Origin of the sequence: Duganella fentianensis, assembly GCF_964031615.1 — a bacterium.
Classification (GTDB): domain Bacteria; phylum Pseudomonadota; class Gammaproteobacteria; order Burkholderiales; family Burkholderiaceae_D; genus Rugamonas; species Rugamonas fentianensis_A.
The window spans coordinates 343048-400718 of the sequence record NZ_CAXIQN010000019.1 but is presented as its reverse complement, the minus strand read 5'-3'; the positions used below and the strand labels follow the sequence as shown (position 1 = coordinate 400718).

Here is a 57671-nt window from a genome sequence, read left to right as displayed (position 1 = left end):
TCTGGCCGTATTCGGCGCACTGGCTAGCCAGGTCCACGCCGACGACAGTCTGCCGATCACCATCAGCGGCTTCGGCACTGGCGCACTGACCATGACCGATACCAATGACGGTCTGTTCAACCGCACCAATCAGGTCGGCGGTGCCGGCAAGAGCGCCCGCACTGGCGTCGATTCGAATCTGGGCCTGCAGGTGTCCGCCAAGCTGAGCGAGAGCCTGTCGCTGACGGCGCAGGGACTGGTGCGCAAGAACGGTCCTAACGACCAGTACGCCGGCGAACTGGCCTGGGCATTCGCCAAATACAAGGCCAGCGACGAGATCGCCTTCCGCGTGGGCCGTATCGGCTTGCCGGTCTACATGATTTCCGACGTGCGCAACGTAGGTTACGCCAACATCATGATGCGCGCCCCGAACGAAGTCTACCGTCAGGTCACGGTGGACAATATCGACGGTGCCGACCTGCTCTACCAGCACAGCTTTGGCGAGACCAATGTGACGGGCCAGCTGGCCGTGGGCCGCACCCGTTTCCACGCTAACAGCAACTATGATGTGGAATTCAAACCGGCCGTATCGGCCCAGCTGGTACTGGAAAACGGTCCTTTCACCTACCGCCTCGGCCATGCCAAAGCCAAAGTCAATGTGTATGACAACGTCAGCCTGAATGCACTGCTGGGCGCACTCAACAAATACGGCCTGACTTCCGTGGCAGCCCAGTTGCCGCTGTCGGATATCGACGGCAGCTTTACCTCGGCCGGTATTTCCATGGACTACAACAACATCGTGCTGCAAGGCGAATATGCCAAGCGCAAGACCGAGTCGCGTGCAATTCAGGACACCAGCTCCTACTATCTGATGGCCGGCTACCGTATGGGCAAGTTGCTGCCTTACGTTTCGTATGGCGACGTCAAGCAGGATAGTATCCGCAGCTTCGCCAGCATGCCGACCAGCGGCCCGCTGGCCGGACTGACGGCAGCCGCCAATGGCGCGATTCAGGCCGGTCTGCAATCGACCACGGCAGTGGGCGTGCGCTGGGACTTCTACAAATCGGCCGCGTTCAAATTCCAGATCGATCACATCAGCACGCGTGATGGCGTCGGCTACTTCGCCAACGCAAAACCGTCGCTGGCAGGCAAGAGCGTGAACGTCTACGCTGCCGGCATCGATTTCGTCTTCTAAGGAGAGCCTATATGAAAACGGCCATTGCAAAACTGTTAGTCGCGGCAGGTCTGGGGATGGCGGCGGCTCCCCTATTCGCTGCCGAGATCGTCGTTATCGTTAATCCTAAGAACCCGGCAACCCGCATGTTCAGCGAACAGGCCGGCCAGTTCTTCCTCGGTAAATCGACGCTGTTCACCCCTATCGAACACACCGACGGTCCGCTGCGTAACGAGTTCTACAAGAAAGTGCTGGACAAGGACGCAACCCAGGTGAAAGCCATCTGGTCCAAGCTGGTGTTTACCGGTAAGGCCACGGCACCGAAGGAACTGGGTTCCAGCGCCGAGGTGAAGAAAGCGGTGGCAGCCGATGTCAGCGCCATCGGCTATATCGAGAAGTCGCAAGTGGACGACACGGTGAAAGTGATTCTGACGGTACAGTAAGCCCGTCTGGCAGCTTAGACAGCGCCCGGTTCTGCCGGGCGTTGTTATTTGCGCGGCGCACTAACTAGCCTTCGACCACTACCAGCGGCTGTAGTTGCTTGCGGGCGTGGCGCGCATGCGGCACCCAGGCCAGCGCCTGCCAGCGGCGCCACATGATCAGTCCCCTGATCCATTCGTCCGCCGCATAGGCCAGCCATACGCCGGGCAAGCCCCAGCCCAGAACCACGCCCAGCAGCCAGCTGCCGCCGGCCAGTACCAGCAGCATGGACAGCGCCCCTGCCATCACGGGGAAACGGGCGTCGCCCGCTGCGCGCAGTGCGTTGATCACCACCAGATTGAAGGTACGGCCCGGTTCCAGCAACACCGTCAGCCACAGCAGCACGCTGCCACTGGCAATAATCTGTGCATCGCTGCTAAACCAGCGCAGCAAAGGCTGGGCCAGCAGCGCCGCCAGTGCGGCAATCAGCAGCGCTACCAGCACGCTGCGCAGCAAAGTACGGCGCACCACCTGATGGGCCGCACGCAACTGGCCGGCACCGATCAGATAGCCGACAATGATCTCCACCGTCAGGCCGCTGGCTATGCTGTACATCATCACGCCTGCCATCACCTGCAGTACATAGGCCTGCGTCGCGAGCGCTGTGGCGCCCAGCTGGGCTGCAGCCGCCACACTGACCATGAATGCGAGTCGCCAGGCAATATTCTCGGCCGCACCGGGCAGACCGATATGCAGCACTGCCGCCAGTTCCGCCTTCGGCAGTTGCCACCAGTCGCCGGCCCGCAAGCTGATGCCCAGCTGATAGCGCCACAGTAGCAGGTGCAGTGCCAGTCCCAGCATGCGGCTGATGGTCAGTGCCAGCGCGTAGCCGGGCAGACCGAGTGCGGGGAAGACTCCCCAGCCAAACATCAGCGGTAGCGCCAGCAGCAGATGGCTCATATGCATGGCGACCAGTACCAGCAGAGTATCGCGCGTACGCAGATGGGCCCGCATCACACTGGCCATGGCGGCGTTCCACGCATCGAACAACATGGCCAGCGCCAGAGTCTGTAGCAGCGGCAACGCTAGCGGCATCACTTCGGCCGGTGTGTTCAGCAGGCGCAACAGAGGTTCAGCGGCCAGCCAGCCGGACAACGCCGTCAGCGCGCCCAGCCAGCTACTGGCGCCGACCACAGCGCGTGCCACTCGTTGCGCTGCATCAATTTGTTGTGCGCCCAGTTTTTGCGTCACCACGACGCTGACGCCGGCACCAATAATCCGGAACAGCAGGAACAGCATGGCGGTAACCTGGCTGGCGATCGCAAACGCGGCGCCGGCGGCGTCAGAGGCGCGCGCGGCCAGCGCCGTACCGGCCACCCCGATCGCCATGGCCAGTCCCAGCTCCGCCAGTAGGGGCCAGACCAGGCCACGCATGCGCAGCGGCAAATGGGAGGTAGACATAGGTTGAGCTCGATTGTGTTGCAGGCACGCTAGTGTAACGCAACTGGAAGCGCTTGCATAACCATCATAGAATATATCTATTGAAGCTTTAGGATTGACAAAGTGTACACTCTCGCTGCGCCCATTTTACCTTTCGCCATCTGCCTTGAGTCCTGCCGCTGTTTTCCGTCTGCTCACCTTTGTGCTGCTGTTAATGCCGCCCGGGCAGCCGCATGCGCAGGCACTGGCCGTGCTGCATCCGGAACTTAATGGGGCCTACCGCAACGTGGTGAACGATGTGCTACAGGGCGTGGAAGAACAGAGCCATGTGCGTCCGCGTGCCTATGCGATTGCGACCAGTACCGACACTGCCGAGCTGCGCAACAACCTCAGGACCAGCAAGGCTTTGATTGTACTGGGACGGCAAAGCCTGAAACTGGCCAGCACGCTCGATAGCGGCCTGCCACTGGTAGTCGGTGGCGTATATCCGGGCAACGACAGCGAACAGCTGGCAGGCATCAGCATGATGCCTGATCCGGCCTTGTTGTTCGGGATGCTGAAAAACCTGCTGCCAGCCGTAAAGCGGGTGATGGTGGTCTATCATCCACAGGCCAGCGAAAGCCAGATCCGGCTGGCGCGCGAGGCGGCGCGCGCGCAAGGACTGGATTTCTCGGCGCTCGAGGCGAGCGATCTGGTAGGCGCGGCGCACGCTTACGAAGCACTGCTATCTACCGCCGACGGCCGGCGTGACGCTCTCTGGTTGCCGCAGGATGCCACCACGGTCGAAGAGAGCACGATTCTGCCGATGCTGTTGAAAGAGTCGTGGAGCCGCAATCTGCCCGTGTTTTCCAGCAGCGTATTGCACGTCAAGAAAGGCGTGCTGTTCGGCATGTATCCCAACCATGTGCAACTCGGCCATGATCTGGCCCAGCTAGCTAGCTCGCTGCAGAACGGCGAACCCGTCAAACGGGGGCTGCTGCCCCTGCGCGCCCTCAATAGCGCACTCAATTCGCGTACTGCCAGCCATCTCGGCCTGCAGCTAGGCCCCGTACAACTAAGGCAATTCGATGCGTTTTTCCCTGAACTCTGAGGCCGGCTATCAGGCCCCGCCTCCTGCCGCGGCATTGCCGCGGGCATTGCCATCATTCCGTTTCAGACCATGATCAAGCTGCTCCGTCTATTCCTGCGCCGCACCGGCTTCCAGCGTCAGCTGATGCTGATCGCGTCGGTTTCCATCCTCGGTCTGGCAGTGTTTTCGGCGTTGATGAATGCGCGCGAAGCCAATGTACGCATGAGCGATTATTTTGCCGGTCAGGGCCAGCGCATAGCAGAAAATCTGGCGCGTCAAAGTACGCTGGCCCTGCTGTTCCATTCGCCGGAAAACGCGCGTGAAGTCGTCAGCACCACGCTCGCCTTCCCCGATGTGAACGCGGTGCAGATTATCGATGCCCAGCAACGCGTCTTGCTCAGTGAAGCGGCAGCGGGCCGGCAGCCATTGCCGGCCACTACACGTAGTCTGCCCACCCGCGCCGCGCTGGTAGCGGAAGATAACCGTAGCTGGCTGTTCGTCGCACCCGTGTTTGGTGGTCAGGCCGAAGTCTCGCCGCTGGACCCGCAGGAGATGACCCCGCAGGTGCAAGGCTATGTGCAAGTGCAGATCGCCAAGAACACCCTCAACAACCTGACTTCCTCTCTGTTGCTAGGCAATCTGGCTCTGACGCTATCGTTTGCAGTGGTGGTGCTGGTGGCAGGCCGGCTGCTGACACGCCACATGATACGCCCGCTGAATGCCCTATCGGGACTGATGCGCCGCGCCGAAGCGGGCGAATCAGGCATGCGCGCGCAGCCCTCGGGCCCGCGTGACCTGATCGACATGGCGCACGCCTTCAACCAGATGATGACGGTGCTGGAGCAGCGCGAGAGCGAGCTGAAAGATTCGCGTGACGCGGCCATCAATCTGGCCCAGCTGAAAGCCCAGTTTGCCGCCACCGTCAGCCATGAGGTGCGTACGCCTTTGAACGGCGTAGTGGGCATGCTCGACATGCTGCGCGAAACCCGGCTCTCCATGCGCCAGCAGGAGTTGCTGGACGTGGCATGGAATTCCTCCACCACACTGATAGAACTGATCAACAATATTCTGGACTTCTCCAAACTGGAAGCGGGCAAACTGACGCTGGAGCCGAACACCTTCGACCTGCCGGCGCTGCTCGATCAGGTGGTCGAACTGCTGCTGCCGCAGGCCAGCCAGAAGGGACTGCAACTGGGCTGGCAGGGTTCGGCCGACCTGCCGCGCTATCTGACGGGCGATGCGCTGCGGCTGCGCCAGATTTTGCTGAATCTGGCCGGCAATGCCATCAAATTCACCGAAAAGGGCGAGGTCAGCATCAGTCTGGGCATCAGCGGCGAGCAAGCGCCCATACGCCTGCACTGCAGTGTGCGCGACACCGGCATCGGTATGAGCAGCGAAGTCTGCCAGCGTCTGTTCCACGCCTATGTCCAGCCGGAGACGGGTACCACGCGGCGCTACGGCGGCACGGGACTGGGGCTGGCGATTTGCAAACAGCTGGTGGAACTGCTGGGCGGACAGATCAGCGTGCAGAGTACGCCGGGACAGGGCAGCAGCTTCAGCTTCGACATCCAGTGCCAGCCGGCCAGCGCGCCTCTGGCTGCCGATCCGGCGATCGAGCCGCCTGCCACCACCACCAGCAGCAGCGCGACCAATCTAGCACGCCCGCCCCAGCAAGGCACGGCGCCGCGTTTCCGCGTACTGGTGGCGGAAGATAACCGCACCAACCAGATGGTGGCAGCCGGCATGCTGGCACTCAACGACTGCAGCTGTGTCTTCGCTGGCGATGGCGCGGAAGCCGTGCGCGCCGCCCAGCGCGAGTCCTTCGATCTGATCCTGATGGATTGCAGCATGCCGGAAATGGATGGCTATGAGGCCACCGCCCATATCCGGCTGGCCGAACTGGCCAGCGGCCGCCGCACACCGCTGCTGGCGATGACGGCGAACACCCAGTCCGGCGATGCGGAAAAATGTCTAGCCGCCGGCATGGATGACTATCTGGCCAAACCCATCACGCTGGTGGAACTGCGGCGCAAGCTGGAAAAGTGGCTGCCGCTACAGGCGCCTGCTTCCGTCCCTGCGCCAACGGCCCTGCCGCCTGCCGCCCCCTGCCCCGTCAATCGCAGCGTGTTTGAGCCGCTGTGCCAGGTATTGGGCGAAAGCCTGGCGCAGGCGATCGAGCCGTTTCTGGAAGATGCGCCGCGCTGTATCGCCGACATCGAACAGGCCATGACTGCTGGCGATCACCTGCTGGCGCGCGAACGGGCCCATACGCTCAAAGGTGCTTCGGCCAATCTGGGTGCCGAGCTACTAGCGCAAATGGCCGCGCAGATCGAACAGCAGGCCGCACAGGGCGAGGCGCAGCAACTGCTGCCCTTACTGGCGCCGCTGCGGGGCGAATATGCGGCTCTGGCCGAATTCCTGCGCGCCCAGCTCAGCGTAATGGTGCCGGCACTGCCAGCGGATGACAGTCTGGCGCAGGTGCTGATCGTCGACGACGACCGCAGTACCCGCCGTACCTTGCGCCACACCCTGCAGCGCGACGGCTTCCACGTACAGGAGGCCGCCGACGGTGCGCAGGCACTGGCCATGCTGGCCAGCTTCCAGCCCGATGTGATCCTGATGGACGCCATGATGCCGGTGATGGATGGTTTCACAGCATGCGCCCGCATGCAGCAACTGCCGCAGGGTGGCGACATTCCCGTACTGATGATTACCGCGCTGCAGGATAACGCTTCAGTCGAAAAAGCTTTTGCCGCCGGCGCCAGCGACTACATACCCAAGCCTATCCACTACGCCGTGCTATCGCAGCGGGTACGCCGCATCATCGAAGGCAACCGTGCGGAGAAGCGCATCCGTCATCTTGCCTACAACGATGTGCTGACCAATCTGCCTAACCGCACCCTGTTCTTCGATCTGCTGGCCGAGCGTATCAGCCATGCCGAAAGCAGCCAGCAACAGCTGGGCGTGCTGTTCATGGATCTGGACCGTTTTAAATACGTTAATGACAATCTGGGCCACCACATCGGCGACCGGCTGCTGCAGGCCGTCGCGCAGCGGGTGCGCCAGACCGTACGGGATGACGACACGGTGGCGCGCCTCGGCGGCGACGAATTCACCGTGGTGCTGGACCAGCTCGATAGTCCGGCCGCGGCAGCGTCGGCAGCGCAGAACATTGTGCGTGCCCTGAGCGCCCCCTTCCCTATCGATGGCAATGACATCTACGTCACGGCTAGCGTCGGCATCGCCATGTATCCCCATGACGGGCGCGATGTGGCAACGCTGGTCAAACACGCCGACAGTGCCATGTACCGCGCCAAGCGCACCAACAGCGGCTTCCAGTTCTACGAAGCTTCGATGGAACTCTCGATTTCCGAACACGTGCGGCTGGAGAGCGATCTGCGCCACGCACTGCTGCAAGGCCACCAGCTGGAAGTGTATTACCAGCCGCAGGCGCGGCTGGACGACGGCCGCATCATTGGCATGGAAGCCCTGCTGCGCTGGCATCACCCCCTGCGCGGCCTGATCGCACCGGACCAGTTTATCCCGCTGGCCGAAGAGACGGGACTGATCATCCCCATCGGCGAATGGGTGCTGCGCAGTGCCTGCCAGCAGCTACAGAACTGGCGCGTTGAAGGTCTGGCCGATCTGCGTGTGGCCGTGAACCTGTCGGTGCGCCAGCTACTGCAGAAGAACTTCAGCAGCACCGTGGCAGCGATACTGGCCGAGACCGGTCTGCCGCCTGCCATGCTGGAGCTGGAAATTACCGAAAGCACGCTGATGGAAAATGCTCAGGATACGCTGGCCACCCTGCACAGCCTGCATGCGCTGGGGGTACGCCTGTCGATCGATGATTTCGGCACCGGCTATTCGTCGCTGTCCTATCTGAAGCGCTTCCCTGTCGACATACTCAAGATCGACCGTTCCTTTGTGCTCGACGTGCCGCAGGACAGCGATGACATGGCCATCGTCAGCGCCATCATCGCGCTAGCCCACAGTCTGCGGCTGGAAGTGGTGGCCGAAGGGGTGGAGACGGAAGCCCAGCTGGCCTTCTTGCGCACGCGTGACTGCGATCTGCTGCAGGGTTACTTCCTCAGCCCGGCACTGCCCGCCCAGCAATGCGCCGAACTGTTACGTGCCCAGCGCAGCCATAGCGGCGCCATCCTCGTCGCACCGAATTGAATATCTGGATTCTTAGACACATGATGCTGCAAAAACCACGTCCCGCCCCGCATTCCGCTACAGTGCCGCACCTGCGGCCACGCTGCCTGCCGGCAGCAGTGCTCGCCATCCTGCCCATGTTGCTGAACACGGCAGCGGCACATGCCAGCCCTGTCGCGGAAGACGAACTGGCCCTGTCGCCGGGTGAAACGCTGAACGTCAGTATTGCCACCGGCAGCCCGCAATCGCTACGGCGGGCACCGGCGGTCGCCAGTGTGATCAGTGCAGCAGATATACAGGCCATGGGCGCGACCGATCTGGACCAGATACTCGAAACCGTACCGGGCATCCATGTTAACCGTACGCCCAATAGCAATTCCCCCGTCTACGTGATCCGCGGCATCGTCAGCAATTTCAACCCGCAGGTCTTGATGCTGCAAAACGGCATTCCCATTACCACCGCCTACATCGGCAACAAGGGCAATATCTGGGGTGGTTATCCGGTCGAGCACATCGCCCGCATCGAAATCTTGCGCGGCCCCGGCTCGGCGCTGTATGGCTCCGACGCCTACGCCGGCGTCATCAACATCATCACCAAGAGTGCCGCCGAAGTGGGCGGCACCGAAGCCGGTCTCCGCGCCGCCAGCTTTAGCAGCGGCGATGTATGGCTGCAACATGGCGGCAAGTTCGGTGTGCTGGCGGTAGCCGGCTACCTGCGCTATGGCCAGACTGACGGCAATCACGATCTGGTCGAAGCCGATGCCCAGAGCCGCAATGACAAGCTGTTCAACACCCATGCCACGCTGGCACCCGGCGCGATCAATAACCAGCTGAAAGCGGTCGATGCCAATCTGGATGCCCAGTACGGTGCATGGCGGGCCCGCTTCGGCTACAAGCGCCGCTACGACATGGGTACGGGACTGGGCATCGCCCATGCGCTAGACCCCGCAGGCCGTCAGCAAAGCGAACGCATCACCAGCAGTCTGAGCTGGAGCGATAGCCAGCTGAGCCGCGACTGGGGCGCCGGCGCCACCATCAGTAGCCAGCAGTATTCGCAGGAAGTCCCGCGCTGGTATCACTTGATGCCGGCCGGTCTCGTGTATCCCACTGGCGCTTTCCCTAACGGCATGATCGCCGCGCCGGAAACCTGGGAGCGCAGCTATCGCGCCAGCGCCTATGCCGATTACAGCGGCTGGCAGTGGCACCGCCTGCGACTGGGGCTGGGGCACGATGATATCGATCTGTACCGCACGCGCGAATACCGCAATTTCAACTACGCCGCCAACGGCATGCCTATTCCGCTCGCGCAGGTGCTAGAGATCAGTGCCACGCCCTTCATCCGGCCGCAGCGGCGCCACATCCATTATCTGTTTGTGCAGGATGAATGGAATCTGGCGGCCGACTGGAACCTGACGGCGGGTCTGCGCCATGACCGCTATTCCGACTTCGGCAGCACCACCAATCCGCGCCTCGCGCTGGTATGGGATGCCAGCTACGATGTCACCGCCAAGCTGCTGTATGGCCGGGCCTTCCGTGCACCGGCATTTGTCGAGAGCTATGGCATCAGTAATCCCGTCGCAATGGGCAACCCCCAGCTCAAACCGGAGCGCAATGCCACCACCGAGCTGGCACTGGCATGGCAATTGAGCAGCAATGCCAGCGTGGCCCTGACGCTCTACCACTACATGATGCATGACATCATACGGACCGTACCGAATGCCATCGCCGGCACGGGCACTACCTATGCCAACACGGGCGACCAGCATGGCGATGGGGCCGAACTGGAAGCAAAATGGCTGGTCGCTGCGCGCTTACAACTGAGCGGCAACTATTCATGGCAGCGTTCCATCGACCAGCGCAGCGGCACCGATGCGCGCGCCGCACCGCGCCACCATCTGCTGGTACGCAGTGACTGGAGTTTTGCCGACGATTACCAGCTCGGTGTCCAGCTCAACCATGTAGCCGGCCGCCGGCGGGCACTGGGCGATGCCCGCGCGCCACTATCCGACTACACCAGCGCCGACTTCACGCTGGCCACACGTTATGGCCGCCAGCGCTGGAACTACACGCTGGCCTTGCGCAATGCCTTCAATGCCACCATCCGCGAACCCAGTCCGGCCCCGGGTCTGGCACTGCCGAACGACATTCCCATGCCCGGCCGCACAATTTCGCTACAGGCCAGCTATCAGATGTAGGCCGTTGCGGAACTGCGCAAAGCGCGCAACGGTGCTGCCCGTCCCCGCTCTGCCGTCAGCACGGCAACAACGGGGAGCGTCGGCGCGGATTCCAGCTGGAACTCCCCCATCAGGCGCGCCATATCACGGCATTGTTCCTGCATAGCCTGCGCCGCCGCAGCGGCCTGTTCCACCAGTGCGGCATTTTGCTGGGTCACGCCATCCATCTGGCAGATCGCATTATTGACCTGTTCTATGCCCTGCTGCTGGGAGCTACTGGCCGCACTGATGGAGGCAATAATCTGCGCAACGCGACCCACTTGCGCAACGATTTCGTTCATGGTCACACCGGCCTCGCTGGCCAGCGCACTACCACCGGCGATCTGCTGGGCCGATTCGTTGATCAGCTGTTTGATTTCCTTGGCGGCCACCGCAGAACGTTGTGCCAGATTGCGTACCTCGGTAGCAACGACAGCAAAACCACGGCCCTGCTCGCCCGCACGGGCAGCTTCCACCGCCGCGTTCAAGGCAAGAATATTGGTCTGGAATGCGATCCCGTCGATCACACCGGTGATGTCGACGATACGACGGGCGAATGCATCGATGTTATGCATGGTGGCCACTACCTGCGCCACCACCGCACCACCTTTATCGGCCACGGCGCTGGCCGACAGCGCTAACTGATTGGCGGCACGGGCATTGCTGCTGTTGGCCGTCACCGCCTCGGTCAGTTCCACGATGGCCGAGGCGGTCTGTTCCAGTGCGCCAGCCTGATGCGACGTACGCCGCGATAGATCCAGATTGCCGACAGCAATTTCCTGCGAACTGTGATCGATCTGCTGTGCGCCGTCACGTACCTGACGCACGGTCTGCGCCAGACGTTGCGTCATGTGGCTCAGCGCATCGAGCAGCTTGCCGATCTCATCTTTGCGCTGATGCGCTATGCTGCCATGCAATTGACCATCGGCCACCTGCTGGGCCAGCAGCACCGCCTGCTCGAGCGGCCGGACCACACTGCGGGTCAGCTGCACCGCCAGTACCACGCCGCTCAGCAGAGCGATCACGCCTAGCGCCAACAGCAGGTTGCGGCTCAGGTCAAACTGGCTGGCCGACTGCTGCGCCAGCAATCGGGCCTGCTCCTTCTGGTAGGCCAGCAACTGCTCCAGCGCACCCGTGTAGGCAGCGGCCACAGCGGGCAGACGCTGCTCCAGCAGATCGCTGACTTCCTGTAGGCGGCCACTATCCTTGAACTTGAACAGTTCACTACGCAGAGCCAGATAGGCCTGCTTACGCTGGGCCACCTGCTGTAGCAGCTTCTGTTCACTGGCATCGTTGGAAAATTTCGCCAGCGCCTGTTCCAGCGTCAGCATCTGCTTTTCGCCCTTCGCCAGCTGGGCCTGAAACAGATCAGCGACTTCCAGACTATCGGCGCGGGCAATCGAGACGGTGCGCAAGCCATTCAGTTCCACGCTCGCCAGCAGGTCGGAACTCAGCTGCTGCTTGGCGAGTTTCTGCTCTACCAGATTGGATGCTGTCGCGTTAGCAGCGTGCAAGCGCCACAGCGCCACTGCCGACATGCAGGCCATCAGGACTAGCAGTAAGCCAAACGAGGCCATGACACGGAAACCAGTATTGGCAGTATTGAGTCGAGAGATATTCATCACGTTTTTTCGGAGATGTTACGGAGTTAGACGTGGCGCCATTCTAGAAGCCAAATGTGACGCCATCATTACCATCGGGAAACTTTTAGTAGGTTGTTTCCTTGTAATGAACTGGTAACAATTTCCCATTAGCATTACCGCCACGACTCATCACCGGACACGCCACCTTGGAGTTCAACGCTTCCCGCCACCATCTACCGCGCTTTCGCCTCTCCACCGCAGCCGACCTGTGCGTGGCGACCGTTTCGGTGACCTCCGACACCACCAATCTGGGCGTACTGGAACTGTTCACCGAACGGCGCGAGCTGATGAGCCTGCCCGTACTGGAGCAGGAGCGCCCCATCGGTCTGATCAGCCGTAATATCTTCCTGTCGCAGATGTCCAAGCCCTATTACCACGAGCTATATGGCAAGAAAAGCTGCATCGCTTTCATGGACAAGGAACCGCTGATTGTCGATGCTGCCGTGAGTATCGAAGAACTGACCTTCCGTGCCGTCGAATCGGGCGAAAAGGCGCTGGCCGACGGCTTCATCGTCAGCCGTGATGGCGGACTGGCCGGGGTGGGCTTCGGCCTGCAACTGATGAACGTGGTGGCGAATATGCAGGCGGAGAAAAACCGCCAGATCATGCACAGCATCGCTTATGCCAGTGTGATCCAGCGCTCGCTGTTGCGCCCTTCCGATCTGGCACTGGCCGCCGCCGTGCCAGACGCCCATCTGGAGTGGCAGCCACGCGACGTGGTAGGCGGCGATTTCTACCATTTCGCCCAGTACCCGCAAGGGTGGTTCGGCGCGATTGCCGACTGCACAGGGCATGGTGTACCCGGTGCGTTCATGACGCTGATCACCTCGTCCATCCTGTCACAGGCGCTGCAGCAGCTGGGACCGCAGGACCCTGCCGCGCTGCTGGCCGAAGTGAGTCGCGGCGTCAAGAATATGCTGGGCCAGCAGGATGGCAGCAGCGGCAGTAGCGGCTCCAACGATGGCATGGATGCCGGCTTCATCTGGTATTCGGCAGCCAGCCGCACCCTGCACTTTGCGGGCGCGCGCATGGCTCTGTATCGGCTGACGCCGGAGAGCGATGCCGTGCAGACTATAGACGGCGACCGCATGGGCGTAGGCTATACCGATACCCCGAATGGCTACCAGTGGCACAACCAGCAGATCAGCGTACCTAGCGGCGGTCTGCTACTGCTCACTACCGATGGCCTGATCGACCAGATCGGCGGCAGCCGCGATATCGCCTACGGCAAGCGGCGCATGCGCGAGGCATTGCTGGCCCAGCGCCACGCCAGCGCTGCACAGGCCGCCAATGCGCTGCTGGCCGATTTCAATGCGTGGCAAGGCGCCCAGCCGCGCCGCGATGACCTGACTTTTTTCTGTTTCCGCCCATAGGAGCCGCACTTGCTGTACGAAGAATTCAACGACTTCTGGGATGTCGCACGCAAACGCCACATCATCTTCTTCTACGTGGGCTATTTCTCGCAGCACGTGGTGGCAGCCATTTCCGAGACCATCAAAGCGCGGCTGGATACGGCCGGCGCAGCCGGGCCTACACGCCGCCGCATCTTTTCTTCGTTCGTGGAAATGTCGCAGAACATCATGCACTACTCGTCCGATACGCTCACACCGGGACAGGAACAGGAAGGCCAGATGCGGCGCGGCTCGTTCTGCATCGGCATGAAGGGCGACAGCTTCTTTCTGCTGTGCGCCAATCCGGTCGACAGTGCCAACGTGGAACGCATCCGCCAGCGCCTCGAACCGCTACACAGCATGACCATGGACGAAATCAAATCCGCCTACAAGAAGGCCCTGCGCGAAGAAGCACCAAGCGACAGCAAGGGCGCCGGTCTGGGCTTCCTGACCATGGCGCGCGACGCCAGCGAACCTCTGGAATTCGAGTTCGTGCAGGAAGCGCACGCGCCCGATACCACGGTGTTCTGCATCAAGGCGATCATCTAATTCAGCACTGGAACCGTTATGCAAGCACTTTATCTCAGCGCCACTCCCACTTCGCCGGAAGTCGATTTCCGCTTCGAGCAGCATAGTCTGTCGATCAAGGGCGAATCCTATCCGGAAAATGCCGCTGCCTTCTACACCCCGCTGATCGCTCAGGTACAGCGCTATCTGGCCGGCTGCGACGGCGCCACCATCAACGTCAATGTGTCGCTGGCCTACTTCAACAGCTCCAGCACCAAGATGCTGTTCGCCTTCTTCGATGCATTGAATCAGGCCGCGCTGGCCGGCAACGAGGTGTGCCTGAACTGGTACCACGACGAAGACGATGACACCATCCTCGAATTCGGCGAAGAACTGCGCGACGACTTTGCCGCGCTGGAGTTCCGTGCCCATGCCGTGAGTGGCCAGTAATGCAGCGCCCTGCCGCCCGCGCTGAAGCCGATCTGTTTGCACAGGAAAGTGCGGCACTGGCGCAGGCGCGCGCCGCCCATGACGATGCGCAGGCGGACACCCGTGCCGCGCTGGCCGCCCTGATCGTCCATTACGAACGGCTGATGCGCGAAAGCCGCCGCCTGATCCGGCGCAGCGACCGCGCCGAGCTGGATATGAACCAGATGAACCGCCAGTTGCACGAATTGGCACAGCAGCTGGAATACCGGGCTAGCCACGACCCGCTGACGGGCGCCCTGAACCGTGGTGCCATCATCGAATGCGCCAGCGCCGCACTGGAACGGGGCGACACGGCGCTGATCGTGCTCGATATCGATCACTTCAAATGGGTCAACGATGATTTCGGCCATCCGGCCGGCGACATGGTGATCCAGACGGTGGTGCGCTGTCTGCAGAATCTGCTGGGCCCGCAGGTAGCGATCGGTCGCGTGGGCGGTGAGGAGTTCTCCGTGGTCTGGCCCACCTCCCGTATCGCTGCTGCGCAGGAAGTCGCCACGCGGATCTGCGATGCCATCGCCGATCAGATGTTCGGCGCGCCCATCAATCGCCAGATCACGGCCAGCGTGGGCGTCAGCTGGGCCAGACAGGGCAGCAGCTTCGAAACCATATACAGCCATGCCGACGAAGCGTTATACGCCGCCAAACGGGCCGGCCGCAATTGCGTGCGCACCTATACGGGCATGGAACCCAACCCGCTACTGGCAGCCGTCGCCTAGGCGCTGCCCTGCCAGACTATTTGACGCGCTGCTTCTCTAGCTTGCGCGCCAGCGTACGCCGGTGCATGCCTAGCCGGCGCGCCGCTTCCGAAATATTGAAATCCGTCTCGGCCAGCACGGTGTGGATATGCTCCCACTCCAGCGTCTTCACGGAAGTGGCGCGGTTGGTCAGTTCCAGTTCGGCAGCGCCGGCCACATGCTCGAACGCGGCTTCGATATCGTCCGTATTCGAGGGCTTGGCCAGATACTGGCAGGCGCCCAGCTTGATCGCTTCCACCGCCGTATTAATACTGGCAAAGCCTGTCAGTACGACGATCAGCATGGCGGCATCGTGCTGATGCAGCATCTGCACGCAGGCCAGACCGGAAGAATTGCCTTTGAGTTTGAGATCGACCACGGCATAGCCGGGGCTATGCTCGACCAGCACGGCGCTGGCTTCGTCCACATTCTCGGCCAGCAGCACCTTGTAGCCGCGCCGCTCGAACGAGCGGCTCAGCGTACGGGCGAACGCTGCGTCGTCTTCGACCAGCAGCAGTACGCGTTGTTCAATAGTCATTTTGTTGCGTTTCCGATTTGATTTCTATCGCCGACACCGGCAGCGTCAGGCGCACGACAGCACCGCCTTCCGGCAGATTGCGGGCACTGACCGCACCGCCCAGCGTACGCGCCACGTTCACTACCAGGAACAGGCCCAGACCGCCGCCGGGGCGCCCCTTACTCGAATTATAGGGCTTGCCGAACTGCGCGAGTATCTGGGCAGGGAAACCGGGGCCCGCATCGGTCACCTGCAGCACCAGCATGCCCTGCTCGCACGATGTCTCCAGCCGCAGCCAGTGGGGCGAAGCCTCCAGCGCATTATCGAGCACATTGCACAGCATCTGCTTGAGAGTGGAATCGGACACCACGGGGAAATCGGGATCGATGCGCTGTTCGAATATGAACTGCACCACCGGGCGGCCATAGCGCCATTCGGCCACCGTTTCATCGAGGAAGGTGCGGATGGTGGTGGCAGCAGAGGATTCGCCGCGCGCCTCGCCGGCCGACAGCAGAATGCCGCTGACGATGCTCTTGCAGCGTTTGAGCTGGGTCTGCATCTCGGCCACATCGCCTAGCAGTTCGGGATTGTTCTTGAACTCGGGCATACGCTTCCAGTCGCCCAGTATCACCGCCAGCGTGGCCAGCGGCGTGCCCAGTTCGTGCGCCGCGCCAGAAGCCAGCAAGCCCATGCGGATGATGTGTTCCTCCTCCGCTGCGCGTTGGCGCAAATCGGCCAGCTTGGCCGTGCTAGCGCGTACATTGTCCGTAATCCGGGTAATGAACACCACCAGTAGCGCCGCATCGAGCACGAAGCACAGCAACATGCCCTGCACATACAGGCTGGAGATACCGTTGGCGTGATCAAGTGGCAGCGACAGGGGCTGGGAAAACAGCGCCAGACCGGCAATGCAGGCACCTGTGACGCCCACGATCACCCATGTCGACCAGCGCTCGAGCAGCACCGCGCCCAGAATCACCTGCAGCAGATACAGGAACACAAAGGGATTGGTGGCGCCGCCGCTCAGATAGAGCTGGGCCGTCAGGCTGGCCACATCGACTAGCAGAGCCAGTAGTAGCTCGCCGTTCGAGACCACCTGATTTTCCTGCCAGCGCAAGGTGCTGGCGATATTGAAAGCGATCAGGCAGGCCAGCACATTGAGCATCAGCGCCATCGGCAGCGCCACCTCGTACACCAGCGATGCAATGGAAATCGTGGTGATCTGGCCCACCACGGCGATCCAGCGCAGCTGGATCAGCTGCTGCATATTCTGATGGCCGGCCGCGTGCGTGATGGTGCTGGCAGCCTGCACATCGGTCGTGTCCGCAGCTTCGCCTGCTAGACTGGATTGCGCGGATTTGTCCGTTTGCTGCGCCCTGTGTTGTGCCATGCCCGCTTTCTCATCATTAAGCCCGATTCCAGCGTCGCGCATCGCGCGACATCCACCATGTGATACCGGCCACCATCAGTGCCAGCCCGTACCAGGTGAGAGCATAAACCAAATGATTGTTGGGGAAGGAAATTACTGTCAGCCCGCCCACCGGATGTTCGAGCGAACTGCCCGCACCCTGCCGGTCCGAGGGACGTAGCGCTTCGGCGTCGCTGCCGTGCTGCAGGGGCGCCAGTGGCTGTCCTGCGGGCCCATCGGCATCGACAAAATACGGCGCCACACTGCTCTGACTCAAACCCAGCGCAGCCGCCATGGCCGATACGTCGCGCGAATACCAGCGGCCCGCGGCCGCATCGTTGGCGCGCAGGAAGCCGCCACGGGTTTCGCTGATGCGCAGCAGTCCCGTCACACTGACGGCGGGGCCGGCCGCCGTCGCCGCCTTGCACGCAGCGGCGCCAGCACGGGCCGGTGCAGGCAACTGGCGCGCCGCCTCGGCACTGACGTAGCCACGATTGACCAGCACCACCGAGCCGTCGACCTGGCACAGTGGCGTCATCAACCAGTAGCCGCTGCCCAGTGCCGTCACGGCCTGCACCTTGCTGGTCAGTTCATACAGCAGCACACCGTTCAGTAGTACATGACGGTATTCGTCACTGGCAACAGTGATCTGCGCCCAGCGGCTGGGCGGCGGAGGGAAATCCGGCTCTGCGTGGACCCGCTGGTTCACCCGCTCGATCAGCTCCAGCTTCCATTGCAGCCGGTAGACTTGCCAGGTGCCCAAAGCGAAAAAGCCTGCACAGAGCAGGCTTGCAATCGCTAGCAGGACAACACGCAAAGCCCGGTTGCGCCGGGGCGCGGGACTTTGCGTAGCCATCATTACATTGCGTGCGTGGCTTCGGTCATGCCAGGCATCATGTTGTGGTTCAGGTGGTACATGACCCAGATCGAACCACTCATGGCGATGACAACCATCATCACCGTGAACAGCAGAGCCAGCATATTCCAGCCGCCTTCCGACTTCGAGTTCATGTGCAGGAAGTAGACCATGTGCACGACGATCTGCACGGCGCCCAGTGCCAGCAGCACAAAGGCTGCCGTGCTGGAGCTGGAGAACACCTTGCCCATCACCAGCCAGAACGGAATCGCCGTCAGGATGACCGACAGAATGAAGCCGGTAGCATAGCTGCCCAGGCTGCCGTGGTCGTGGCTATCGTGATGATCGTGGCCGTGGCCGTGGTCATCATGGCCGTGGCCATGGTCGTGTGCGTGCTTGTGATCGCTCATGGCAGAACTCCCATCAGGTAGACAAAGGTAAATACGCCGATCCAGACCACGTCCAGGAAGTGCCAGAACATCGACAGGCACATCAGGCGGCGGTTGTTTTCAGGCGTCAGACCGTGTTTCTTCAGCTGGAACATCAGCGTTACCAGCCAGACGATACCGAAACTCACGTGCAGACCGTGGGTACCGACCAGCGCGAAGAACGCCGTCAGGAAACCGCTACGCTGCGGGCCGGCACCTTCGTGGATCAGGTGCACGAACTCGTACAGTTCGAGGTAGATAAAGCCGCAACCCAGCAGACCGGTGACGGCCAGCCAGATCAGTACCAGACGCAGATTTTTCTTCTGCATTTCCAGCATGGCAAAGCCATAGGTGATCGAGGACAGCAGCAGCAGCGACGTGTTCAGCGCTACCAGTGGCAGGTCGAACAGTTCGGCGCCCGATGGGCCGCCAGCGTAGTTACGGCCCAGTACTGCATAGGTCGCAAACAGGCAGGCGAAGATCAGGCAGTCGCTCATCAGGTACAGCCAGAAGCCCAGCAGCGTGCCGTTCTCTGGGTGGTGCTCGCGCACGAAGAAGCGCGAGCTTACGTCGGTAGCGGTGGTATTAGACATGGCTCTCCAGCAGACGGGTGCGCGCTTCTTCCGTACGGATTACTTGATCCGCAGGGATGTAGTAGTCGCGCTTGTAGTTAAAGGTGTGAACGATGACAGCCACCACCAGTGCCACGAAGGACACTACGGCCAGCAGCCACATTTGCCAGATCAGGCAGAAGCCGACCACGAAGCTGATTGCCGAGATGATGAAACCGGCACCCGTGTTCTTCGGCATGTGGATCGCCAGGAAGTCTTTCAGCGGACGGGTGTAGCCGGCCTTCTTCATGTCAGCCCAGGCGTCGTTGTCATACACGCGCGGCGTGAAAGCGAAGTTGTAGTCTGGCGGTGGCGACGAAGTCGACCATTCCAGCGTACGGCCGCCCCATGGGTCGCCCGTCACATCGCGCAGTTCCTTGCGACGCAGGAAGGACACGAAGAACTGGATCAGCATGGCAGCAACACCGACGGCAATCAGGGCCGCGCCCAGTGCAGCGATGATGAACCAGATACGCAGCGATGGATCTTCGAAGTGGCTCATACGACGGGTTACGCCCATCAGGCCCAGTACGTACAGCGGCATGAAGGCCAGATAGAAGCCCGGTACCCAGCACCAGAACGATACTTTGCCCCAGAATTCGTCGAGCTTGTAGCCGAAGGCTTTCGGGAACCAGAAGTTGATACCGGCGAACAGGCCGAACAGCACGCCACCGATAATCACGTTGTGGAAGTGCGCGATCAGGAACAGCGAGTTGTGCAGCACGAAGTCAGCAGGTGGCACCGCCAGCAGCACGCCCGTCATACCGCCGATGACGAAGGTCACCATGAAGGCCACGGTCCACATCATAGGCAGCTCGTAACGGATACGGCCGTGATACATGGTGAACAGCCAGTTGAAGATCTTGGCACCGGTCGGGATCGAGATGATCATGGTGGTGATGCCGAAGAACGAGTTGACGCTGGCGCCCGAACCCATGGTGAAGAAGTGGTGCAGCCATACCAGATACGACAGGATGGTGATCACGACGGTGGCATATACCATCGAGGTGTAGCCGAACAGACGCTTGCTGCAGAAGGTGGAAACCACTTCCGAGAAGATACCGAATACTGGCAGAACCAGAATGTAGACCTCAGGGTGACCCCAGATCCAGATCAGGTTCACATACATCATGGCGTTGCCGCCAAAGTCGTTGGTGAAGAAGTTGGTGCCGAACATACGGTCGATCGACAGCATGCCCAGAACAGCGGTCAGCACAGGGAAGGCAGCCACGATCAGCACGTTGGTGCACAGTGCGGTCCAGGTGAACACTGGCATTTTCATCAGGCTCATGCCCGGAGCGCGCATCTTGACGATGGTAACGATCAGGTTAACGCCGGACAGCAGCGTGCCGACCCCGGCAATCTGCAGCGACCAGATGTAGTAGTCCACCCCCACGTCAGGGCTGGCCAGTATGCCCGACAGTGGCGGATAGGCCAGCCAGCCGGTACGGGCGAATTCACCGACGAACAGCGAAGCCATGGTCAGCATGCCGCCGAACACGGACATCCAGAACGAGAAATTATTGAGGAACGGGAAAGCCACGTCGCGCGCACCGATCTGCAGCGGCACCACGTAGTTCATGAAGCCCGTTACCAGCGGCATCGCGACGAAGAAAATCATGATCACGCCGTGGGCGGTGAACACTTGGTCGTAGTGGTGCGGTGGCAGGAAGCCGGCGCTGTCGCCAAACGACAGTACCTGCTGGGCACGCATCATGACGGCGTCGGCAAAGCCGCGCAGCAGCATGATCAGGCCGAAGATCATGTACATGATACCGATCTTCTTGTGGTCGATGGAGGTAATCCAGTCGCGCCACAGGGGGCCCCACAGTTTGAATTTGGTGATAGCACCGAGCACGGCAATCGCGCCCAGCGCCACCATGATGAAGGTGCCGATCAGGATAGGCTCATGGAGCGGAATCGCGTCCCAGCTCAGCCGGCCCAAGATCAGCTTGGTCAGAGTCATTTCTTCTTGCATGGTCAGTTCTTCTTGGTAGGAGTGATGCAAACTTCGTCGATGCTGGCCTGGGCGATGCGGCGGGCGCTGCGTTCTGCGGCCAGCGAAACACTGGTAGCAGCACGGGTAGCACGGGCTTCATCTTCTGCAACCATTTCGCGGATGCAGGTGGCATTGCGGTCGACACAGCGGTTGACGATGGCGTCGTACAGGTCGGCATCGACCTTGCCGAAGCGGCGTACAGGTTCGCGCTCGCTAGGCTTAGCCACTTCCGTGTAGGTAGCGCGGTCCAGCGTCTCGGTGCTGGCGCGGGTGCTGTCTACCCATTTATCGAAGTCGGCTTGCGAGGTACCGTAGAACTTGAAGCGCATGTGCGAGAAGCCGGCACCGCTGTAGTTAGCGGAGAAGCCTTCATACACGCCAGCTTTGTTGATCACGGCGTTCAGCTGGGTTTCCATGCCCGGCATGGCGTAGATCTGGCCGGCCAGTGCAGGAATGTAGAACGAGTTCATCACTTCGGTCGCAGTGATCTTGAAGCGTACTGGCACATCCACCGGTGCGTACAGTTCATTGATGGTCGCCACGCCCTGTTCAGGGTAGATAAACAGCCATTTCCAGTCCAGCGCCACCACTTCCACTTCCATCGGCTTGACGGCAGCCGAAATCGGACGATTGGCATCCAGACGCGTGAGCGGACGGTATGGGTCCAGCAAGTGGGTGCTGATCCAGGTCAGCAGACCCAGCGCGATGATGATCAGCAGAGGCGCACCCCAGATCACCAGTTCCAGACGGGTCGAGTGATCCCAGTCGGGCTCATACTTGGCCGCAGTGTTGTTTTTGCGGTAACGCCACGCAAACAACAGGGTCAGGAAGATGACGGGTACGATAATCAGCAACATCAGAGCAGTAGACACCATGATCAGGTGGCTTTGTTGCTGGGCAATATCTCCGGACGGATTCATGACGACTGTATTGCATCCTGCAAGCGCAATAAGTGCGGCAACGAACAGCCCGCGTTGGGCGAGTTTATGTATCATGCGATAAAAGTGCTGTACAGAGTGGGAGGATCGTGCCACTGTACACACAACACCAAATTATTGGGATTGGACACTTTGTCCTACCCTGTGACCAACCCAAAATTTGATGTTGCGCAGCACTTATAAAATAAACAACTAGTGAGACAAAGATTATGGCCAACATGAATACACCTCATGGGGGCAGCATCGCTGCCGATTTTCCTCCACACCAAAGTGCGGAAGACGCACGGCGGATCAACACAGACGATCATGCAATTTCACCGGGTGAAATCGCCGTCGGCGTGGTGATAGGCCGGGCTTCCGAGTACTTTGATTTCTTTGTCTATGCCATTGCCTCAGTGCTGGTATTCCCATCCATGCTATTCCCGTTTGATGGCAGGCTGGAAGGAACGTTGTACGCATTCACTATATTTGCTTTTGCCTTCATTGCAAGGCCGATCGGCACAGTTATATCGATGGCGATCCAGCGCCGATACGGGCGCGAAGTCAAGCTGACTGTTGCTTTATTCCTACTCGGCTCGACCACGGCCGGCATTGCATTCCTGCCAACTTACACGGATATCGGGGTCTATTCCATCATCATTCTGTCTATCCTGCGGGTTGGACAAGGTCTGGCGCTAGGCGGCTCCTGGGATGGTCTGCCATCGCTGCTGGCGCTCAATGCGCCGGAAGAAAAACGCGGCTGGTACGCCATGCTGGGCCAGCTGGGCGCTCCCGTGGGCTTCTTCCTCGCGGCCGGACTGTTCTGGTATCTGATCGGCAACCTCAGCGATCTGGACTTCATGGACTGGGGCTGGCGCTATCCCTTCTACGTGGCGTTTGCCATCAACGTGGTGGCCCTGTTTGCCCGTCTGCGCCTGATTTCCACCAATGAGTACACCCATTTGCTGGAAGAACGCGAACTGCAGCCCACCAGCGTGATCGAAATGGCCCGCTCGCAAGGCCGTAACCTGATCATTGGCGCCCTCGCCGCGCTGGCCAGCTACGCCCTGTTCCACCTCGTGACGGTATTCCCGCTGTCGTGGATTACCATCTATTCGCCGCGGAACATGGCTGACTTCCTCGCTACCCAGATGACGGGCGTGGTGCTGATGGCCATCGGCGTGGTGGCTTCCGGCGTGATCGCCGACCGTATTGGCCGCCGCCGTACGCTCGGTACGCTGGCCTCGCTGATCGCCGTGTTCAGCGTGTTCGTGCCGATGATGCTCGATGGTGGCGAAGCGGGTCAGAACGCCTTCATCATGCTGGGCTTCGCGCTGCTGGGTCTGTCCTACGGTCAGGCTGCCGGTGCCGTGACGGCCAACTTCCCGTCGCATTACCGCTACACGGGTGCGGCCTTCACCTCCGATCTGGCATGGCTGGTCGGTGCAGGCTTCGCGCCGCTGGTGGCGCTCGGTGTGTCGTCCCAGTTCGGTCTGGCCTATGTCGGTTTGTACCTGCTGTCGGGCGCCGTCTGCTCGCTGGCGGCACTGAGCCTGAATCGCGCACTCGACATTCGTAACTAACTGTTTTCAGCACACGCACAACTAAATATATACGCCACTTCTGACGCCAGCGTCCGGATTTTCCGGCGCTGGCGTTTTTACATTGAAATCATGGCAAAATAGCCACCTTTTTGATGCAGCGGAGATATCCATGAAAGTAGCAATCGTCGGCGCTGGCGCCATAGGCGGCTTTATCGGTACACGGCTGGCACAGGCTGGCCAGTGCCAGCTCAGCGCTCTGGCACGAGGTGCCACGCTGGCCGCCCTGCGCGACCATGGCTGGCGCTTGCAAATCGGGGAGCAGCTGCTGCAAGCCCCCTGCTCCGCCAGCGACGATGCGGCCGCACTGGGCGTGCAGGATTTGGTGATTATCGCCGTCAAGGGGCAAGCCCTAGCCGCCGTAGCGCAGCAGATCGGCCCGATGATAGGGCCAGAGACGCTGATCCTGCCGGCCATGAACGGCGTCCCTTGGTGGTTTGGCGCCGCCAATGCTGCCATGGGGACGGCACCGCTAGAAAGCGTCGATGCCGGTGGCGTGATCGCCGCCGCCCTGCCCGCTTCTCAAGTGCTGGGCTGCGTAGTACATGCCAGTACATCTACGCCAGAAGCGGGTCTGGTCAGTCACAAGATGGGCAACGGCCTGATCATCGGTGAGCCGGCCGGTGGTGTCACGCCACGCGCCGAACAGGTCGGCCAGTTGCTGCGCGGAGCCGGATTCGATGTCAACGTCAGCCCGAATATCCGGCAGGATATCTGGTACAAGCTGTGGGGCAATATGACGCTCAATCCCGTTTCAGCCATCACAGGCGCAACCGCTGACCGCATCCTCGATGATCAGCTGGTAGCGGAATTCTGCCGCGCCGCCATGCGCGAAGCCCAGCAGATCGGTGCGCTGATCGGTTGCCCGATCGCGGAAACGCCCGAGCAGCGCCATCTGGTCACGCGCAAGCTGGGCGCGTTCAAAAGCTCGATGTTGCAGGATGCTAACGCCGGCCGCACGCTGGAACTCGATGCGCTGGTGGCGGCAGTGCGCGAAATCGGTCAGCGGGTCGGCGTAGCGACGCCCTTTATCGATGCCGTGCTGGGTCTGACGCGCTTGTTCGGACGGGTACACGGCCTGTATCCGCAAGCCTGAGCCGGCGTCACCGGTGGCAACGTTGCGCAAATGCCTCAATGTTGCCATCACGGCCACACCAGTTTCTCCTGTGTCTAGCGACGCATGACTCGTCCAGCCATGTGTTTGGCTCCCCAAGCCAGTCTGTAGCATCCGGAAATAAAGTGGTTTCGCTCTAAGATCGGTTCATTGCAGTATTGATACCGTATCTGAGAAACCCTATGAAGCCAGCCTTGAATGTGCACGCGGCGCTGTCCGGTAAGCGCGTCCTGATCACCGGTAGTACCGGCTTTCTGGCCAAAGTTGTGCTGGAAAAGCTGATCCGCAGCGTACCCGACATCGGCCGTATCTATCTGCTGATCCGTGCGGGCGCCAATGGTAGCGATGCACGCCAGCGCTTCGAGCGCGATATCGCCACCTCTTCCATCTTCGACCGCCTGCGCGCCGAACATCCGGCTTTTCTGGCCGGATTCTTCGCCGAACGCATCGAATGCGTGACGGGCGAAGTGACCGCCCCCAGCTTCGGTTTGCCGCTGGCCGAATTCCATGCACTGGCCCAGCGCGTCGATCTGGTGATTAACGCGGCCGCCAGCGTCAACTTCCGCGAAGCCCTGGACGAGGCCTTGTCGATCAACGCGCTCAGCGTAGAACACATCGCCGAGCTGACCCGTGCCAATAACGCGCCGCTGGTGCAAGTGTCCACCTGCTATGTGAATGGCTACAATCAGGGCGACATGCGCGAGCAGAATGTCACGCCGGCCCGCGCAGCGATACCGCGCCATGGCGACGGCTACTATGATCTGTATGCGCTGCAGAAACATCTGGAACACCGCATCGCGCAGGTACGCGCCAGTACCAGCGTACCCGAAGAACTCGAGCGCCGCCTGACGGAACTGGGCATCGCCGAAGCCAATTACCACGGCTGGAACGATACCTATACCTTTACCAAATGGATGGGCGAGCAACTGGCCATGCGCGCCATGCGCGGCCGTTCGCTGACTATCGTGCGGCCGTCCATCATCGAAAGCACGCTGCAGGAACCGGTGCCGGGCTGGATCGAAGGCGTCAAGGTGGCCGATGCCATCATCCTCGCCTACGCACGCGGCAAGACCAGCTTCTTCCCTGCCAAGGCCGATGAAATCGTCGACATCGTACCGGCCGACATCGTAGCCAACAGCGTGCTGCTGGGCGCTGCCGAAGCCATGCTGGAAGCACCGGCCACACGCATCTACCAGTCTTGCACGGGTTCGTCCAAGCCGATTACGGTGGGCGGCGTGATCAACCTGATACAGGGCGAATCGCAGCGCAACTGGCAGCAATACGAACGGCTGTTCTACCGTCAGCCCAAGCATGATTTCCGCGTCGTCAGCCGCCCCGTGTTTCTGGTGCTGCTGCGCGCCATGCGTCTTGCGGCCACGGGCTGGAGTGGCGTGCGCCGCCTGCTCGGTGCGGGCGAATCCCCCAAACTCGAAGCATTGCGCACTACCCAGCTTCTGGCGCTGACGTTCTCGTTCTACACGGCGCCGCGCTACACCTTCCATAACAGCTCGCTGATGGCGCTGGCACGCCGCTTTGTGAGCGAAGACCGCGCCCGCTTCAATGTCGATACCAGCCGCATCGACTGGCAGGAATACCTGTGCCGCATCCACATGGCGGGGCTGAACCGCTATGCACTGCGGCCACGCGCACCGAAATCTGCCGAGGCGCAGGCCGCCGCGGCAGCAGTACCCGAGGCAGCGCAGACTGCCCAGCACGCAGTCGAACAGGCAGCACCGGCAACGCCGTTATAAAAACAGATGGACGCCGCCACAGATGCGGCGCCACAGGAGGAGACAGCAGCACATGAGCAAAGCAAACGCAGCCCCAGCGGCAATGACCCGGCGCGACTATGCATGGCATCGCATGGACACGGATCGCAATCTGATGGTCATCAACAGTATCCTGCTGTTCGAAGGCGCGGTGGACATGGAACGGCTGGTGTCGACCATCGCCCTGCGCCTGCCCAACTACCCCCGTTTCACCCAGAAGGTCGAGCAGCGCAACGGCCGTCCGCACTGGGTGGAAGACGAGAGCTTCGACATTAGCCGCCACATCAAGCTGGAACAGATGGCGCAGGATGTCAGCCGTGCCGATCTGCAAAGCCACATGACCCGTCTGGCCCACCTGCCGCTGGAGCGTGATCGCCCCATGTGGCATATGACGGTGCTCGATCGCGTCAACGGCGGCCACGCCATCGTGTTCCGCGTACACCACTGCATCACCGATGGACTGGGTCTGGTGCACGTGCTCAATCACCTGACCGACGACAATGGTCTGCATGGCCGCACCCCCTCGCCGGTAGGCCATCCGCACCGTGCCACGGTGGCGCACAATGCCGTCTGTTCGGCCGTCGCACGGGGCATCTCGTGGCTGAAAATTGCTTTCCACGTCAGCCGGCTATCCGTGCTGTGGCCTGATGCGCACAGCCGTTTCAAGGCACCGATGACGGGCGAAAAGCAGCTAGTCTGGCTGCCACCGCTGGAGATGGAGCGGGTACGCGCCATGTCCAAACGCATGGGCGTCACGCTGAACGATGTGTGGGTGGCCGCGGTTTCCGGCGCACTGCGCAAGTATCTGGATGAACACGGTCAGCGCCCCGATGGCCGTGCCTTGCGCGCCGCGGTGACTTTCAACCTGCGCGAGAAAGCCAACGCTTTCCAGCTTGGTAACGAGTTCGGGCTGGTGGCGGTCGATCTGCCCACCAATGTGGATGATCCCCGCCTGCGCCTGCAGCAATCGAGCGCGCGCATGACTGCCATCAAGCGCTCGCACCAGCCGCGCGCCACCATGGCTTTTCTGTCGATTGCCGGTTGCCTGCCGACGGCGCTGCAGCACTTTGCCCTGAACCTATTCACTTCCAAAGGCTCGGTGGTGCTGACCAATATCGAAGGCCCGGGCAGCCGGCGCTATCTGGCCGGTTCGCGCATGACGGATCTGATCTGCTGGGTGCCGCAGGCGGGCAAGCTGGGGGTGGGGCTGGCGTTCATTTCCTACGCCGGCCAGATCCAGCTGGCGCTGTTCGTGGACACCGATCTGGTGCCCGATCCCGACCGGCTGATGGCCCTGACCTATGAGGCGTTCGAGGAGCTGCAGCTGGCCACAGCGGGCGAGGTAGCGCCGCAGAACAGCACCGATCTGGCGGCTGGCGGCGCGCTGGCGGCAGGTTCCTGATGGGCTGCGGCGCTTGCTGCAGCATCAGCCGCTAGCGATACCACGGCTGGCTGATCTGCAGCGGCCGCACGTCGAGTCGCAGCCTCAGCACCGTATAGGCTTCCGAGCTGGCCGATTCATAGCCTACGCTTTGCGCATCGCGGCTGAACTTGAATTCGTAGCCCAGTTCCGGATGCGGTTCGCCCGGTGCCGCCGTGGCAATGCCGATGGCCTGCGTCTGCACGTTGTCTATCAGACGTTCCATCATGATCAGCACGGCGTTATGGCCAAGAATATCGGCGGAATACACGGGCTGGCGGTTCGCCGGATGCAGCGGATCAAGCTTGCCATCGATCTTGTCGGGCGACGGGGTATAGCGCCCGTCCGGCAGTTCAAAGCGGTCGCCGCGGTCGTAATAGCTGATGCGCGCATTACTCAGATTGAACTGCGGCGTGGCCGTATCCACTGCGGCCTGACGTAGATCCAGCAGCAGCGCGCCCTGATAGCCGATCACCTCGACCGCGCGCTGGGCGTGCACCACCAGCGCGGTGTTTTCATCGATCCCCAGCCCCAGCTTGTAGCCTTTTTTGAGCATGGCCGGCAGCATGCGGGCAAAGCGTCCGCGCGCCAGCAAGTGCTGATCAACAAACACGTCTTGGCCGATAAAGCCCAGTCCCGCTTCTAGCTCCTTGCCATCATAGACGCCGCTAGTCAGGGTATCGATGACGCTGCGGGTGTCGCCATACATGGTGCTACTCATGATGGCCGCGCCGGCACTGGTGCCGGCAATCACGCCACCACGCTGGTACAGTTCCCAGATTGCCTGCAGCACGGCGGTACGACTACCGTCTGGTCGCACCAGCGCGCGGGTGATCTTGCTCTGGTCGCCGCCGGCAAAGTACACGCCACCCGCTTCGCGTATGCTCTGCGCCAGTTGCACATCTTCCGCATCGACGCGGTAATCGCGCTGCTTCAGGCTGGGCGCCACGGGCACCACGAAGGCCGCCGCGCCATAGCGGTTGAGATAGCTGGCGATATTCCGGCCCGAACGTTCGGGATTGCCGGCCGCCGTGGGCAGTACGGCGATGCGTGCACCCGCACCACCGGATAGCTGCACGATGCGCTGCCACACCACGGCATTATCGGCGCGCAATGCGCCGCCAATGATCACCAGCGTCCCTTGTGGCGCAGCTTCCGCCGCCACAGTCTGTGTGCACCAGATCAAACCCGCTACTAGCCAGCCCAGCCACTGCTTCATACGCCACCTTCGTAAAATTCGCCTGCGAGGGAGAAAAACCGGCAAAAACCGGTCGCGCCGCCCGAAAAAGCCTCCAGCATACTGATATTTGCCACATTCTGGCAGAGCTATTTTGCACAGCCATGCGCAATGATTTACTTCGCCATGGCGCGCTGCCTATAATTTACTGTCGGTTAAGACCACTCACAGGAGCCCGTCTTGCAACCATCAATCTGCCTTGCAACGAATTATTCCGGTGTTTCCTGCGCTATTAGGGGCGCGGCGCGCGGATGGATACGCAGTGCTATGCTGGCCTGCCTGCTGGTCTGCCTGCTGGGCGCACCGCTGGCGCAATCGACCCAGTTCTATAACAAGGGTGCCGATCCCGGTCTGCCCTTTTCACTGGCCGTACGGGCCGGCGATTACATCTTCATCTCCGGTCAGCTGGGCATAGGCCCTTCAGGGCTGGCCAAAGGTCTGGAAGCCCAGAGCAAACAGGCCATGGATAACATCGCCACGATACTCAAGGGGCACAATCTGAGCATGGATGACGTCGTCAAATGCACGGTGATGCTGACCGATATGAGTAAATGGGGTGATTTCAACCGCGTCTACACGGGCTACTTCCGGCCCGAGCGGCTAGCCGCGCGCAGCGCCATGGGCGTCAGCGCGCTCGCCATGGGCGGCGAAGTGGAAATCGAGTGTATTGCCTACCTGCCACGCCGGCTGTAAAACAGCCCTATCGGATGGCCATTTCTGCTATAGAATCGTGTTTTTTACTCAACAACCGAGGCAGTGATGGCAGCACAGCAGAACCAACTCCGGCGCGGGCTGAAAAGCCGCCATATCCAGCTGATTGCCCTCGGCGGCGCGATCGGCACCGGTCTGTTCCTCGGCATCGCCCAGACCATACAGATGGCCGGCCCATCCGTCCTGCTCGGTTATGCGATTGCCGGCATCATCGCCTTCCTCATCATGCGCCAGCTGGGTGAAATGGTGGTTGACGAGCCGGTGGCCGGTTCCTTCAGCTATTTTGCCGATAAATACTGCGGTCACTGGGCCGGTTTCATGTCCGGCTGGAATTACTGGGTGCTGTATGTATTGGTCAGCATGGCCGAACTATCGGCCGTCGGGATCTATGTGCAGTACTGGTGGCCATCCGTCCCCACATGGGCATCGGCACTGGCCTTCTTCCTGATAATTAACGCCATCAGCCTGTCCAACGTCAAAGCGTTCGGTGAAATGGAGTTCTGGTTCGCCATCATCAAAGTGGTGGCCATCGTCGGCATGATAGGTTTCGGCGCCTATCTGCTGGCGACGGGCGGCGCGGGCGAACAGGCCAGCGTGGCCAATCTGTGGCAGCACGGCGGCTTCTTCCCGAACGGCGTGAGCGGCATGCTGATGGCCATGGCTGTCATCATGTTCTCGTTCGGCGGGCTGGAACTGATCGGAATTACGGCGGCCGAGGCCGACAATCCCGCGCACAGCATCCCCAAAGCCACCAATCAGGCCATCTACCGCATTCTGATTTTCTACATCGGCGCACTGGGTATCCTGCTGTCGCTGTATCCGTGGCAGAAGGTGGTGACTGGTGGCAGCCCGTTCGTGCTGATTTTCCATGCGCTCAACAGCAATCTGGTGGCCAATGTACTCAACGTGGTGGTGCTGACCGCCGCCCTGTCCGTCTACAACAGCGGCGTGTATTCGAATACCCGCATGCTGTACGGTCTGGCCCGTCAGGGCAACGCGCCACGCGCCCTGCTCAATGTCAATCAGCGCGGCGTGCCCGTGGCGGCGCTGGGCGTTTCCGCACTGGCGACCGGCATCTGCATCCTGATTAACTACCTGATGCCGGGCAAGGCTTTCGGCTTCCTAATGGGGCTGGTGGTGTCGGCACTGATCATCAACTGGGCCCTGATTAGCTGGATACACCTGCGCTTCCGCGCCGCCAAGCAGGCCGCAAATCAGACCAGCCAGTTCCGCAGCCCGGCCCAGCCCTACACCAATTACCTGTGTCTGGCCTTCCTGCTGGGCATACTGGTGGTGATGTTCCTCACTCCCGATCTGCAGCTGTCGGTGTATCTGATTCCGTTCTGGCTGGGAGCGCTGGCGCTCGGTTATCGCCTGCGCGGCAAGCCGGCGCCGGAGCAGGCGGCTTGAGCGGCACGGCAGCGGCTGACCGCAAGCCTTACACCAGCCTGTACTGCTACCCGTGGGATGTGGCCGATGTCACTGTCCACGGGCCGCGCCTGCGGCAACTGGGCCTGCAAGACGTCACGCTGGCCGTCAGCTACCATGCAGGGAAATTCCTGAGGCCACATGCGGGGGCGACCCCACGTGTGATCTTCCCCGAAGACGGTGTGGTGTATTTCGAGCCGCAGCTGTCACGCTACGGCGAACTCCGGCCGCTACCCCATTCCGATCCGGCCATGCGGCGCGTGCTGCCCGATCTGGTGGCACATAGCGGTCTGGCCGTGCACGCGTGGACGGTGCTGCTGCATAACAGCCGGCTAGGTGCTCTGCACCCGCAGTACACGGCACGCAATGTGTTTGGTGATGGCTATGTGTACAGCCTATGCCCGATGCAGGATGCCGTGTTCGAATATGCTGTCGCGCTGAGCAGCGACATCGGCGCACAAGGCATCCAGTCACTGGTACTGGAGACGCCGGGCTGGCTGCCCTACGCGCACGGCTATCACCACGAATTTGCCCAGCTACGCAGCAACGTCTGGCTCGACAGCATGCTGGGTCTCTGTTTCTGCGATGCCTGCATGGCGGCCGGACAGCGGCACGGCATCGACATGGGCCGCCTGCGCAGCAGCATCGCTGGCAGCGTCGACCAGTATCTGCAAGCGCCGGTGGATGCCACCGCGGCACAGGCCCAGGCATGGCTACAGGCCGATCTGCTGGCCATGCCCGATCTGGCGGCGTGGCTGCGTTTGCGCCAGCGCCGTGTCAGCGCGCTGGTAGAGGCCATTCGCGCTGCCCTGCCAGCACAGGTGCAACTGGCGGTGATCGCCACCGTACAGCGCCCCACTGCCAGCAACTGGCTGGAGGGCATGGATCTAGCGGCGCTTGCCCGCAGCGCCGACTGGATCGAAGTGCCGTTCTACGAAACCGATGCCGCCTCCGTCGCCAGCGATGCCTGGGACTGTGTGCGCCGTATCGGTAACAGTGCACAGATCCGAGCAATTCTGCGTCCCGGCCCGCCCGATCTGGGCGATGGCACCCAGCTAGCCAGTGCCATCGATCAGCTGGCACAGCTCGGCATACGCCAGCTGGCGTTCTATAACTACGGCATGCTACGGCCGCATCATCTGAGCGCACTCGCCGCCCAGCTTGCCCGCCTGCCCCGCACGGTCTGACGAGCCAGCGTAAAAAGCCGGCAAGCAGTTCTTGTCTTTTGACAACCACTCCATTAGCCTAAGTAGTACTACGCAAGCCATAGAGGCGCGCCGCTGGCCGAAACCACGCCAGTCGCGCGTTTGTCCCCATACACGACGGAGAATTCTATGTTAGACCGCCTCACCATCCGTACCCGCCTGATCGGAACCATCGCCCTGCTAGCCCTGCTCATGCTGTTCCTTGGCGCCCGCGGCATCTTTGAGTTGCGAAAAAGCAACGAGATTCTGAAAGATGTGTACGGTAATTCCATGGTCTCCATGAAAGCCATCTACGAATCACAGATACAGCTCGATAGAGCCCGCTTGTCGCTCGACCGGGTAGCGCTGGACCTCGATAATCCGGCCTCGCAGGATCCCCTGAAAAAAGCCCAGGGTTTCATCGACGGCAACGAGAAGTTCTGGAAGACCTATCTTGCCCTGCCGTTCGGCCCCGGCGAAAAAGAACTGGCGGACAAAGCCGAAGCGCACCGTCAGGCGCTGATCAAGGAAGGGCTGAACCCTGCCATCAAGGCGCTGACGGAAAAAAATCAGGATGAAATCCGCCGCCTGATGCTGGGTGAAATCACCCGCCTGTTCCGGCTCTACGTGGAGGCCAACGAAAAGATCACGGCCTATCAGATGGACGTCACCGGCAAGCACTATGCGGAAAGTCAGGCCGACTATGCGCGCAGCATGATGCTGTCGATTGCCGCCATCGTCATCGGTATCGGTCTGGCCGGCGTGTCCGGCATGATGCTGCTGCGTGCCGTCATGCATCCGCTGGACGAAACCCGCAACCACTTCGAAGCTATGGCGCAGGGCAATCTATCCAACCAGATCGACCAGAGTCGCGACGATGAAATGGGCGCCATGATGGTCGGGCTGAAAAATATGCAGGACAGGCTGGCCGGCACCGTGCGCAGCGTACGCGAAGGCAGCGATGCCATCGCCACGGCCAGCAGCGAAATTGCCGCTGGCAACCTCGATCTGTCGCGCCGCACGGAACAGCAAGCCGCCAGTCTGGAAGAAACCGCTTCCTCGCTGGAGGAACTCACTTCCACCGTACGGCAGAATTCCGAAAATGCCCGTCAGGCTAGCGCACTGGCCAGTTCGGCTTCGGAAATCGCCATCAAAGGTGGCGAACTGGTTAGCCGCGTGGTCGACACCATGGGCTCGATTACCGCTTCTTCCGACAAGATTGCCGACATCATCGGCGTAATCGACGGCATCGCTTTCCAGACCAATATTCTGGCGCTCAACGCTGCTGTGGAAGCGGCGCGGGCCGGAGAACAGGGGCGCGGCTTCGCCGTGGTGGCCACCGAGGTGCGTAATCTGGCACAGCGCTCGGCTGCCGCTGCCAAGGATATCAAGGCGCTCATCACGGACTCGGTGGAAAAAGTCGGCAGCGGCAGCGCGCTGGTGGCCGAGACCGGCACTACCATGCACGAGATCGTCAGCAGCGTGGGCCGGGTGAATGCCATCATCAGCGAAATCAGTGAGGCCGGACGCGAACAGGAAGTCGGCATCGAACAGATCAATCACGCCGTGGCCGAGATGGACAATGTGACCCAGCAGAATGCCGCGCTGGTGGAGCAGGCCGCCGCCGCCTCGCAAGCCATGCAGGAGCAGGCCAATAATCTGGCACAGATGGTGGCCGTGTTCCAGATCGCGGGCGACAGCCAGCGCCATGGCGTTGCGCGCAGCGCGCCCGCAGTGGCGCCCGCCAGACCGGCCACGCCGCGTCGGCCAGCGCTGGCACGTCCGGCCAAGGTGCAGACAGCAGCAGCCCGCCCTGACGTCAAAGCGGCAACTGCGTCAGCCGGCGCGCCAGCCAGATCCGGCCGGCCCGCCAGCAAGCCGGCCGAGGATGAATGGGAAGAGTTCTAGGCTGCGCTGTTGCGGTCCGCGGGCAGATGGCGCACTATCGTGGCGATCATCTGCTCGACATCGACCGGCTTGCCGATGAAGTCATCCATGCCGGCCGCCACACACTGCTCGCGCTCCGAGGCCATCACACCGGCCGTCATGGCCAGCACGGGCAGGCTCAAATGTAGTTCGCCACGGATGGCGCGGGTAGCCGTGTAGCCATCCATCAGCGGCATCTGCACATCCATCAGCACCAGATCGAACTGCTGGCCGGCACGCAGCAAAGCCAGCGCTTCTTCACCATTGCTGGCCACGGTCACCTGCGCCCCGGCCTGTTCCAGTATGCCTTTGGCCACCGCCTGATTGATCAGATTATCTTCCGCCAGCAGCAGGCGGGCACCGGCCAGCAGCCTCGGTGCCTCGGGCACACTGGGTCTGGCAGGCGCTGGCGCGGACGGTGCCAGCACCGTCTGCACGGCGTCGAACAGGCTGGAGGCGGTGACCGGCTTGGTGAGGAATTCCGGCGCCGTAGCGGCGCTCATTTCCTGCGTCAGCTTGCTGCGCCCGTAGGCGTTCACCATGCAGATCAGCGGCACGGCAAACTCCTGCCTTAGCGCGCTGATCAGGGCCGGCCCCGTCATATCCGGCAGTTGCCAGTCCACCAGCACCACATCGAAACGCATACCGCTGCACAGATGCGCCAGCGCTTCCGCACCGCTGGCCACACAGATACTGGTCCAGCCCCAGGTGGACAGGGTCATGGCGAGATAGGCACGGCTGGTGGCATTGTCATCCACGATCAATAGATGGCGTGCCGCTACCGAACGCACTGGGGCGGGCCGCGGCGCCAGCTGGAACGGCAGCGTAAACTGGAAGGTGCTGCCGGCACCCGGCTTGCTCTGCACCGACACCCCGCCCCCCAGCAGTTCGATCAATCCCTTGGATATCGTCAGGCCCAGCCCCGTACCGCCAAAGCGGCGGGTGGTAGACAGGTCGCCCTGCACGAAAGGCGAGAACAGGCGCGCCAGCTGTTCCTCAGTCATGCCGATGCCGCTATCGCGTACTGTGAAGCGCAGCTGCACGGCCGCTTCCAGCGTCTCGGCCAGTTCGATCAGCACCGCCACCTCCCCCTGCTCGGTGAACTTGATGGCATTGCCGGTCAAATTGACCAGAATCTGCTGCAAGCGCAGGGCGTCACCGATCAGTGCGCGCGGCACCTCGGGGGCGACCCCCAAACACAGTTCCAGATTGCGCTCGCCGGCATTGACACTCATGATGGCTGCCAGCGCATGCAGCACATCGTCCAGCTGGAACGGCGCCGGATAGACTTCGATCTTGCCTGCGCTCATTTTAGAGAAATCCAGTATATCGTTCAGGATGCCCAGTAGCGACTGGCCCGAGGCCCGGATCATGTCCAGATAGCGGCTCTGCTCGGCACGGAGTCCTGTGCTGGCCAGCAGATGTGCCATGCCCAGCACCGCATTCATGGGCGTACGCAATTCGTGGCTCATATTGGCGACAAACACATCCTTCGCGGCACTGGCCACCTGTGCCTGCTCCATGGCCTGACGCAGTTCGCGCTCGGCCCGCTTACGCTCCGTCACATCGCGCACGATGCCCACAAACAGATGCTGGCCTTCCACGAACAGGGCGCGGATGGCGAGCTCCAGCACGAAGCTATGGCCACTCTTGTGCAAACCCTGCAGCTCGATATTGTTACGCCCCACCACCGTCGGCACATGGCCGGCCAGATAGCGCGCGACACCGGCCTCATGGGCTGCACGCATGGGTTCCGGCATCAGACAGGTCAGCGGCTGGCCCACCACCTCCTCCGCGCTGTACCCGAAGATGCTGCTGGCAGCACGGTTAAAGGATGCGATGCGGCCATCGGCCGTCATGGTGATGATGCCGTCGCCCACATTGTCCATCACGGTACGGGTACGGGTCTCCTTGTCGATGGCTGCGCGCCGCGCCTGCTGCAGCTCGGCGGTGCGTACCTCGATCGCGCTTTCCAGCTGATGACGGTAATGCTGCAATTCCTCTTCCACCGCCTGCAGCGTCTGTATCGCTTCATCAGCTTCGCGGAACTGGGGCTTCAGCACCAGCTGCTGCAACTGGCCATTCTTGCCCAGGGCACTGGCCGCTACCGACAGCGCCCGCACGGAATGCTCGATACGACGGGCGAAATACCATGCCCCCGTGATACCCAGTGCCAGCAGCACGAAGACGCCCAGACTGATCCAGCGTATCGAAGCGAGCATCTCGGCCAGTACCGTGCTGCGCGGCACGCCGATGACCACCGCCCAACCGGACATCTGCGAATGGCTGTACATGGAATACACAGGCGTGCCTTCCAGCGTGGTGGTACGGATGGCGGCTTCGCCCTTATCGCTCATTCCGGCCAGTAGCGACGGTGAACCATAGCGGCCGACAAATTTTTCCGGCTGGTGCGAACGGGCCACGATGACGCCATGACGATCAAAGATGCCCGCCACCCGCCCTTGCGGCAGATGCTGCTCGCTCAGCACCTTGCCTAGCCGTTCAGGCAGAAAAGCCACCGACAGAACATACAATACCTTGCCATCCCGCTCGACCGGTACGTGCACCGCTACCAGCGGGCGCTGCAGGGCACCACCGATGAACACATCGGAAATCAGCGTCCGGCCCGTCTGGAACACCTGGCTGATACGCTCGAAACTGCCCGGGTCGGGCAGCCGGTTACCAAACGGACGCGCCGTATTCAACAGCTGGACCGACTGGCTATCGCTGAGAACAAAATTAAAACCGGGGAATTCCGGCCGCAACGCCTTGCTGGCCAGCTGGTAGAACGCCGCCAGATCACCGCGGTCCAGGCTGGTATCGTGCGACAGCGCCAGCGCCATGGTGATGCCGGTATTCAGATCGCGATCCACCGCCTGCGCCAGCGCACGCGCAGTAATCAGCGATTCGAGCTGGATCTGGTCGCGCTCGCGTTCGTAAAAGTTATTCGCCAGCAGCGCCAGACCGATCAGCGCCGGCACCACGCAGGCCCATACTAGCGCATAGATCTGCGCCCGTATGGTCGGCAAGGGTTGCTTTACGGCGTCACTCATCATGGGCCATATCTTGAAGTTTGGACAACTCTAGCACAAGCGCCCGCCGCACACTACAGTCCCTGCCCCAGCCGCAGCAGCGCTGCCACATTGCGTGCGGCCAGCCGCAGATTCGGCCCGGCCTGCGCCAGCGCTTCGGCCACCGTGCAGGGACGGCTGACCGCCGCCACACTGGCTGCAATACCGTGCTGGTACACCAGCTCCACCCCGCTGCCGAGACAGCCGCCGATGGCGATCACCGGCTTGCCGTACTGCTGCGCCAGCCGTGCCACGCCGATCGGCGTTTTGCCATGCACAGTCTGGGCATCGATGCGGCCTTCGCCCGTCAGCACCAGATCGGCCGCCGCAATGGCTGCTGGCAGTCCCACCGCCAGCGCCACGATCTCGCTGCCGGGGCGCAGACTGCCGCGCAAGAACACCAGCATGGCCGCAGCGATGCCGCCACCGGCACCGGCGCCCGCCAAGTGGGCCACCTGCTGGCCGAACTGGCGCGCAATCACGCTGGCGTATTGCTGTAGCGCCCCATCGAGCTGCTGCACCTGCTCCGGCGTCGCCCCCTTCTGCGGCCCGAACACAGCGGAAGCACCATGCGGCCCCACCAGCGGATTATCGACATCGCAGGCAATCTGGAACTGGCTGTCGGCCAGCCGCGCATCGAAACCAGCCAGTTCGATCTGCTGCAAGTGGGCTAGCGCAGCGCCACCGCGCGCCAGCTCGCGGCCGCCATCATCGAGCAGACGGGCGCCCAGCGCCTGCAGCATGCCAGCGCCGCCGTCATTGGTGGCGCTGCCGCCCACGCCAAGGATGAAGTGGCGCGCGCCGGCATCGAGCGCGGCGCATATCAGCTCGCCCGTGCCATAGGTGCTGGCATGCAGTGCATCGCGCTGATGGGGCGCCAGCAGCTCCAGCCCGCTGGCGGCCGCCATTTCGATCACCGCCGTCACGCCGTCCCCCATCAGGCCGTAGAAGGCTTGCACGGGCTGACCCAGCGGCCCCGTCACGCGGCAGACTATGCGCTGGCCGCCACTGGCATCGATCAGGGCCTGCACAGTGCCTTCGCCGCCATCGGCCATGGGTAGCTTCAGGTATTCGGCGTGCGGATAGATCTGGCGGAAACCGGCTTCGATTTCACTGGCCACCTCCAGAGCGGACAGACTTTCCTTGAACGAATCAGGCGCAATAACAATTTTCATGGGGGCTAGCGTTGCTGGGGAGCGACACATGAGGTTCCGGTTAAAACGCTTATCCTACCAAAAGGAGCTGTTCTGTGGCGTACTTGCGACGTTAGGCAACATCACTGGTCGATATATCATGGTTGTAAAGACTGCCACTTCCCTACATGCCGGCTTTTCTGCTGTATGATCTGCCGTTGCCCATGCCCACAAGGCCACGACGGGCAAGGAACCATTACAAAAAGACTGGAGTCACATGAGCCTATTTCGCACCAAGAATCTCGACGAGATGATTGCCCACAGCCGCAAGCCTAGCGGCCTGGCCAAAGTTCTCGGTCCGTTCGACCTCATCCTGATGGGTATCGGCGCCATTGTCGGCACCGGCATCTTCGTACTGACCGGTACGGGCGCCGTCACGGCTGGCCCCGCGCTGACGCTGTCCTTCATCGTGGCCGCGATTGCCTGTGGCTTCGCCGCCCTGTGCTATGCGGAATTTGCCTCCACCGTACCGGTGGCGGGCTCCATCTACACCTACACCTATGCCACGCTGGGCGAACTGGCCGCGTGGATGATAGGCTGGGACCTGTTGCTGGAATACGGTCTGGCCACGTCCGCCGTATCGGTCGGCTGGTCGGGCTACTTCCAGTCGCTGATCGCCGGTTTCGGCCTGCACCTGCCCGTCGAACTGACGGCCGCACCGGGTGCCATGCCGGGCGTGACCACCTATATCAACCTGCCTGCCCTGTGCATCATGCTGGTGCTGACGGCCATGCTGGGCTGGGGCGTACGCGAATCGGCCCGCCTCAACAACATCATGGTGGCCATCAAGGTCGGCGTGGTACTGCTGTTCATTCTGGTCGGTGCCCGTCACGTCGAACCCGCCAACTGGCAACCGTTCATGCCGTTCGGCTACCACGGCATGCTGACCGCTTCGGCGCTGGTGTTCTTCGCTTTCATCGGCTTCGACGCGGTGACTTCGGCCGCGGAAGAAGTCAAACGCCCCGAGCGCGATCTGCCGATCGGCATCATCGGCTCGCTGGCCGCCTGTACCGTGCTGTATGTGATCGTCTCGGCCATCATGACCGGCATCGTGCCTTACCAGCAATTCCTCGGCATCGACCATCCCGTCTCGCTGGCACTCAAACACGCCGGTGAGAACTGGTTCGCCGGCTTCGTCGATCTGGGTGCAATTCTGGGCATGACCACCGTGATTCTGGTGATGGCTTACGGCCAGACCCGTATCATCTTCGCCATGTCGCGCGACGGCCTGCTGCCTAAGCGCCTGTCCACCGTGCACCCGCGCCTGAAAACCCCGTTCTTCGCCACCTGGCTGGTCGGCATCATCTTCGGCCTGATCGCTGCCGTGGTGCCACTCAACGTGCTGACCGAACTGATCAACATTGGTACGCTGGCGGCCTTCAGCCTGGTTTCCATTGCTGTGGTCATCATGCGCAAAAAACGCCCTGACCTGAAGCGTGCGTTCCGCTGCCCGGGCGTACCCGTGGTACCGGCGCTGGCCGTGGCCTTCTGCGTCATGCTGATGGTCTACCTGAGCGCCTTCACCTGGGTGGCTTTCGGTATCTGGCTGCTGCTGGGTCTGGCTGTCTACTTCGGCTATGCGCGCAAGCACTCGCTGCTGAACAAATAATCATCGCGGCCGGTAGCCACCGGTCCTGCGCTTCGATCTCGCGCAAACCGCAAGGTGGCCAGATATGCGAATGTCTGGCCACCATGTGTTCTTCTCCCTACTATTTCCGAGCGTTAGACCACCACCGCAGCGGCGCCTTGCTGCGTGCAGCGTGGCAGCAGCTGGCCGCAGCCAGCCCCAGCTGGGAAGCAATCTATCAGGGCCCCGCTTTTGCCGACTTTCTCACCGGCTGCCCGCAAGCGCACCAGCGCTTCCACCTGTATGGTGCCTACGCCGCAGCCAGCCATCAGCGTCTGGGGCTGATCCCCGTGCTGCATACCGGACTGGCAGTGGCACCGCTGGCGCGCTGGCGCCCGCGCCAGCGAGAACAGCTAGTCCTGCTAGGCAGCAGCCCGCTGTTGCCGGCCGATACAGATCTGCTGGAGGCGCTGCACAGCTACCTGCTGGCTGAATTTCCGCGCGTACAGGCACTGGTATACCGCGCCTTGCCGCAGACGCATGCCATCTGGCAGCATCTGCAGCGCAGCCACGCCGCCCTCGCCCTGCCGCTGCATGGCTGGCGCGCCTGCCACAGCATGCAACTGCCGGCTAGTTATGCCGCCCTGCTGAATCAGATGGGCAGCAAACGCCGCTACAACCTCAAGCGTCAGCAGCGTCAGCTAGCCGCGGCAGCGGGCGGCGAACTGGCGCTGGAGCTGATCCGCACGCCAGACCGGCTTGATGCGCTGGAACAGGGGCTGGCAATATGCTGCCCGCCGACACGACGGCGGCAATTATGGGACACACGGGAGATGCAGGCGTTGGCGCAGCATGGATTGCTGATGTGCTTCCGCATCGACGCGGGACCGCACTGCTGCGGTGTGATTCTGGGCTTGCAGGCCGGCGCGGTCTGCCACCTGTTCAACATTCTGCCGGCGCCCGCATGGCAATCCCTATCGGCCGGCACCAGCATCCTGCAACTGGTGCTGGCCTATCTGTGCGACCAATGCGGCGGCCAGTACCGGCGGGTGGAATTCGGCTATGGCCAGCCGGGCCATCACTACCAGTCCAGCAACACGGTGACGCTACGCAGCCATGTGCTGCTACTGCGCGACACCGCCGCCAACCGTCTGCTGCAGCGCTGGCATCAGGCCAGACTGGCCTTGCTGCGCCAGTACGGCTGAGTCAAGGTGTCTCGCGTGGCCAGAGTTTCTTGAGCTTGTACCACAGCGTGCGTTCGCTGATATCGAGCGCCGCCGCTGCGCGCGGCTTGTTACCGCCAGCCTCGCGCAAGGCGTGCTCGATCAGGCGTGCTTCGAACTGTTCCACCGCTGGTCCCAGCGGCCCGACCGGCACTGGCTGCACGACACTGCTGACGGGGGGACTGGTCTGTAGCGAAAAGTGGCTGGCGCGGGGCGCTGCGCCGCCGCTCAGTACCAGCGCCCGCTCCATCACGTTCTGCAATTCGCGTACATTGCCGGGCCAGTCGTACGCCTGCAGCGCCGCCAGCACGGCGTCGTCCAGCATGGCTTCTTGGCTGCCGCGGTAGCCGAACTTGCGGGCGAAGTGGCGCGCCAGCGCAGGAATATCGTCCTTGCGTTCGCGCAAGGGCGGCAAGGCAACAGGAAACACATTCAGGCGATAGTACAGATCCTCGCGCAGCGTGCCTTCGCGCACGGCATCGAGCGGCTTGCGGTTGGTGGCAGCGATGATGCGCAGATCGAGCTCCTGCCGGCGGTTGCTGCCCAGCCTTTCTATCATATTGTCCTGCAGGAAGCGCAACAGCTTGGTCTGCAGCGCCATCGGCATTTCCGTCATTTCGTCAAGAAAGACCGTGCCCTCGTTCGCCAGTTCGAATTTGCCGATGCGGTCCTTCAGCGCGCCCGTGAAAGCGCCCTTGTCGTAGCCGAACAGCTCTGCCTCCAGCATTTCGGCCGGTATCGCGGCGCAGTTGATCGGCACGAACAGCTTGTCGCGCCGGGGTGAAGCGTTATGGATGGCGCGCGCGGCCAGCTCCTTGCCGGTGCCCGTCTCGCCGGCAATCATGACGGATGCCTTGGTGGGTGCGACCTGCTGTATCAGGTTGTAGACTTCGCGCATGGGGGCGCTGGTGCCGACAAATTCGTCCCAGCCACGGTTGATCTCTTCGCGCATGAAACGGTTCTGGCGCTGCAATGCCGCTTCGCCCAGGGTGCGCGCAATCGCCAGCTCCAGCGCTTCCAGATCGAATGGCCGCAAGATGTAATCACTTGCCCCGTAGCGCATGGCTTCCACGGCCGACTGCACCGTGCCGTGCGCCGTGATGACGATGACCGGCACCTGATTGCCTTCTTCGCGCAAGGCGCGCAGCAGCCCCATGCCGTCCAGTTCCGGCATACGCATATCGGTCAGCACCAGATCGACCGGGTGGGCCGCCAGTTGCACCAGCGCTTCGCGCCCGTTGGCAGCGCCATACACCACATGGCCGGCATTGCGCAGCATGATTTCCAGCACACGGCGCATATTCGGTTCGTCATCGACGACGAGGACATAACGTTGATGCAGCATTACTCTCCATTCATGAGGATCTGGCGCGGCAGGCGGATGATGAAGCGCGCGCCGCCCGAGCGCCCCGCATCGACACTGATCTCGCCTGCATGCGCCTGGATGATTTGCTGGACGATGGCCAGCCCCAGCCCGACTCCGCCTTCGCGCCGGAAGAAGAAGGCTTCGAACACGCGGCTGCGGTCGGCCGGCGCAATACCGGGGCCATCGTCTTCCATTTCAACTTGCAGGCGGTGACCGTCCAGCACTGTGCTGATCCGGATAGCGCCACCCTGCGCCATCACCTGCATGGCATTATGCAGCAGGTTGAGCAGCACCTGGGTCAGCTGTTCGCTATCGCCATCCAGCCACGGATCAGCCGCCTGCAGTGCTTCCTCGATGACGATGGCGCGCTGTTCCAGCTGATTGGCCAGCAAGCTGGCAGCATGACGGATCAGCTGGTGCAGATCGCAGCGCGCCATGTAGAGCGGGCGCGCCCGTGCGCTATCGAGCATGGCCGATACCAGATTGTTCAGGCGCGCCGTCTCGCTTTCGATAAAGCCCAGTAATTCCTTGCCCTGTTCGCTAATCTTCTGCTCGCGCCGCAGCATCTGCGCCGACGAACGCAAGATGCCCAGCGGGGTGCGTACTTCGTGGATGATCACCGCCGCCATTTCGCCGATCACAGCCAGTTTGGCCGTCTTGACCAGCCGCCCCCGCGCCTGATCGATATCGCGCATCATCTGCCCGTAGGCGTTGCCCAGCTCGCCCAGCTCGCCCTGTGCAAGCGGCGGCGGCATCTGCACATCCTGCCCGAGCTGGTAACTGCGGGTGTAGGCCGTCAGGGCCACGATAGGGTCGGCGATGGTGGCGCTGATCTTGCGCGCAGCCACCACAGTCGCCAGTACGAGCAGCAGCAATATGGCCAGCGACATCAGCGCCATATTCCGCACCGGCGCCAGCGCCAGCGCGCTTTCCTGCAGTACCAGCACGCTCAGCCCCACCCCGCTAAAGCCGGCATACACGGGCGAACGCCCCAGTCCGGCCAGTACCTGATGCATCTGCGGGTCCGGCCCGGCATGCACGAAAGCGCTTTCGCCCAGCTTGTCCAGTTGCCAGTCGGCCAACTGCAAGCCCGGCCGCACGGCTAACCCGCCCAGCGTACCGGCCGAAGCCAGCACGCTGCCATCGCTATCGAGCAGCAGCACAGCATGGCCCTGTGCAGCGTGACTGAGCAGCTCCTGCACCGGCTGCCAGTCTACGGCCAGCACCAGCTCGCCCTGCCGGCTGGCACTGTACTGGTTGTAGAGCGCCACACGGATACGTAGCATGGCCTCGGCCGGACGTTCCAGCACCAGTTGCGCGCCTGCCAGCTCGACCTGCTTCCAGACGGGGGCCAGCGCCAGCGTCTGCCCCAGTGCGCCGGCATCACTGCTGGCGACCACCTGCTGCTGGTTGTTCAGCACATCCAGACGGCGGTACACACCGCCATAGCCTACCTGTAATTTGGCAAGAAAATTGCTTAGACGTTTGTCGACGTCCTGCACCTGCACGTCCTGCATCACTTCAAACGTGCTCCAGGCGGCACCATTCTGCAAACGTTCGAACAGGATTTTATTGACATCGGCAGCGACCGCGTGGGCCTGATTGACCAGCCCCCGTTCGATCTCGTCCTGCATGGACTGACGCGCTTTGAAAAATGCCAGCGCGGCCAGCACCATGGCTGGTACCAGGCCGAGCAGAAGGAAGGCGCGCAACAAGGTCGTTCTGATATTCACTGGTCTAGTGTACGATGACTGTATGAAACAAGGAAAGCAAATGGCGTTCCACGCAATGAAAAAAATTCGCGCCAGCCTGAAGGGGAGCGCGGCGGGATCGGCGATCGCAGCGCTGCTGGCTGGCGCCGCCCTGCCCGCACTGGCCCAGCAGGACAGTAGCAGCCATGGCTATGTGCTGGGCGACGGGCTGGAACTGGGCCGTACCGGCGTGCGGGTGGGCGGCTATGCGTCGGCCCAGTGGCAGCAGATGGACTACGAAAAGACGCCAGCTTCGGTCAGCCATTTCAGCCTGTTTCTGTGGTCCGACATCGGCCCCCGCCTGAAATTCTTCACTGAATGGGACAATCAGGAAAATCACACGGCCGACCATGACCACGAATACGAACGCGAGGGTAGCCGCTTCCTGTCAGTCGAACGGCTCTACCTCGACTACAGCTTCAGCGACAATCTGACCCTGCGCGCCGGCAAATTCCTCACCCCGATCGGACGCTGGAATCAGGTGCATGCCGATCCGCTAGTCTGGACCACTGCCCGCCCCCTGCTGACGCGCGACCTGTTTCCGGACAATGTGACGGGCGTCATGGCCATGGGCAGCGCCGAACTGGGCGGGCGCAGCGTCGAATATATGCTCTACCACTCGGCCGGCAGCCAGCTGCAGCCCGATCCCACCCAGACCCCGTTCGACCATGCCTATGGTGGCCGGCTGGTCGTGCCGGTCGGCGACACCCTGCAACTGGGGCTGTCGATGGCACGCTTCGAACAGAACCCCGGCCGCCCCGGCCCCTTCTGGAAACATGGCGAATACAAGCGCTTGCTGGCGCTCGATTTCATGTGGGCCAGACACGGCTACGAATTCAGCGGCGAAGCGCTAAGACGCCAGTCCAGCGCCGGCGCCGTGCACAGCGACCACGGCAGCTTCGTGCAGGCGGTGCTGCCGGTACACGGTTCGGTCAGCGCCGTTGCGCGACTGGAACACATCAGCATGCCCATGATGAAGCGGCCACTGCAGCGCAAAGTCATAGGGCTGAACTACCGCTATAGCCGCGCCGTCTCGATCAAACTGGAAAACATCCACGACAGCGGTCCGGAAGGCGCGCGCAGCGGCCTGCTGGCGTCGGCGAGCGTGCTGTTCTGATGCGCCGGCGCTTACTCATACGCCTGCTGCTGGCAGCACTGACAGTACTAGGCCCTGCCGCCGTGCAGGCCGCCCCGGATGAGCCGGCCTTAGCCATTGTCATGGCCAGCGGCGCCACGCCGCCACGGCTGGGACGCGAGCAGGTCGGCCAGATCTTCAAGCACAGAAAGCGCTACTGGGACGATGGCAGCCGCATCCAGGCCGTCAACTTGCCTGCCAGCCACCCGCTGCGGCGCAGCTTCACCCAGCAGATCTATGGCCGCAATCCGGAAGAGCTGGAAGACTACTGGCGCGACCAGTATTTCCACGGCGTGTTACCACCCTTTGTACTGGCCTCGGAAGAAGCTGTGATCCGTCTGGTGGCCAGCACACCGGGGGCGATCGGCTATATTTCCGTGTGCAATGTCGATCATCGCGTCAGCGTACTGCTGCGGCTGGAAGGCAGTAGTAGCTGCAGCCACTAGCGACTGCAAACTCTGCTGACAGAATTTGCAGTGTCCTGCAGATTCTGGCGCGCTAGCGGCAGCGCAATCCGCCTCGCGGGCTGGCACCGTTTTTGCGTTCAGTAATGGCACCAGGCACGGCATCAGCATGTGCCGCCATCCACGGAAACCGCCATGCTAGTCCACCACTTTGCCTCCGATCCCCACAGCGGACCTGCAGCCAGCGTCACCCCCCTGCCTGATCTGCCAGCGCTGGGACAGGGCTTGCGTCGCCTGACCGGCCTGAGCGAATATGCCAGTACCGACTATTTCCCCTCCAGCTCACAGGCCCATCTACATGCCTTGCGGCTAGCCCGCCTGAACTGCGCAGGCCACCTGGCCGGTAACGACCATCATCTGGTGGCCTATTGTTCCGACATGGCGCATGGCAGCATCGCGCTGGCTTTCGAACAGGCCGGCTACGATGCCGCCGCCCTGCGCCAGATCGCCACCGACGGCGCCGGACGCCTACGCTGCGATCTGCTGCAGGCCGCCGTGCGCGCCGACCGCGATGCCGGACTGCAGCCCTTCTTCCTGTGCGGGGCGGCAGGTAATAGCGAAAACGGCACGGTCGACGCGCTGGGACGACTGGCCGCCATCGCCCGTGACGAAAACATGTGGCTGCATCTGGATGCCAGCTACGGTGCGCTGGCAAGACTGGCACCGGATCTGGCACCGTTGCTGGGTGGCATGGAACAGGCCGGCTCGCTGAGCTTCGATCTGTACCGCTGGGGACTGCAGCCTTATCCCACAGCAATTCTGTTCAGCCGTCCACCGTCCAGTGGCGTCGTGAGCGCACGCCGGCCCGCTACACCGGATCTGGCCGCCCAGTTGGCGACCAGTCTGCGTGCGTTGGCACAGTGGCAGCAGCTGGCCTTACCAGCAAGCGAGCTGGGGAGGCAGCTTTCGCGCTGCTGCGCGCTGGCACGCCGCTTCGGGCTGGCAGTACAGCAGCAAGCGGCACTCGAATTACTGCTGCCGGTGACGCTGAATGTGGTCTGCCTGCGCTATGCCGCTGGCGCATCCGATGCACTGAACCAGACCATCGTCGCCAGCCTGCAGGGCACTAGCCCCTGCGCCATCAGCAGCTGCAGAATCGGACAGCAACTGGCCATACGGGTCGCAGTGCAGGATGCCAGCCTGACGCCGGAACAGCTGGATCAGTTGCTGGCTGCACTGCTGGCAGCGGCTAGTTCGCCCCGCCGCGCCAGCACCCAGGCCAGCCTAAGCGCTTGAATTTTAATAAATATTTCTCTGAAGACAGGAGCTGCGAACTGAAAAAAAGCCGTAGCGCAGCAATGGCTGCCCTTTAATTATCCGCGCGGCTGCCGTTATACCAGACAGTAGCGGCAAAAAAATTGCTGCAGGCAGTTGCACTGTGCAGCACGCCGCATGGCCACACTTTTAGGAAAGAGCACGCGATGAAACTCACTCCGATTACTAGCCCGAACGGTCAAACCTGGACGAGCGAAGTCAAGGCAGCCGAGCCATCCCCCGCCGTTGTTTCTGCCGAGGCCGCTCCTGCCGAATCCAGCCCTGCTGCGCCGGCCACTGCCGTAACACTGGACAAGAACCAGCTAAAGAATTCAGTCGACGCCATCAACCGTTACCTGAAAGATAACAGCGAAGTGCAGTTCAGCATCGACGACAGCAGTGGCGCGTCTGTCATCAAGGTGGTCGACACGGAGACCAAGAAAATTTTGCGCCAGTTCCCGTCGCAGCAGGCACTCGATATCAGCAAGGACCTGCAGAGCAAAACCGGCCTGCTCCTGAAAGGACAGGCCTGAAGCGCAGGTTCAGCCGTATGGTGTGTAGGTAAAACCCTGTCCGATGGTGGCCGCCAGCGTGCTGACGTTTTCGGCACTCTCGCCGAAATAGGCCAGCACCTGCGCCTGGGTGCCGCCACCGTTATCCATGTAGTTGAGCCAGAAAGCCACGCCACCCGCATCGCCGGAACGGTGCAGCACGTTCTGGTATAGCTTGTCGATAAAGGCGGCATTGCTCAGATTCGTGCCATACATGTCAGTGAATTCCTTGCTGGTGACAAAATAGCCGGCCACTTCGTTGAGCGACATACCTTTGTCCATCTGATAGATCCAGAATCCCACCCCGCCGCTATCGGGCGTGCGATTGAATGCGGCCTGATACAACCGGTAAGCCTGCCCACCCACGCCGCTGATATCCAGCGCCAGAGTGGTGTCGGCAAACTGTAGCCGTTCGATATTCGTCAGCGTATCGCTGCCTTCCGCACCCGTCTTATCCGTCAGCGTATAACCATTGCCACTCGCCACCACCGTGTAATCGGCGCGGTTACCGTGATACAGCACTTTGTCGATGCCGGCACCACCATCGATCTGGTCGTTGCCCGCACTATTGACCAGTACCTCGCTGGCAGCAGTACCGCTGTACACCCCGGCCACTAATCCGGTCGCGGCACTGGCCACGTTCTCCGCATAGCCCGAGCCATCGGTATAGGACAGTTGCACGCTGATGGCCGCACCGGCCTGCGCCGTGCCCAGCGTCAGGGTATTGCCGGTCGCGCCACTGATCGCCACGCCGTTGGCCAGCCACTGGTAGCTGAATGCCCCCAGTCCATCCGCATCTCCCAGTGTGTTCTGCGCCGTCAGGGTCTGGCCCGTCTGCGCAGTACCGCTGATGGTCACGCTTCCGCTCGCAACATGATTGGCTGCCACAGTGGTAAAGCTCGCCGTCACACCGGCATAGGCGTTACCGGCAGTATCGCTCAGCGCAGTCGCGCCGATCACCAGCTTGTAGCCGCTGCCCAGTGCCAGATCGCTGGCCGGATTGATGGTCAGCGTCGTACCGCTGAGGGTAACGCCACTGCTGGCGGCAGTAAAAGTCTCCACTAGCTCGCCGGCGGCAGTCTGTAACTGTATGCTGCCGCTACCGAACTTGATGCTTTCACTAAACGTCAATACCAGATTGGCCGTCGTCGCCACCTTGCTGGCGCCATTGGCCGGGGTGCTGCTCACCAGCGTAGGCGCCAGCGTGTCGCCGAAATAGGTGGTCAGATCGACCGTGCTGCGGCCACTGTTGAAGAGCAGCTTTTCAATGTTGTACAGCTTGGCATGCAGCACTGAGCTGGCGCCGGAAACGCTATCCACCGTGATCGAACCGTCACTCTGCTGCGCCAGCACATAATCGCTCAGCTTGGAGGTACCCAGATTCAGCGTATCGACTCCCGCCAGTCCATCCAGCGTGAAATTGCCTGCCTGTACCACGGTCCAGGAATCATTATTGGCTGTGCCAAAAATTGTTGCCATCTACTACCTCCACTGATTTCGACGCATGCGTCCGGTTAACTCATCTACACTACGTCGTAGCAAGCTACGTGCCTGACTTCCCGCAAGGCTAGGCGCAGCTTTCCGGCACTGCAATATCTTGCACACTGCAAGTTTTGTCGGCAATTATTGCAGCATTCCACGCACTGCGCCGGCAATCTGTTGCTCTAGCGCCCGGATTGTTTCCGCCGCTTGCCTTTCTTCCTCCGTGGCATCAAAATTGCTTGAATCAAAGCAAGATCAACCTCTGCTGCCATCCCATGCCAAGCACAACTTCCCGCTGGCGCCGCCGTGCGCTGTGTATTCTTGCCCTGAGCGGTCTGCTGCCGCTAGTTCAGGCCGCGCCACTTGAAGCGGGCAGTGCTGCGCCCGACTTTAATCTGACAGGGGCTCAAGGCCCTATCCGGCTGAGCGACTACCGTGGCAAAACCGTCTATCTGGACTTCTGGGCCTCTTGGTGTGGCCCCTGCAAGCAATCGTTTCCATGGATGAACGAGATGCAAGCCCGTTACGGCGCCCAAGGCTTGCAGGTGCTCGCCGTCAATCTCGACGCCAAGGCCGAGGATGCCCGCAACTTTCTGGCCAGCGTACCGGCCCAGTTCACGATCGCCTATGATCCGGCGGGCAGTTCGGCCCAGTTGTACCGCATCAAAGGCATGCCCAGCAGCGTGCTGATCGGCCCGGATGGCAAGGTGCTCAGCGTGCATGCCGGCTTCAATCAGGGCGCACGCGCCGAACTCGAACGTCAGATTACGACTGCACTGGGAGTGTCACCATGAAGCGTTTCATCCTCGCTGGCTGCGTGCTGGCCGTCTGCCTGCAACTGAGCGGCTGCGCCAGCCTCGCGCCGGTACAGCCATGGCAGAAAGGCATACTGGCCAAGCCCGAAATGACCTTCGCTGGCGACAACATCGGCAACGAATTCAATGAACATATCTATTCCAGCCGCGAAGGCGCTTCCGGTGGCAGCGGTGCCAACGGCGGCGGCTGCGGTTGCTATTAAAGGGATGCCTGCATGAGCCAGAACTCCACCCGCAGCCTGCTCGCCGCCGCCCTCAGCCTGCCCCTGTTATCGGCACAGGCCGAAGCGCCGCCGGAAAACGGTACGCTGGCATTCAAATACCTCGACTATCAGGACAGTCAGCCGGGCGCCAACCGCGTGCGGGTAACGGCACCGGAAGTCAGCCTGATGACGCCGGTGGGCAGCGCCTGGTCGCTCAGTGCCAACCATATCGTCGACAGCATCACGGGCGCCTCGCCAGCCTACCACACGGAAGCGCTGACCCGTCTGCACGACCAGCGCCGCGCTACCGATGTCAGTGTCACGCATTACACGGACTTGACTACTGCCACTATCGGCGCCAGCTATTCGGCCGAGGCGGATTACGTCTCGCGCGGGCTGAGTCTGGCCGGCACCTTGTCGACCGAAGACAAGAACACCACGTGGAATGCCGGCATCAACATACTGCGCGATACCATAGACCCTAGCAACCAGCTCGTCAGCAACGAACGCAAGCGCGTCACCGACATGTCGCTGGGCTGGACGCAGGTGCTGAGCACGCACGATCTGGCGCAGTTGCTGCTGGGCGTATCCCGGGGCCAGGGCTACTATAGCGATCCCTATAAGATCTTTGACCAGCGGCCCCGTACGCGTAACCATGAAACCTTGCTGCTGCGCTGGAACCATCATCTGGAGGCTAGCGGCGGCACGAGTCGTCTGAGCTACCGTTACTATCAGGATAGCTTCGCCATCCGCGCCCATACGCTGACGGCAGAATATGTCCAGCCGCTGGCGGGCGGATGGACGCTGACGCCGCAAGTGCGGCTGTACAGCCAGAGTGCGGCCGAGTTTTATGTCGAGCATGACAGCAACTTCGATCCCTTCCCCACTAACCCGCCCGCGTCCGCCGCTTACTACACGGAGGAACAGCGGCTGGCCGCGTTCGGTGCCCGTACGCTGGGCCTGACGGTGAGCAGGAAGCTGGGCCTGTGGAGCGTGGATCTGCGCGCCCAGCACTACGAACAGCGCAGCAACTGGGCGTGGTCGGCTAGCGGCAGCCGCAATCTGGCACCGTTCCGCGCCCGCATCCTGCAGTTCGCACTGACGCGCCAGTTCTGAGGCGATGCACTGACGTCATGGAGATTTTCCGCCTGCCCTTTGCTGCCATGGCCAGCCAGTGCGAAATCGTGCTGGCCGCCAGCGATCTGGCCAGCGCACAGGCGCTGGCCGCGGCTGCGATGGCGGAAGTCGCGCGCATCGAGCACAAGTATTCACGCTACCGCAGCAACAGCATCGTGGCGCAGATCAATCAGGCAGCGGGCCAGTCGGCGGTCAACTGCGACGAAGAAACTTTGGCACTTCTGCAATTTGCCGACCAGCTATACCAGCATAGCGATGGTCTGTTCGATCTCACCTCCGGCGTGCTGCGGCAAGTATGGGATTTTCGCCAGCCGCGCCTGCCCGATCCATCCGCGCTGGCAGATACCCTGACACTGATTGGCTGGCAGCGCGTGCAGCGCGCGGGCGACAGCGTCTATCTGCCGCAGGCCGGCATGCAGCTCGATTTCGGCGGCTTCGGCAAAGAGTATGCCGCCGACCGCGCCGCCGATGTACTGCGCCAGCATGGCGTGCAGTATGGCTATATCAATCTGGCAGGCGACTTCCGCATCCTCGGTCCCCGTCCGAATGGCACACCATGGCAGATCGGCATACAGGACCCGCGCCAGCGCGAACGCATCATCGCCAGCATTCCCGTGCTGCAGGGGGCGCTCACCACCAGCGGCGACTATGAACGCTTTTTCGAACTGGATGGCAGGCGCTACTGCCACATTCTCGATCCGCGCGACGGCCAGCCAGTACAGCACTGGCGCAGTGTCACGGTGCTGGCGCCGCTAGCCATCGTGGCAGGGGGTGTTTGCACCATCGCCATGCTGAAGCAGCAACTGGCTATCGACTTTCTTGATGCAAGCGGCTATAGCTATCTGGCCATCGACCAGCAAGGCCGGGCCCATCAGGCAGTACGCCACCAGCCAGCCTAGATCAAGACTTAGTGCCGCCTGCGGCAGGTGCCGCAACACTTTGATCAGCATGGCCGCAACACTGGCGCGCCGAGGCGGCTAATATTTCCTCCAGCCATTGCTTATTTAGTAGCCACCATCTATATTCGGGGTGCAACAAGGTAGTTTGGCCGTTTTTTTACATTTGTCTGGACCTATGAAGCTTTCCGTCGTCATTGTCGATGATTCGGAGATTAACCTCTCCCTGTTCAAGAATTTCGTTGCACGTATCGACGGACTGGATCCGCTATGCTTCAATGTTTCGGCCGAAGCCTTGAACTGGTGCGAGCAACATGGTGCCGACATTGTTATCGTCGATTACATGATGCCTGCGCCGGATGGCATCGAAGTGGTCAAGCGCCTGACCCGTATGCCGCATATGCGCGATGTGCCGGTGATCATGATCACCGCCAACGACCAGAAACAGGTACGGGTAGCGGCGCTGGAATCCGGCGCTACCGACTTCCTCAACAAGCCGGTCGACAAGAGCGAATTCATCGCCCGTATCCGCAATATGGCCACCATGCGGCGCAGCCAGCGCCTGCTGAGCGATCGCGCCGCGCTGCTGGCCGATGAAGTGGCGCAAGCCACCCGCGCCATCGTCGAGCGCGAGCGCGATACCATCGTCCGGCTGAGCCGCGCCGCCGAGTACCGCGACCCCGAGACGGGCAACCACATTCTGCGCATGGCCCATATCGCCCGGCTGGTGGGTGCCGAAATGGGCCTGAGCGCAGCCGATCAGACCTTGCTGCTGGAAGCAGCCCCCATGCACGATATCGGCAAGGTAGGCATCCCCGATCACATCCTGCTGAAGCCGGGCCGGCTCGATCCGGACGAATTCTTCATCATGAAGCAGCACGCGGAAATCGGCTACGCGATCCTGAGCAACAGCCCTTCCCCCATCCTCGATGCGGCCGCCGAAATCGCCCTGTGTCACCATGAAAAATTTGATGGCAGCGGTTATCCGCGTGGCCTGCGCGGACACGAAATTCCCCTGTTCAGCCGTATCGTCGCCGTCTCCGACGTGTTCGACGCGCTGACCTCGGCCCGTCCCTACAAGCGCGCCTGGGAACTGGACCGCGCCCGCAACTTCCTGATCGAAAACAGCGGCAACCATTTCGATCCCGAATGCGTGGCCGCCTTCCTCAAGGTCTGGGATGAAGTGCTGAAGGTGCGCACCCAGATCGGCATCGACCATTGCGACAGCCTAGACAGTAACGATTCCAGCCAACCCGACCCAGCGAGCGCCAGCCATGCAGATCCAGCAAGCCAGCTTTAAACCGGGCGACGACGTCGCCGCCGCCCTAGGACCGCTGAGCGCGATTGCCCCGCAGCTGGTACTGGTGTTTGCTGCACCGCAGTTTTTTGCCACGGAAGCCGGTACCGCCCAGCTGGCTGCACAACTGCAGGCAGCGTTTCCCGCTGCCCAGCTGATAGGCTGCTCGACGGCAGGCGAAATTTCCGGCGCCTGCGTGCAGGAAGGCACGGCCGTGGTCACCGCCGTGCATTTCAACCATGCCCGGATCATCTCGGCTGCCACCGAACTAACGGCACTGGAAGCTTCGTATGCGGCCGGCCAGAAAGTCGGCAAACAGCTGGCCCATCCGGAACTGCGCGGCGTGCTGGTGTTCGCTCCCGGCGTGGCTGTGAATGGTAGCGCACTGGTGGCCGGCATGACGGCTGCGCTGGGTTCCAGCCTGCCCATCATGGGCGGACTGGCGGGCGACAATGGCGCCTTCCAGCAAACATGGACCATAGGAAACGGCGGCATCACGCCACGCGCTGTGGTGGCGGTCGGTCTGGCCGGTGCTGCACTGCAGATCGGCCACGGCTTCTTCGGTGGCTGGCGCGCCTTCGGTCCGGCCCGCTGCGTGACGCGCTGCGAAGGCAATCTGCTATACGAACTCGATAATGAACCGGCGCTGGAAGTGTACAAGCGCTATCTGGGTGACTATGCGCGCGACCTGCCCGCCTCCGGCCTGCTGTTCCCGTTCGAAATGCTGGGCGATGATCTGTCCGAAGTGGGCCTGATCCGCACCATCCTCGGGGTGGACGAAGCCAATGGTTCGCTGCTGCTGGCCGGCGCCATCCATCAGGGCGGCTTCCTGCGCCTGATGCAGGCCTCCACCGATGCCCTGATCGATGGTGCCGAAGTGGCGGCGGAAAAAACCATCAGCATGCAGCAGCCGCAGTCGCCCCATCTGGCGCTACTGGTTTCCTGCGTGGGCCGCAAGCTGGTGATGGGTGACCGGGTGGAAGAAGAAATCGAAGCCGTTACCGCCACGCTGGGCAAACAGGCCAGTGCCACCGGCTTCTATTCGTATGGCGAGATTACCCCGTTCGCACCGGGCGTGGCCTGCGAGGTACACAACCAGACCATGACCATTACCACGATCAGCGAGACCGCATAAGCCGGGCCGGCAACGGCCATCAGGGGAGCCCAGCATTGCAGCATAAGACCTTTCTGCGCCAGTTAAAGCGCACCACCGGCCTCGAGGACACCGAGCAGCTACGCGCGTTTCTGGACGCAGCGCATGCACTGGGGGATATGCCCGAACTACCGGACAGCGTGCGGCGTGGTCTGCAGGGCATGGGCGAGCTGTTCGAGCGCGTGGTACGTACCTACGAACAGTATGACCGCGACCTCGACTTGCGTACCCGCAGTCTGGAACTGAGCTCGCGCGAACTGACCGAAGCCAACACACGCCAGCGCCATGAACTGGCAAGACGCGAAAGTGCCATCGCCCTGCTGCGCGAAACCGCCCAGGCACTGCAGGACGATCCGTCCGGCGCTGACGGACGCGGCGGCGACCTGTACGATGTGGTCGAGCTGATCAACGAACTGGTGCAGCAGCGCCGTGCCGGCGAACAGGCCCTGCGGCAGGCCCAGCGCGCGCTGGAAAACCAGAAGTTCGCGATGGATCAGCATGCCATCATCAGCATCACCGACCCCGATGGCAACATTACCTATGCCAATGAACGCTTCTGCAGCGTGTCCGGCTATACGCGCGAAGAACTGATAGGCGCCAACCACCGCCTGATCAATTCCACCTACCATCCGCCAGAATTCTTTGCCAATCTGTGGGACACCATACGCTCCGGCCGCGTGTGGGACAATCAGGTCTGCAACCGCGCCAAGAATGGCAGCCTGTACTGGGTGCATGCCACCATCGTGCCCTTCCTCGACGAGCATGGCAAGCCTTACCAGTATGTTGCCATCCGTACGGATATCACGGCGCACCACGAACTGATGGAACGCCTGCAGGAACAGCTGCACTTCGTGGAAGAGCTGTTCGAAGCCATTCCCCTGCCCGTGTACGTCAAAGACGCCCAGCGCCGCTACCAGCAGGTCAATCCCGCCTTCGAACATTTCTTCAACGTCAAGCGCGCCGACATTCTGGGCAAGACGGTGCACGACTTGCTGACGCCGGCAGGCGCTGCCATGCACGATGCCTACGATAGCCGCCTGTTTGCCGGCGAGGAACTGCAGAAATTCGAAGCGCTGATCCCCACCGCCGATGGGCGCCAGCGCGAAGGCATCTACCAGAAGGCCTTGCTGACCCGCCCGGATGGCGAGGTGGCCGGACTGGTCGGCACCATCGCCGATATCACGGAGCGCAAGAATCTGGAGCGCGAAGCCCTGCTGGCCAAGGAAGCGGCCGAAGCAGCCACCCGTGCCAAGAGCGATTTTCTGGCCAATATGAGCCACGAAATCCGCACCCCGATGAACAGCATTCTGGGCATGACGGAACTGGCACTCGATACCAGCCTGACGCCGGAACAGCGCGAATACCTGACTATCAGCAAATCTTCCACGGAAGCCCTGCTGACCATCATTAACGACATCCTGGACTTTTCCAAAATTGAAGCGGGCAAACTGAAAATCGATGAAGCCCGCTTCGATCTACAGGACATGGTGGGCAACACGCTCAAGGTGCTGGCCGAGCAGGAAAGCAGCAAACGGCTGGAATTCGGCTGCTATATCGCACCGGAAGTACCGGCCTATGTGGTCGGCGACGGCGGCCGCCTGCGCCAGATTCTGATGAATCTGGTTGGCAATGCCATCAAGTTCACCCGTCAGGGCGAAGTCATCGTTCGGGTAGAACTGGCCGAACGCTACGACGACCATGGCACGCTGCATTTCTCGGTCCGCGATAGCGGCATCGGTATTCCTGCCGCCAAACAGGCCGCCATCTTCGAAGCGTTCGAACAGGCCGACACCTCGACCACGCGCCACTACGGCGGCACGGGGCTGGGCCTGACCATCTCCAGTTATCTGGTCTCGCTGATGGGCGGGCGCATCTGGGTCAACAGCGTGGAAGGCGTGGGCAGTACCTTCCATTTCACCGCACAGTTCAGCTGTCCCGGCAGCGATACCCCGCCCCGCCTGTCCAGCCGTCTCGGTGCACTCGCTCAGCGCCATGTGCTGCTCGTGGTCGGCAACGATAGCTGCCGCCAGATTCTGGCCGATACGCTGGTGCAGTGGCAGGTGCGGGTCACCGCCGTCAGCAGCGGCGCTGCCGCTCTGGATCTGTTGCGCCAGCCGGACAGCGGGTACGACTGCGTGCTGCTGGACGCCCTGCTGCATGACCAGCACAGTGCCGAAACGGCAGCCGCGATTAACCTGCTGCCCGTTGCGCAGCGCGCGCCGGTGGTCGTGATGGCGCCGACGGCCAGCCTGAGTAGCGAGCGCTGGCAGCAGGTCAGCATCAACCAGATCATCACCAAGCCGGTACTGCAGGGTGATCTGGCCAACGCTATCCTGCTGGCCATCGGCGCCGAGCCACTGCAGCCGCTGCAGCCGCTCGTTGCGGGCGAAGGCGCAGCGCAGATACGCCAGCTGGCACCGCTCGACATCCTGCTGGTGGAAGATCATCCATCCAACCAGCGCCTCGCCATCACCCTGCTGGAGCGCTGGGGCAACCGCATCACGCTGGCGCAGGATGGGCGCGAGGCACTCGACAAGCTATCTAGCCAGCGCTTCGATCTGGTACTGATGGATATGCAGATGCCGGTGATCGACGGGCTGGAAGCCACGCGTATCTTCCGCGCGCAGGAACAGGGGGCGCGCACGCCCATCATCGCCATGACCGCCAATGCCATGCAGGGCGACAAGGAGCGCTGTCTGGCGGCCGGTATGGATGGCTATCTGACCAAACCATTCAAGCGCGACCAGCTGCGCGCCGTACTCGAGCTATA

At 61.9% G+C, this 57671-nt stretch carries 45 protein-coding genes (2 of these 45 only partly in view); 30 read left to right on the top strand and 15 right to left on the bottom strand.

The window, feature by feature from the left end; all coding sequences use genetic code 11:
• Together ABNT42_RS14395 and ABNT42_RS14390 are read left to right on the top strand one after the other, a co-directional pair.
• Positions 1-1174, top strand: partial view of a hypothetical protein gene (locus tag ABNT42_RS14395; RefSeq protein WP_348698035.1) — the 3' portion only. The gene continues 29 nt to the left of window position 1, outside the view; only the last 1174 of its 1203 coding nucleotides appear in the window; its start codon lies beyond the left edge, outside the window; it ends in the stop codon at positions 1172-1174.
• An 11-nt stretch (positions 1175-1185) separates the two neighbouring features.
• Positions 1186-1596 (top strand): hypothetical protein, encoded by a 411-nt coding sequence (locus ABNT42_RS14390; RefSeq protein ID WP_348698033.1) that lies wholly within the window; start codon positions 1186-1188, stop codon positions 1594-1596.
• A 64-nt stretch (positions 1597-1660) separates the two neighbouring features.
• Here ABNT42_RS14390 and ABNT42_RS14385 read toward each other — a convergent pair whose 3' ends face one another.
• Complete coding sequence (locus ABNT42_RS14385) at positions 1661-3034, bottom strand: MATE family efflux transporter (protein WP_348698031.1); 1374 nt, start codon at positions 3032-3034, stop codon at positions 1661-1663.
• A 145-nt stretch (positions 3035-3179) separates the two neighbouring features.
• On the opposite strand from ABNT42_RS14385, the gene ABNT42_RS14380 reads away from it, so the two are divergent.
• The 3 genes from ABNT42_RS14380 (at position 3180) to ABNT42_RS14370 (ending at position 10435) form a co-directional block, all read left to right on the top strand.
• On the top strand, positions 3180-4103 hold the full coding sequence (locus ABNT42_RS14380) for an ABC transporter substrate binding protein (RefSeq protein ID WP_348698029.1): 924 nt from the start codon (positions 3180-3182) through the stop codon (positions 4101-4103).
• Between the two features lie 69 nt (positions 4104-4172).
• Entirely contained in the window at positions 4173-8261 is a 4089-nt protein-coding gene (locus ABNT42_RS14375) for an EAL domain-containing protein (RefSeq protein WP_348698027.1), read from the top strand.
• A gap of 20 nt (positions 8262-8281) precedes the next feature.
• Complete coding sequence (locus tag ABNT42_RS14370) at positions 8282-10435, top strand: TonB-dependent receptor (RefSeq protein ID WP_348698025.1); 2154 nt, start codon at positions 8282-8284, stop codon at positions 10433-10435.
• On the opposite strand, the gene ABNT42_RS14365 is transcribed toward ABNT42_RS14370, so the two are convergent.
• A complete protein-coding gene (locus ABNT42_RS14365) occupies positions 10426-12075 on the bottom strand; it encodes a methyl-accepting chemotaxis protein (protein ID WP_348698023.1) in 1650 nt (549 codons plus the stop codon). The genes ABNT42_RS14370 and ABNT42_RS14365 overlap by 10 nt on opposite strands.
• Positions 12076-12242: 167 nt before the next feature.
• Here ABNT42_RS14365 and ABNT42_RS14360 point away from each other — a divergent pair, with 167 nt between their 5' ends.
• From ABNT42_RS14360 to ABNT42_RS14345, 4 genes are read left to right on the top strand one after another with little or no spacing between them, the layout of a single operon-like run.
• Positions 12243-13469 carry a SpoIIE family protein phosphatase gene (locus ABNT42_RS14360; protein WP_348698021.1) on the top strand — a complete coding sequence of 409 codons (1227 nt, stop codon included), beginning with the start codon at positions 12243-12245 and terminating at the stop codon, positions 13467-13469.
• Positions 13470-13478: 9 nt separating this feature from the next.
• Positions 13479-14036 (top strand): SiaB family protein kinase, encoded by a 558-nt coding sequence (locus ABNT42_RS14355; RefSeq protein ID WP_348698020.1) that lies wholly within the window; start codon positions 13479-13481, stop codon positions 14034-14036.
• 18 nt (positions 14037-14054) lie between these two features.
• A complete protein-coding gene (locus ABNT42_RS14350; RefSeq protein WP_348698018.1) occupies positions 14055-14444 on the top strand; it encodes a DUF1987 domain-containing protein in 390 nt (129 codons plus the stop codon).
• The gene (locus ABNT42_RS14345) at positions 14444-15199 is read left to right on the top strand and encodes a GGDEF domain-containing protein (protein WP_348698016.1); all 756 of its coding nucleotides are present in this window, start codon (positions 14444-14446) and stop codon (positions 15197-15199) included. The genes ABNT42_RS14350 and ABNT42_RS14345 overlap by 1 nt, the downstream gene beginning before the upstream one ends.
• A 16-nt stretch (positions 15200-15215) precedes the next feature.
• On the opposite strand, the gene ABNT42_RS14340 is transcribed toward ABNT42_RS14345, so the two are convergent.
• The 7 genes from ABNT42_RS14340 to cyoA are packed head-to-tail and all read right to left on the bottom strand — an operon-like array spanning position 15216 to position 22031.
• Positions 15216-15755 carry a response regulator transcription factor gene (locus ABNT42_RS14340; RefSeq protein WP_155436039.1) on the bottom strand — a complete coding sequence of 180 codons (540 nt, stop codon included), beginning with the start codon at positions 15753-15755 and terminating at the stop codon, positions 15216-15218.
• Positions 15745-17124 (bottom strand): ATP-binding protein, encoded by a 1380-nt coding sequence (locus tag ABNT42_RS14335; RefSeq protein ID WP_348698014.1) that lies wholly within the window; start codon positions 17122-17124, stop codon positions 15745-15747. The genes ABNT42_RS14340 and ABNT42_RS14335 overlap by 11 nt, the downstream gene beginning before the upstream one ends.
• A 16-nt stretch (positions 17125-17140) precedes the next feature.
• Complete coding sequence (locus ABNT42_RS14330; RefSeq protein ID WP_348698117.1) at positions 17141-17998, bottom strand: SURF1 family protein; 858 nt, start codon at positions 17996-17998, stop codon at positions 17141-17143.
• Positions 17999-18000: 2 nt separating this feature from the next.
• Positions 18001-18408 carry a cytochrome o ubiquinol oxidase subunit IV gene (cyoD, locus tag ABNT42_RS14325; RefSeq protein ID WP_348698012.1) on the bottom strand — a complete coding sequence of 136 codons (408 nt, stop codon included), beginning with the start codon at positions 18406-18408 and terminating at the stop codon, positions 18001-18003.
• Positions 18405-19019 carry a cytochrome o ubiquinol oxidase subunit III gene (gene cyoC, locus ABNT42_RS14320; protein ID WP_348698010.1) on the bottom strand — a complete coding sequence of 205 codons (615 nt, stop codon included), beginning with the start codon at positions 19017-19019 and terminating at the stop codon, positions 18405-18407. Before cyoC ends, cyoD begins: the two co-directional genes overlap by 4 nt.
• Positions 19012-21015 carry a cytochrome o ubiquinol oxidase subunit I gene (cyoB, locus tag ABNT42_RS14315; protein ID WP_348698009.1) on the bottom strand — a complete coding sequence of 668 codons (2004 nt, stop codon included), beginning with the start codon at positions 21013-21015 and terminating at the stop codon, positions 19012-19014. Before cyoB ends, cyoC begins: the two co-directional genes overlap by 8 nt.
• A gap of 2 nt (positions 21016-21017) precedes the next feature.
• Positions 21018-22031, bottom strand: coding sequence for a ubiquinol oxidase subunit II (gene cyoA, locus ABNT42_RS14310; RefSeq protein ID WP_348698007.1), 1014 nt, complete (start codon positions 22029-22031; stop codon positions 21018-21020).
• A gap of 152 nt (positions 22032-22183) precedes the next feature.
• Between cyoA and ABNT42_RS14305 the strand changes: the two genes are divergently transcribed.
• The 4 genes from ABNT42_RS14305 to ABNT42_RS14290 all read left to right on the top strand — a co-directional run bounded on the left by ABNT42_RS14305 (position 22184) and on the right by ABNT42_RS14290 (position 27839).
• On the top strand, positions 22184-23536 hold the full coding sequence (locus tag ABNT42_RS14305) for an MFS transporter (protein ID WP_348698005.1): 1353 nt from the start codon (positions 22184-22186) through the stop codon (positions 23534-23536).
• A gap of 130 nt (positions 23537-23666) precedes the next feature.
• The gene (locus tag ABNT42_RS14300; protein WP_348698003.1) at positions 23667-24650 is read left to right on the top strand and encodes a 2-dehydropantoate 2-reductase; all 984 of its coding nucleotides are present in this window, start codon (positions 23667-23669) and stop codon (positions 24648-24650) included.
• A 200-nt stretch (positions 24651-24850) separates the two neighbouring features.
• On the top strand, positions 24851-26419 hold the full coding sequence (locus tag ABNT42_RS14295; RefSeq protein ID WP_348698001.1) for a fatty acyl-CoA reductase: 1569 nt from the start codon (positions 24851-24853) through the stop codon (positions 26417-26419).
• Between the two features lie 52 nt (positions 26420-26471).
• Positions 26472-27839 carry a wax ester/triacylglycerol synthase family O-acyltransferase gene (locus ABNT42_RS14290; RefSeq protein ID WP_348698000.1) on the top strand — a complete coding sequence of 456 codons (1368 nt, stop codon included), beginning with the start codon at positions 26472-26474 and terminating at the stop codon, positions 27837-27839.
• Positions 27840-27870: 31 nt separating this feature from the next.
• Here ABNT42_RS14290 and ABNT42_RS14285 read toward each other — a convergent pair whose 3' ends face one another.
• Positions 27871-29076 carry a cyanophycinase gene (locus ABNT42_RS14285; protein ID WP_348697998.1) on the bottom strand — a complete coding sequence of 402 codons (1206 nt, stop codon included), beginning with the start codon at positions 29074-29076 and terminating at the stop codon, positions 27871-27873.
• Positions 29077-29361: 285 nt separating this feature from the next.
• Between ABNT42_RS14285 and ABNT42_RS14280 the strand changes: the two genes are divergently transcribed.
• The 4 genes from ABNT42_RS14280 to ABNT42_RS14265 all read left to right on the top strand — a co-directional run bounded on the left by ABNT42_RS14280 (position 29362) and on the right by ABNT42_RS14265 (position 34325).
• Positions 29362-29787, top strand: a complete 426-nt coding sequence (locus ABNT42_RS14280; protein ID WP_348697996.1) for a RidA family protein — start codon at positions 29362-29364, stop codon at positions 29785-29787.
• 66 nt (positions 29788-29853) lie between these two features.
• Positions 29854-31215, top strand: coding sequence for an amino acid permease (locus ABNT42_RS14275; RefSeq protein WP_348697994.1), 1362 nt, complete (start codon positions 29854-29856; stop codon positions 31213-31215).
• Entirely contained in the window at positions 31212-32420 is a 1209-nt protein-coding gene (locus tag ABNT42_RS14270; RefSeq protein ID WP_348697991.1) for a hypothetical protein, read from the top strand. The genes ABNT42_RS14275 and ABNT42_RS14270 overlap by 4 nt, the downstream gene beginning before the upstream one ends.
• 147 nt (positions 32421-32567) lie before the next feature.
• Positions 32568-34325: a methyl-accepting chemotaxis protein gene (locus ABNT42_RS14265; RefSeq protein WP_348697990.1), complete on the top strand. Its 1758-nt coding sequence runs from the start codon at positions 32568-32570 to the stop codon at positions 34323-34325.
• On the opposite strand, the gene ABNT42_RS14260 is transcribed toward ABNT42_RS14265, so the two are convergent.
• Both ABNT42_RS14260 and ABNT42_RS14255 read right to left on the bottom strand, forming a co-directional pair.
• Entirely contained in the window at positions 34322-37399 is a 3078-nt protein-coding gene (locus ABNT42_RS14260) for a response regulator (protein WP_348697988.1), read from the bottom strand. The two genes, ABNT42_RS14265 and ABNT42_RS14260, sit on opposite strands and share 4 nt — an antisense overlap.
• Positions 37400-37449: 50 nt before the next feature.
• Positions 37450-38589: a glycerate kinase gene (locus tag ABNT42_RS14255; protein ID WP_348697987.1), complete on the bottom strand. Its 1140-nt coding sequence runs from the start codon at positions 38587-38589 to the stop codon at positions 37450-37452.
• 235 nt (positions 38590-38824) lie between these two features.
• On the opposite strand from ABNT42_RS14255, the gene ABNT42_RS14250 reads away from it, so the two are divergent.
• Both ABNT42_RS14250 and ABNT42_RS14245 read left to right on the top strand, forming a co-directional pair.
• On the top strand, positions 38825-40216 hold the full coding sequence (locus tag ABNT42_RS14250; RefSeq protein ID WP_348697986.1) for an amino acid permease: 1392 nt from the start codon (positions 38825-38827) through the stop codon (positions 40214-40216).
• Between the two features lie 137 nt (positions 40217-40353).
• On the top strand, positions 40354-41379 hold the full coding sequence (locus ABNT42_RS14245) for a GNAT family N-acetyltransferase (RefSeq protein WP_348697984.1): 1026 nt from the start codon (positions 40354-40356) through the stop codon (positions 41377-41379).
• Position 41380: 1 nt separating this feature from the next.
• On the opposite strand, the gene ABNT42_RS14240 is transcribed toward ABNT42_RS14245, so the two are convergent.
• Together ABNT42_RS14240 and ABNT42_RS14235 are read right to left on the bottom strand one after the other, a co-directional pair.
• Entirely contained in the window at positions 41381-42742 is a 1362-nt protein-coding gene (locus tag ABNT42_RS14240) for a sigma-54 dependent transcriptional regulator (protein ID WP_348697983.1), read from the bottom strand.
• Positions 42742-44475 carry an ATP-binding protein gene (locus tag ABNT42_RS14235; protein ID WP_348697981.1) on the bottom strand — a complete coding sequence of 578 codons (1734 nt, stop codon included), beginning with the start codon at positions 44473-44475 and terminating at the stop codon, positions 42742-42744. The genes ABNT42_RS14240 and ABNT42_RS14235 overlap by 1 nt, the downstream gene beginning before the upstream one ends.
• Before the next feature lie 61 nt (positions 44476-44536).
• Between ABNT42_RS14235 and ABNT42_RS14230 the strand changes: the two genes are divergently transcribed.
• From ABNT42_RS14230 to ABNT42_RS14215, 4 genes are all read left to right on the top strand, one after another.
• Positions 44537-45631 carry a hypothetical protein gene (locus ABNT42_RS14230; RefSeq protein ID WP_348697980.1) on the top strand — a complete coding sequence of 365 codons (1095 nt, stop codon included), beginning with the start codon at positions 44537-44539 and terminating at the stop codon, positions 45629-45631.
• Positions 45631-46095, top strand: a complete 465-nt coding sequence (locus ABNT42_RS14225; protein ID WP_348697978.1) for a hypothetical protein — start codon at positions 45631-45633, stop codon at positions 46093-46095. Before ABNT42_RS14230 ends, ABNT42_RS14225 begins: the two co-directional genes overlap by 1 nt.
• 153 nt (positions 46096-46248) lie before the next feature.
• Positions 46249-47349 (top strand): pyridoxal-dependent decarboxylase, encoded by a 1101-nt coding sequence (locus tag ABNT42_RS14220; RefSeq protein ID WP_348697976.1) that lies wholly within the window; start codon positions 46249-46251, stop codon positions 47347-47349.
• Between the two features lie 185 nt (positions 47350-47534).
• Complete coding sequence (locus ABNT42_RS14215) at positions 47535-47900, top strand: flagellar protein FlaG (protein WP_348697974.1); 366 nt, start codon at positions 47535-47537, stop codon at positions 47898-47900.
• A gap of 9 nt (positions 47901-47909) precedes the next feature.
• Here the strand turns inward: ABNT42_RS14215 and ABNT42_RS14210 are convergent, their stop codons facing one another.
• A complete protein-coding gene (locus tag ABNT42_RS14210; RefSeq protein ID WP_348697972.1) occupies positions 47910-49397 on the bottom strand; it encodes a DUF4214 domain-containing protein in 1488 nt (495 codons plus the stop codon).
• 278 nt (positions 49398-49675) lie between these two features.
• Between ABNT42_RS14210 and ABNT42_RS14205 the strand changes: the two genes are divergently transcribed.
• The 7 genes from ABNT42_RS14205 to ABNT42_RS14175 all read left to right on the top strand — a co-directional run.
• Positions 49676-50194, top strand: coding sequence for a TlpA disulfide reductase family protein (locus ABNT42_RS14205; RefSeq protein ID WP_348697970.1), 519 nt, complete (start codon positions 49676-49678; stop codon positions 50192-50194).
• Positions 50191-50418, top strand: coding sequence for a DUF4266 domain-containing protein (locus ABNT42_RS14200; RefSeq protein ID WP_348697969.1), 228 nt, complete (start codon positions 50191-50193; stop codon positions 50416-50418). The genes ABNT42_RS14205 and ABNT42_RS14200 overlap by 4 nt, the downstream gene beginning before the upstream one ends.
• Before the next feature lie 12 nt (positions 50419-50430).
• A complete protein-coding gene (locus ABNT42_RS14195) occupies positions 50431-51534 on the top strand; it encodes a DUF3570 domain-containing protein (protein ID WP_348697967.1) in 1104 nt (367 codons plus the stop codon).
• A 17-nt stretch (positions 51535-51551) separates the two neighbouring features.
• Positions 51552-52454, top strand: coding sequence for an FAD:protein FMN transferase (locus ABNT42_RS14190; protein WP_348697965.1), 903 nt, complete (start codon positions 51552-51554; stop codon positions 52452-52454).
• Positions 52455-52629: 175 nt separating this feature from the next.
• On the top strand, positions 52630-53751 hold the full coding sequence (locus tag ABNT42_RS14185) for an HD domain-containing phosphohydrolase (protein WP_348697963.1): 1122 nt from the start codon (positions 52630-52632) through the stop codon (positions 53749-53751).
• Positions 53726-54883: an FIST N-terminal domain-containing protein gene (locus tag ABNT42_RS14180; protein ID WP_348697961.1), complete on the top strand. Its 1158-nt coding sequence runs from the start codon at positions 53726-53728 to the stop codon at positions 54881-54883. The genes ABNT42_RS14185 and ABNT42_RS14180 overlap by 26 nt, the downstream gene beginning before the upstream one ends.
• A 35-nt stretch (positions 54884-54918) precedes the next feature.
• Positions 54919-57671, top strand: the 5' portion of a protein-coding gene (locus ABNT42_RS14175) for a response regulator (RefSeq protein ID WP_348697959.1). The gene runs 346 nt beyond the window's last position; 2753 of the gene's 3099 nt are visible here — the first part of the coding sequence; it begins with the start codon at positions 54919-54921; its stop codon lies beyond the right edge, outside the window.

Bases quoted from the DNA above. Each gene is read 5' to 3' on its own strand.
- ABNT42_RS14185 (WP_348697963.1), top strand. From the start codon at position 52,630: ATGAAGCTTTCCGTCGTCATTGTCGATGATTCGGAGATTAACCTCTCC.
- ABNT42_RS14210 (WP_348697972.1), bottom strand. From the start codon at position 49,397: ATGGCAACAATTTTTGGCACAGCCAATAATGATTCCTGGACCGTGGTA.
- ABNT42_RS14265 (WP_348697990.1), top strand. From the start codon at position 32,568: ATGTTAGACCGCCTCACCATCCGTACCCGCCTGATCGGAACCATCGCC.
- ABNT42_RS14225 (WP_348697978.1), top strand. From the start codon at position 45,631: ATGCGCCGGCGCTTACTCATACGCCTGCTGCTGGCAGCACTGACAGTA.
- ABNT42_RS14295 (WP_348698001.1), top strand. From the start codon at position 24,851: ATGAAGCCAGCCTTGAATGTGCACGCGGCGCTGTCCGGTAAGCGCGTC.
- ABNT42_RS14195 (WP_348697967.1), top strand. From the start codon at position 50,431: ATGAGCCAGAACTCCACCCGCAGCCTGCTCGCCGCCGCCCTCAGCCTG.
- ABNT42_RS14230 (WP_348697980.1), top strand. From the start codon at position 44,537: ATGGCGTTCCACGCAATGAAAAAAATTCGCGCCAGCCTGAAGGGGAGC.
- ABNT42_RS14375 (WP_348698027.1), top strand. From the start codon at position 4,173: ATGATCAAGCTGCTCCGTCTATTCCTGCGCCGCACCGGCTTCCAGCGT.
- ABNT42_RS14350 (WP_348698018.1), top strand. From the start codon at position 14,055: ATGCAAGCACTTTATCTCAGCGCCACTCCCACTTCGCCGGAAGTCGAT.
- ABNT42_RS14260 (WP_348697988.1), bottom strand. From the start codon at position 37,399: ATGATGAGTGACGCCGTAAAGCAACCCTTGCCGACCATACGGGCGCAG.
- ABNT42_RS14330 (WP_348698117.1), bottom strand. From the start codon at position 17,998: ATGGCTACGCAAAGTCCCGCGCCCCGGCGCAACCGGGCTTTGCGTGTT.
- ABNT42_RS14255 (WP_348697987.1), bottom strand. From the start codon at position 38,589: ATGAAAATTGTTATTGCGCCTGATTCGTTCAAGGAAAGTCTGTCCGCT.
- ABNT42_RS14390 (WP_348698033.1), top strand. From the start codon at position 1,186: ATGAAAACGGCCATTGCAAAACTGTTAGTCGCGGCAGGTCTGGGGATG.
- ABNT42_RS14300 (WP_348698003.1), top strand. From the start codon at position 23,667: ATGAAAGTAGCAATCGTCGGCGCTGGCGCCATAGGCGGCTTTATCGGT.
- ABNT42_RS14275 (WP_348697994.1), top strand. From the start codon at position 29,854: ATGGCAGCACAGCAGAACCAACTCCGGCGCGGGCTGAAAAGCCGCCAT.
- ABNT42_RS14205 (WP_348697970.1), top strand. From the start codon at position 49,676: ATGCCAAGCACAACTTCCCGCTGGCGCCGCCGTGCGCTGTGTATTCTT.
- cyoB (WP_348698009.1), bottom strand. From the start codon at position 21,015: ATGCAAGAAGAAATGACTCTGACCAAGCTGATCTTGGGCCGGCTGAGC.
- ABNT42_RS14285 (WP_348697998.1), bottom strand. From the start codon at position 29,076: ATGAAGCAGTGGCTGGGCTGGCTAGTAGCGGGTTTGATCTGGTGCACA.
- ABNT42_RS14340 (WP_155436039.1), bottom strand. From the start codon at position 15,755: ATGACTATTGAACAACGCGTACTGCTGCTGGTCGAAGACGACGCAGCG.
- ABNT42_RS14250 (WP_348697986.1), top strand. From the start codon at position 38,825: ATGAGCCTATTTCGCACCAAGAATCTCGACGAGATGATTGCCCACAGC.
- ABNT42_RS14305 (WP_348698005.1), top strand. From the start codon at position 22,184: ATGGCCAACATGAATACACCTCATGGGGGCAGCATCGCTGCCGATTTT.
- ABNT42_RS14365 (WP_348698023.1), bottom strand. From the start codon at position 12,075: ATGAATATCTCTCGACTCAATACTGCCAATACTGGTTTCCGTGTCATG.
- ABNT42_RS14290 (WP_348698000.1), top strand. From the start codon at position 26,472: ATGAGCAAAGCAAACGCAGCCCCAGCGGCAATGACCCGGCGCGACTAT.
- ABNT42_RS14385 (WP_348698031.1), bottom strand. From the start codon at position 3,034: ATGTCTACCTCCCATTTGCCGCTGCGCATGCGTGGCCTGGTCTGGCCC.
- cyoD (WP_348698012.1), bottom strand. From the start codon at position 18,408: ATGAGCGATCACAAGCACGCACACGACCATGGCCACGGCCATGATGAC.
- ABNT42_RS14280 (WP_348697996.1), top strand. From the start codon at position 29,362: ATGCTGGCCTGCCTGCTGGTCTGCCTGCTGGGCGCACCGCTGGCGCAA.
- ABNT42_RS14180 (WP_348697961.1), top strand. From the start codon at position 53,726: ATGCAGATCCAGCAAGCCAGCTTTAAACCGGGCGACGACGTCGCCGCC.
- cyoA (WP_348698007.1), bottom strand. From the start codon at position 22,031: ATGATACATAAACTCGCCCAACGCGGGCTGTTCGTTGCCGCACTTATT.
- ABNT42_RS14240 (WP_348697983.1), bottom strand. From the start codon at position 42,742: ATGCTGCATCAACGTTATGTCCTCGTCGTCGATGACGAACCGAATATG.
- ABNT42_RS14215 (WP_348697974.1), top strand. From the start codon at position 47,535: ATGAAACTCACTCCGATTACTAGCCCGAACGGTCAAACCTGGACGAGC.
- ABNT42_RS14335 (WP_348698014.1), bottom strand. From the start codon at position 17,124: ATGGCACAACACAGGGCGCAGCAAACGGACAAATCCGCGCAATCCAGT.
- ABNT42_RS14190 (WP_348697965.1), top strand. From the start codon at position 51,552: ATGGAGATTTTCCGCCTGCCCTTTGCTGCCATGGCCAGCCAGTGCGAA.
- ABNT42_RS14345 (WP_348698016.1), top strand. From the start codon at position 14,444: ATGCAGCGCCCTGCCGCCCGCGCTGAAGCCGATCTGTTTGCACAGGAA.
- ABNT42_RS14200 (WP_348697969.1), top strand. From the start codon at position 50,191: ATGAAGCGTTTCATCCTCGCTGGCTGCGTGCTGGCCGTCTGCCTGCAA.
- ABNT42_RS14370 (WP_348698025.1), top strand. From the start codon at position 8,282: ATGATGCTGCAAAAACCACGTCCCGCCCCGCATTCCGCTACAGTGCCG.
- cyoC (WP_348698010.1), bottom strand. From the start codon at position 19,019: ATGTCTAATACCACCGCTACCGACGTAAGCTCGCGCTTCTTCGTGCGC.
- ABNT42_RS14220 (WP_348697976.1), top strand. From the start codon at position 46,249: ATGCTAGTCCACCACTTTGCCTCCGATCCCCACAGCGGACCTGCAGCC.